This is a genomic window from Xenorhabdus thuongxuanensis (assembly GCF_001908095.1).
Classification (GTDB): Bacteria; Pseudomonadota; Gammaproteobacteria; order Enterobacterales; family Enterobacteriaceae; genus Xenorhabdus; species Xenorhabdus thuongxuanensis.
In genome coordinates, this window is record NZ_MKGR01000004.1 from 114,976 (window position 1) to 172,646 (window position 57,671).

Consider the following 57,671-nt stretch of genomic DNA (forward strand, 5'->3'; position numbering starts at 1 on the left):
AATGTGATCCAATATGTCGAGGTCAGAAATTCACGTTTGCGTTGGCCTGTTTCTGAGCAAATAATGACGCTTTCAGACCGACCAGTATTGAGCGTTCAACGGCGGGCAAAATACTTATTGCTTGAGTTGCCAGAAGGTTGGATTATTATTCATTTGGGAATGTCTGGCAGCTTGCGTGTCTTGTTGGATGAATTGCCTCCGGCAAAGCATGATCATGTCGATTTGATTATGGCCGATGGTAAAATTCTCCGGTATACCGATCCCCGACGTTTTGGTGCATGGTTATGGAGCGATAATCTCGAAGAATGCTCTGTACTGGCTCATTTAGGTCCTGAGCCTCTTTCTGACCAGTTTGATGGCGAGTATCTTTACACTGTTTCTCGTAACAAAAAAACTGCCATCAAACCTTGGTTGATGGATAACAAAGTTGTCGTTGGTGTTGGAAATATCTATGCCAACGAAGCGTTGTTCGTTGCACATATCTTGCCTGAACGCCCCGTGAATTCATTAACGCAGCAAGAAGCTCATCTATTGTCTAATATAATCAAACAGATTTTACGTCGTTCCATTGAGCAAGGTGGAACAACACTGAAGGATTTTCTGCAATCTGATGGTAAACCAGGATATTTTGCTCAGGAGTTGTTTGTCTACGGTAAGAAAGGTGAACTTTGTCCAGTATGTGGTGAGAAAATCGCGTGTGTAAAATTGGGGCAACGCAGTACATTTTTCTGTCGTCAGTGCCAGCATTAAACGTATTGGGGGCAGAGAATAGTTGCCCCGTATGAACGTATTATTTGCCCAATTTCTTTAGCATTTCCTGTGCAACTGGTTCTGACAGGAAAGATGAAACGTCACCACCATGGCGTGCAACATCCTTGATTAAAGATGATGAGACGAAAGACAGAGTTTGGGAAGGCAATAAAAAGACGCTTTCCAGCTCTGGCATAAAATGTCGATTCATATTGGCCAGTTGCCATTCATATTCAAAATCGGAAACAGAACGAACTCCACGGATTAAGATGTTAGCCTGTTGCTTTTTGGCAAAATTAACCATTAGTTCGCTAAACCCAACTACATCGACATTTTCCAAATGAGCCGTGACTTCTTTTGCCAACGCGACACGCTCTTCCAAACTAAACATGGGGTTTTTTCTATCACTATTAGCGATAGCCAATAAAACATGGTCAAACATGTTTGCAGAACGAGTAACAATATCAAGATGACCGTAAGTGATAGGGTCAAAAGTGCCGGGATAAATCGCTTTTCTTTTCATCGTTGTTCTTACCCTTTGTTTGAACCAGTTCCCAAAGTGCAGCGTATTTATTGAATGTATACTGGGCATTCACAATTGCCAACACCAAGCCTTGTTTGCCATCCAAAAAACCTGCCCTTAATAGCCAGGTTTTGAAAAATGCGCCCAGCGTATGGCTGATTATAGAAAAATAACGGGTTTTTTTGCCTTGCTCATAGCGATGCTTCGCCCAATCTCTTGCATAATTTAATTGTTTTTGCTGGAATTCCATCAGATTACGGCAGGTTAAGTGACGCAAATCTCCCTTTAGCGTCACAACAGATGCGCCTTGAGTATCAAGGGATTCGTGAACCTGATTGTTGTTGTATTGGTAACGTTCACGGCAATAAAGGCGAATAACGTTATCAGGATACCAGCCACTGTGTTGCATGAAGCGTCCCATAAACAGATTGAGGCGTGAGCAGCGATAGACTTTATTGTCATCAGGATTTAACAGGACTTGTTCAATGGATGCTTTTAGTTCTGGTGTTACGCGTTCATCGGCATCAATCATAAAGATGTAATCACCATTGGCATAGGATTGCGCAAGCTGCCGTTGCCGACCGAAGCCAGGCCATTGGGTATTTGAGTAGACTTTTGCGCCCATTTCGCTGGCTATTTGGCAAGTTGTATCGGTGCTGCCGGAATCCAAGACGATGATTTCATCCGCCCAATTTACAGAAAGCAGGCAATCTGCAATCACATCAGCGGCATTTTTGGTGATCATGACAACGGACAGACGTTTTTTCGCAATCATCAATGGCTCCTTGGAGGAAGGTAAGGTTCCAGTAATTTTAGCAAGCGCTGAAGAGCACCTTGGTTTTCATGCAGGACTTCTGCGGCGTGGTGGCCGTAATAGCGTCGGTAATCTTCGTCTGTCAGCAGGCTACTGATAGCTGAACTTAATGATTGGCTATCCGTAACAGTAATTAGTCCATCCGCTTTATGCAACTTGGCACAGATATCTTTAAAGTTGAATGTGTGTGGGCCCATGATAACTGGAATGGCATGGGCTGCCGCTTCCAGCGGGTTATGTCCTCCACGTTCTATCAGGCTCCCTCCGACAAAAGCCAGATCAGCGATACCATACAGGAGCATCAATTCGCCCATCGTATCGCCAATAACCACTTGCACATTAGCGTCAGGAATAGTGCCAGCACTGCGTAAGATCGCGTTTAACCCGGCTTTTTGGGTTAACTCAGCGGCTTTAGCAAAACGTTCAGGATGGCGGGGCACCAGAATTAACAGCAGATCAGGAAATTGTTTAAGCAGCTTGCAATGTGCATCCAGGATAATAGTCTCTTCTCCATCATGGGTACTGGTTGCTATCCATACAGGACGGTGCGGTGCCCATTGGCGGCGTAATGTGACGGCTTTTGCTGCGAGTTCTGGTGTAACAGAAATATCGAATTTAAGGCTACCCGTTACAGAGAGTTGGGAACGTCTTAATCCCAATTCGATAAAGCGTTCACCATCTTCCTGATTTTGTGCGGCGATCAACGTGATTTTATTTAAAATGGTCTTAATGAAGCTGCCAATTTTCTGATATCCCGCTGCTGATCGGGATGATAGCCTCGCGTTGGCGATAACCAGTGGGATTTCCCGTTGGTGCAACTGAGTAATCAGATTTGGCCATAATTCAGTTTCCATAATGATCACTAGCTTGGGATTTACGTGATCAAGAAAACGTCTCATTGAACCTGGCAGATCATAGGGAAGGTATACATGATTAACATCATTGCCCAGAGCAGACAGAACCCTTTCAGAACCTGTCGGTGTCATGGTTGTTATAGTAATGGGCAAAAAAGGGTAATGGTGCCGTAAGATCCGTACGAGCGGAATGGCAGCCAATGTTTCTCCAACAGAAACGGAATGCAGTAAGATCCCACCTGGAGTTACCTTTTGGGCACAGAAGCCATAGCGTTCTCCCCAGCGTTTGCGGTAAGCAGGTGATTTACGACTGCGCAGCAGCAGACGCAACCAGATAATTGGCTGGATAAGGTAGAGAAGTACCTGATATAAGCGAAGCAACATTCTATCAAATTCACTGACATGGACTGCGGTTATAGTACCACATTGGCTTGAAGAAAGTGTGTAAAATGCAGTTTCCCCTGAACCATAGTTTGGTGTTCTGTGCGCTATTTTTCTATTAATTCAATATATTGCTTTTGTATATTGTTTGCCTCAAATTTTTCATACAGTTCATCTGTAATTTGAGGGGACATATTGTAAGCAAGCTGTATTTTTTCTGCCAAAGAATCTGCGTCTAGTTTAGACAGATAGTTTTTCAATTGGCCCGTCATTATCTCCCTAACGCCACCAGGGCAATCTGTACTGACGATAGGAATATGGCAAATTAATGCTTCGATTAATACTGTCGGTAATCCTTCACTGTCTGAACTTATAACAACCGCTCTTGCTCCATTGATAATGGGATGTGGATTGGAGTGGAAGCCAGCCAAAATGACTTTATCATTTAACCCGTACTTATCAATTTTTACTTTAAGGTGTTCTTCTATTTCTTTGGATCCTTGGCCTACAATAATTAGTTTGCATGGGAGATTTGCTTTTGCAAAGGCATCTATTAATCGGTCTTGACGTTTTACTTGATGTAAGCGCCCGACATGCAAAATGTAATTCAAACCATGATAAGGATTGATTTCTGATGCCTGCGCTTTTATTTTCTCAAAATCAAAGGGATTATAGATGGTTTTTATCTGGTTGGGCTTTATCCCAATATTGCTTAGTAGATCGTTGCTAACAGCTTCGGAAACGCAGATAACTTTTTTATTTTTATAAACTTTCTTTATCTTTTCTTTTTTTATCCAATAAGAAAAGCCACTTTTATTGCTTAAGTATGATTGAGAAAAAATGCCATGAATACAATGCCATACGTTGCAGCTTTTCAGCGCTTTGGATTTAACTACGATACGGTCGGTTTTATGTAGATTAGATATGACAAGTGCAGGTCTACCTTTTTGTTGGAAAAGCTTAAATAAAACTTTATCCATTGCTTGAGCCCTGCGGTTTATCTCATTGAGTTTTCTTAGTAGCCCTCTATAGTCATCTGGGCTGGTGATATAATGAATATCTTCTGGGATGGTGTAATCCAATTGAGCATTGAGTGAAAGTAAGGAAATTTGGTAGTTTGATTTACTCAAACCAGCCGCAAGACGAAGGGTAACATTTTCAGCTCCTCCTCCTGGTAATCCATCGATAATAAAAAGGATATGTTCTTTCACTATATTAAAACTCTTTGATAAAGACCAATTAATTGCTTGGATAAATTTTCAGGTGTTGCAGAGATTATTTGGTTTCTGGCGGCAACAGACATATCGGTTCCGAATATGTTATCAGGAATGCCATAAACAGAATCCCTTAGTTTTTCAATATCTAATGCATCACAGATAAAACCATTCTTCCCTTCGATGATGAATTCAGCTCCCCCACATGTTGTGCTAGTAATAACGGGTAAACCGCATGCCATAGCTTCGAGGATAACATTAGGAAATGGATCATATAGTGTTGGAAGTAGTAAAGCGTCAGATAATTGATAAAAGGGCAATGTATTTTTTTGTAATCCCATAAAACGGATGCGATGAGTACACCCTAACGTATTTGCAAGCGCCTGATACTTTTTTTGCTCTTTGTCTTTGCCAATAACTAATAGATAGCTATCTGTTTTTGCGACGGCTTGGATTGCCGCAGATAATCCTTTCCGCTCAAAACCAGAACCAACATAAACTAAGCATTTTGCTGTCGCGGGAATTTGATATTGTTGCCTAAGTTGTAGGCGGGTTTGCTCATCAGCAGGAAAAAACTTTGTGTTATCAATCGAATTATATATAACAGCGATTTTATCTTCGGCTACACCAAATTCTTCGATAATTTCCCTTTTTACCATTTCAGCATTACAAATCACTTTTTTTAAGGCTGGATCTGCATACATTTCTGCCTCAGCACTCATAACATAGCTGTGATACCGGTCATTTAATAACCAGCGTGCTTTCCATGTTGGCAAGATACGGGTTCGTTGATGTAACCAGCGCTTATGAACGCCATCTCCGGCTCGATAAATATCACAGCCAGCAATGCGTTCATGGCTTTGAACCAAATCAAATTGTATTTTTTGCCATAATTTCCGTGCTGATTTGGCAAAACCTCTTTCGCGGCTAATTCTTCCATATTTAATGGGATCACATAGGTGGATATGCCAATTTGGACTACTTGTACCTTGCCAAGAACGTGTAATGACATTCAGTTCAAGTTGCTGGTGCTCTAGTGCTTCCAGGGCTCTTGAAATAAAACGTTCAGCACCTCCATCTGGACGATACTTTTGACGGACAATGGCTAAACGTAATGGTTTCATGAAATATATTTCCTTGCTGCTGAAATGATGGCATCTGTGGGTATCAGATCTAAATAGCGTTCGTTTGTACAAGTTTTTATATCATCTGGGTGTGGAATATTGCCATAATCGCCAGCCCAAATCACCTCACCAACAGATTGCCAGGGTTTCCAAAATGTCAGTTTGGATGGACCGAACAATGCAATGCAGGGCGTTTTCAGGGCAGCGGCCATATGCATTGGTACTGAGTCTACGCCAATGAATAATTTAGCATGATCAATCAAAGCGGCAAGTTTGGGTAATGTTAATTTTCCCGCCAGAGAAAGGATGTTCTTTTTATCATCAGGGCAGTGTGACAAGATGGTGGTTACCATTTCCAATTCCTTTTGGTCTGGTCCAGAAGTAATGATAATACTATGTCCATCTTTTTGTAGCGCAGTAATCACTTGCGCCATTTTTTTTTCATCCCAACACTTAAAAAACCATCGAGATGTAGGTTGAACAACGACATATCTTTCTGAAAATCCATACTTAGAAAGTGTTTGCTTTATCCATTTTAAATCGTCTTCACTGTAACTCATTGTTACTTTTGTGATAATTGAATTAAGTTGCAATGGCTTTAGGATAGAAAGATTTTGTTCTACTGTATGTAATAAATCATGGTTATCTGTTGGTATAATTTCAGTATGACAAAAACGCCATTTCCAATTTTGTCGTTTAGGAAAGTTAAGGGCCAATCGAATCGGTGCACCAGTAAAACGGGAAATAAATGCGCTTCTCCACTGGTCGGCAAGGTTGATTACTAAATCGTAATGCTGCTGTCTCAATGTCTTAAGTAGGCTCCACTCATATAATAATTTCTTCCTCGTGCCTAGTTGTTTCCACGCGCGGTCTATAGAAAAAATACGGAAAATCTCTGCCGAATTTTCTAGCATCGGTAAGGTTTCTTGATAAAGGAGAACATCAATTTTTGCATCTAGATAGTGGCGAGTTAGTGAGCTGATCACCGGAGTTACCAGTAACATATCTCCATGATGTTGCAATTTAATCACCAGAATGCGTTTGATTTTATTCTTTTTTGGGATCATTTGTTGAGTTCTTTTAGCTTATCAAGGTCATATGGTGATCTTAGTGTAAAAATTATAGTGTGGCATCTTTAAGTACACCAACCAAGAATAGTACTGGATAGAGTGTATGTTCAATCAGATAGAATAGGATCAGACAGATAATTAGTATTATCTAATTGCGCTCTTTGTTTGCTATGCGTACCATTAGGACAATTATCATTGTCACATTTTTGGTGCATATCAATGTCATTACCCGCTTTTATTATCACGATCGACACCGAAGGTGATGATCTATGGCAAAATAGTGGCCAAATCTCAACAAAAAACACGCGTTATTTGCCAAGATTTCAGAATCTCTGTGAGCGTTTTGGCTTCAAGCCCGTTTGGTTAACTAACTATGAAATGGCAATGGATGATAATTACATAGAATTTGCCAAGGATGTGATAGCCAGAAATACGGGTGAAATCGGTATGCATTTACATGCCTGGAATAGCCCGCCTATTGTTCCCCTCACTGACGATGATATGCACTATAAGCCATATCTGATTGAGTATCCTAAAGATCAAATTAAAGAAAAAGTTGATTTAATGACCAATCTTTTGGAAGATAAGCTCCAAACTAAGATGTTGAGCCATCGTGCTGGTCGTTGGGCATTTAATGAATATTACGCACAATTATTAGTGGAGTATGGATATCAAGTGGATTGCTCTGTTACACCAAAAGTAAATTGGAGCTTTACCAAGGGTGATCCTAACGGAAACGGTGGAACAGATTATAGTCGTTTTCCTGAGCATGCTTATTTTATGGATTTGCAGGATATTTCCAAGGAAGGTGATTCTTCGTTATTGCAAGTACCGATGAGTATTCAATATAAGCATCCTGTTGTTATGAACTTTATTAAGCAGAAATATGATCGATTAAGAGGAAAACAGCGTTCTCCATCGGTTAATTGGCTAAGACCAAAAGGTAAGAATTTGGCGCAGATGAAAACTGTTGTCCAGAAAACGTTGGCATCTGGCAATGATTATGTTGAGTTTATGCTGCATTCCTCTGAATTTATGCAGGGAGGGAGTCCAACTTTCCAGAATGAAGAACAAATTGAGCAGCTTTATCAGGATCTGGAAGGGTTGTTTGCGTTTTTGCAGCCTTTGGTACAGGGGATGACATTGGCTGAGTATTATAGATTGAAATGTAAACAATAAATCAATTCTGTATTCCTCTATTGGGGAGGGGCTGCTAGCTGTTCAGAATATAAGTATTCTCTGTAGAGTGATGTATTGATTATGTGAATGCAAGAAAGATATTTTTGCGGATTCAGGATATTATCTTGAATTAATGAGTATTTGTATACTAAGTAAATATTAATAATACAACTGGACCTTTTGATTGGAATTTTGGCAAGGATTTTATAAGGTGATCTACTATTGTGAGTTATTTTTTTATTAAGAATAGTTAATTGGGAAATGCTTAGTGAAGGAAAATAAGAAATTTGCGATATTGAGAGCTTGGAATCGTAAACGAAATTATTTAATGAAAGATATAAGATATTATCCCATATTACTTATTGCCAAATTAATCTGGGATAAAAGGGAAAAAATATTTTTGATATCGATACCATAAAAACAATGTTGCTATTACGCAATGAAGGAAAAATAATTGTTACTATCTTGATAAGAGAATTTAATAATATTATTTGAATATAATTGTTATTGATTTTAGTTATGATTTATATTACCCACATGAAATAGATATTGAAAATAGAAAATTTATTGATAATTTAAAGGTTAATTTTAGAAAAATTATTATCATAAATCCATTTGCAGAAAATATAGACCGTTGTTTATCTATTTATCAATTAAAAAGAATAACGAAAAAGTTAAATTATATTTATAAAAATATCAAGGTGGTTTTTTTAGATCATGAAAACATCATTGATATGTCTGAGTTTTATGGGGTGTGTAGATACCAGTCTGAGTTATTATATAAATAGGTTAACTTTATTGATATATTGTTTACTAGTATATTGTCACGTTATTTTTAATGAGTTATTTAACAAATTTTGAATTTTTTAGTGGAGATACTTTCTATGGAAACTGCAAAAGCGCTTTTTTCAGGATGGAAAGAATGCAATTTTGAACAGTATAAAGAAGCGCATGCTCTTTTTGGTGGATGTACATTAGCACATCCCGATATTATAGCTTTTTTGGATAAACATCTTGATGAGCAGTTTTGCTTTTATATCAAGAAAACAGGATCTGGAATTAAGGGGGCTTATTTTTCCTTGAAAAACAATAAATTAATTGAAAAAATGCAAGCCAGATATCCAGTTTCATATGATGAAATCATTTTCCCTATTTCAGCGGATGCAAAGCTATTTTTACCTGTAAAATCAAAGAGATTATCTCCAATCCACAAAAATAATTTTATTAATGCCAGCTTCAATTCTCTATTGAGTAAACGAAAAATTTGCCTAATCAAAGACAGTTTTTCTTACAAAACCCGCCGTAATCGCAGTAACGAGATCAACAAATTTAAGCGTGCGGGGGGAGAAATCCTTCCTTCAAGTGAATTCAATACAGAAGAGTTGGTGGATATTTATATCGATCTATACCAAAAGCGTTGGAATTATAGTCATTCTGAAGAGCAAAAAAAGCATCTCCTTGAGATGTACATTGAGCTTCGTGAGCATATATTTGGTAATGTGCTGTTGATTAACGGCAAACCCTGTGCTTATGATTTTGTCCTGCAGGCGGACAGCCCTAAATGGATTTCTTTTGATGCCATTAATGGTGGTTATGATTCTGAATATGCTCATCTTAGCATTGGCAGCATCTTGATGTGGGTAAATATTCAGGAAGCAAAAGCGCTGTGCCAGCAGGAAGACAAAACCATGCGTTACTCATTAGGTAATCCTACTTTTGAATACAAAAATCGTTGGTGTGAAACATTGCCACTAGGCAAAGTGCTTTTTTAGCTTTCCCTGCAAGAGCAGCATAACTTCCTTTGAAGTAATACCTTGCATCGTATTATCCGCTGATTTTAAAGGATGCTGCTCTTTACCATATCCACCAATCAAACCAGGATCAGTCGGCCCAAATAGCGTAATATTGGGTCGATCAAGTGCCGCTGTAAGATGGCTTAATCCCGTGTCAACTGAAATTACGGCTTGAGCCCCTGCGAGAACGTGTGCAACTTCAGCCAGAGTCAGTTTTGGCAGAACATCAACATGGGAAAACCCTTCTGCTAGCCTGAGTGCCCGTTGATATTCATGCTCGGCTCCCCAGGGCAATTTGATGCGCATACCCGTTGCCTGGATATCTGCGATAAGCTGCCGCCAATGATTTTCAGGCCAATGTTTTTCATCACGTGTAGTTGCATGGAGGAAAACGAGATAGTGATGTTGGCTACTGGTTTGTTGGTTCAAAAAATGGCGGGCGATGGCGTAATCACCTTGTTCTGACGGTTTTTTATAGCTCAAACTATCAGCAAATAAAGCTCGAGTGCGTTCAACCGCATGCTGTTGTTTGCTGACAGCATGGCAGTGATCGTAGAAAAAACTAGCGATGGGTTCACGGATACTTTTTCTATCGTAACCATGCTTTGGGCCATGTGCTAATCGGGTTACCAAGAAAGCACTTTTTAACAGGCCTTGTGCATCAATGACAGCATCATATTGGTGTTGCTGCAGTTGTTGCCGGAACAGCGCTCGTTCTTCACGAATATCTTTTCTGAACCAATTCTTGCGCCAACGTCGAATAGCTACGGGAATCACATTTCCGACAGCATTGTGCCAGGTTGGAATTTGGGCAAACCCTTCTTCCACTACCCAATCAAATTGAATGTCAGGAAGCTGCTGTTTTGCATCAGTTAATGCTGGCAGAGTATGTAATACATCCCCCATCGAAGACGTTTTTACCAGTAAAACACGCATTAATTTTGGCTCTCCGCCTGTAGCAGTTTTTCTAATGAAGATAGAACCATTTCAGGTTGAATATCGATCAAACTTTGGTGATAGCCGCCGTCGCTGTCGCCTTTTCTGATTTTGTGATAGCCCGTAATCAGTCGGATCACTTCGGCCTTATTCGATAGTGGCGGGGTAAAATCTGGGCTACTTGGCCCGTATAATGCCACCAGAGGACGGTTTAAGGCCGCCGCGACATGCATCAAACCTGAGTCATTTGTGACGATAGCATCACAAGCTGCGATGACATTCACTGCTTGTTCAAGCGAGGTTTTTCCTGCCAGATTGAGACAATTTTCGCGGGCATCATCGCTTAAAAGTGTGCGAATATCTTCACCTGCTTGATGATCTTTGTCAGAACCAAACAGTAAAACTTGATAGCCTTTTTGGGTAATTAACTGTTCAGCTAGGGTTGCATAGTGATAGTGTGGCCAGCGTTTGGCTGGACCGAATTCGGCACCTGGACAGAAGCCAATAATAGGTCGGTGATCAGCAATATTGAAGGCTGAGGTTGATTCTGCAATATCTTCGTCATTGACACTTAATTGCGGCCATAATAAAGGTTGTGGAAGATCATCAGCGCTACGCATGTTTTTCCCTTCATACGCGAGAGCAATGTAGCGTTGGACCATAAGTGGAAAAGCATTTTTATTCAGGACTCGGATATCATTTAACAGTCCGTAACGCATCTCACCGCGCCAGCCTGTACGTAACGGGATATTGGCGAAGAAAGGTACTAGCGCAGATTTGAATGAGTTGGGCAATACATAAGCACGATCGTATCTATTTTCACGCAATGCCAGCCCAAGACGTCGGCGCTCACCCAAGGCAAGGGCACCATGGCCAAGCGGCATGGCCAATGCCTGATGCACTTCTGGCATTTTTGCCAGCAATGGACGACACCATGCTGGTGCCATAACATCAATTTCTGCATCGGGGTACAAATCTTTCAAAGTCCGGTAGAGGCTTTGTGACATCATCATGTCACCCACCCATGATGGGCCGATCACCAATATCTTCATAGAAATCGATTAATTATCCTGATTGAGCCATTGCATATATTCAGCGACACCTTCGGCGACAGTCTTGAACGGTTGTTTATAGCCAGCAGCACGAAGTTTTGTCAGCTCTGCTTGAGTAAAACTCTGATAACGGCCTTTTAATTTTTCCGGAAAGTCGATGTATTCCACAGTTGGAGATTTTTCTTTATGGAATTCAATCACAGCATCTGCAACAGCCTGGAAAGATTCAGCGCGACCTGTCCCACAATTAAAAATGCCGGAAACACCATTTTTCCAGAACCACAGATTGACGGCGGCAACATCTCCGACATAGATAAAATCGCGGCGGAAATTCTCACTGCCAGCAAATAATTTCGGATTCTGTTCTTGGTGAATCTGATTATTTAAATGATAGGCGACACTCGCCATACTGCCTTTGTGCCCTTCGCGCGGCCCGTACACATTGAAATAACGGAAGCCACAAATTTGGGAATCTGCATGAGGCAAAACATCACGAATATATTGGTCAAACAAGAATTTAGAGTAGCCATAAACATTGAGTGGTTTCTCATATTGGCGCTCTTCAATGAAATTATCACTGCGACCACCATAAGTAGCAGCAGAGGAGGCGTACAGGAAGGGGATTTGACGATCGAGGCAATAATGCAGCACATCTTTGGAGTACTGATAATTATTGTCCATCATATACTTACCATCCCATTCTGTTGTGGATGAACAAGCACCTTCATGGAAAATGGCATCAATATCATCTAAATCATCACCCGCAACGATGCTGGCGATGAAATCTTCTTTATCCATATAATCGGTGATATCCAAATCAACCAAATTGACGAACTTTTTGCCGTCTTTCAGGTTATCAACGACCAGAATATCCTTATAGCCTTCGTCATTCAGTGCCTTGACAATATTGCTGCCAATAAACCCTGCGCCACCAGTGACAATAATCATTTGGCTCACCTCTAAATAGTCAGTTCACTTTATACCCAGTTTTACTACTGTAACTCGACGTCTATTGGGTATGTCTTTGCTGCGTATGATAGCACTTAACCCCACTGACAGCAGCAGCTTAAATAGGGGAACATCCTGAAATATTACTGTATGCCGGACTCCGAGGCGTGATCAGCTTTACCCAAAACCGCCGCAAAGCCCGAAGGGCTTTAAAGATCATTCCGGCGTTTCCTGTTGCTCAAGGTATTGTTTGATTATTGAAAGTGGTGCTCCGCCAGCTTGCTGCAAAATAATTCGGACTCACAGAGCACCTTTGTAGTAATAGCGATCAGCAATATCTGGACGATCATGGCGGAGTAATCGACAAAATCAGCACACACGCTGGCAAAGTAGTTTCGAAGTTTTTCTATCGCATCCTGATCAAATATTTTTCGCCGGTATTTTGTGACAAATACTAAGTGTATATGTATCAGGAAAACACAGTACCTTCTCCGACGAATATCGGTTTCTTTTCTCATAGACCAAAATATAATAGAAAGTATGAAACGACAACAAGCCTTTAAATTCCGGTTAAGACCAAATGGTCAACAGGAACGTGATATGCGGCGTTTCGCGGGAGCTTGTCGTTTTGTATTCAACCGTGCGTTGGCACGCCAGAATGAGAATCATGAGGCGGGAAATAAGTACATCTCCTATACAAAGATGACTTCATGGCTCATTGAGTGGAAAGGGGATACCGAAACACAATGGCTAAAAGAATCCCCCTCCCAGCCACTTCAGCAGTCGCTTAAAGATCTGGAACGAGCCTACAAAAACTTTTTCCATAAACGGGCATCATTCCCACGTTTTAAAAAACGCGGTCAGAATGACGCGTTCCGCTATCCTCAGGGGGTAAAACTGGATCAGGAAAACCACCGTATTTTCCTGCCAAAGTTGGGTTGGCTCCGCTATCGAAACAGCCGCCAGGTGGTCGGAGAGGTAAAAAATGTCACGGTCAGCCAGTCATGCGGTAAATGGTATATCAGCATTCAAACGGAATATGAGACCGCCGAACCCCATCGTGAATCTGTCTCAATGGTAGGTTTGGATGTAGGTGTGGCAAAACTCGCGACACTTTCAGACGGTACGATATATCTGCCAGTCAACAGCTTCAAAACCAGTCAGAATAAGCTGTCAAAACTCCAACGGCAGTTAAGTCGCAAAGTGAAATTCAGCGCTAACTGGCAGAAGCAGAAACGAAAAATCCAGCGCCTGCACTCGCACATTGCCAATATCCGACGCGACTACCTTCACAAAGTCACCACGACTATCAGCAAAAACCACGCAATGATCGTCATTGAAGATTTGAAGGTCGCCAACATGTCAAAGTCAGCGAAAGGAACGGCAGAGCAACAGGGCCGCCATGTTCGGCAAAAATCCGGCCTAAACTGCTCGATACGGGATCAGGGCTGGTATGAAATGCGCCGCCAGCTTGAGTACAAGCAGCGATGGTACGGTGGTCAGGTGCTGGCAGTGCCTCCGGCGTATACCAGTCAGAAATGCGCCTGTTGTGGTCACACAGCGAAAGAAAACCGCCTGTCACAAAGTCAATTCAAGTGTCAGGAATGCGGATATAGCGCGAACGCGGATATCAACGGTGCTCGCAATATCTTAGCGGCAGGACATGCCGTACTTGCCTGTGGAGGAACGATGCAGTCAGGTCGTCCGTTGAAGCAGGAACCCACCGAAATGATTCAGGCTCCGGTCTGAACTTAGTAGGGATCCTCGCCGTTTACGGCGGGGAGGATGTCAAAAAGTTGATATTATCTTTTTCGTTGTGTCGTTACAGGCAGGATCTATCAGTAACATACATCATGCCTTTCACTTAGTTAGGGATTCAGGAGAAAAAAATGTCAGCGTCGTTTTACCATAAAATTAATGAGCAGTTGGAACAAACCCGCTCCGAAGGGTTATTCAAAAGTGAGCGTATAATCACTTCTGCCCAGGATGCCAATATTGCTGTTGCTGAAGGTAATCAAGTAATTAATTTTTGTGCTAATAACTACTTAGGCTTGGCCAATCACCCTGATCTGATCGCTGCTGCAAAAACAGGTATGGATAGCCATGGTTTTGGTATGGCATCCGTTCGTTTTATCTGCGGTACGCAAGATTCCCATAAGGAATTAGAAAATAAGATTGCTGAATTTTTGGGTATGGAAGACGCTATTCTGTACTCCTCGTGTTTTGATGCAAACGGCGGTTTGTTCGAAACCCTGTTTGGGTCAGAAGATGCCATTATCTCTGATGCCTTGAACCATGCCTCCATCATTGATGGTATCCGCTTATGCAAAGCAAAACGTTACCGTTATGCCAATAATGACATGCAAGAATTAAGAGCCCAGTTGGAAAAGGCAAAAGCAGAAGGTGCGCAGAATGTCCTGATCGCAACTGACGGGGTATTTTCAATGGATGGTGTCATTGCTGACCTGAAATCCATCTGTGATTTGGCTGATGAATTCGGTGCTCTGGTCATGGTGGATGATTCACATGCAGTGGGTTTTGTTGGCAAGCATGGTCGTGGTACGCATGAATATTGTGATGTTATGGGACGTGTTGACATCATCACCGGTACGCTTGGTAAGGCGCTTGGTGGTGCATCTGGTGGTTATACTGCCGCACGTAAAGAAGTTGTTGAATGGTTGCGCCAGCGTTCACGCCCATATCTGTTCTCCAACTCACTGGCTCCAGCCATTGTCGCTGCATCAATCAAGGTGCTGGACATGCTGAAAAATGGCGATGATCTGCGTGAGCGTCTCTGGAAAAATGCGAACTTGTTCCGTGAAAAAATGACGGCGGCAGGTTTCACTCTGGCGGGGGCAGACCATGCAATCATCCCTGTTATGTTGGGGGATGCGAAACTGGCGCAGGAATTTGCCGCAGAACTACTGAAAGAAGGCATTTATGTAATTGGGTTCTTCTATCCGGTTGTTCCTAAAGGTCAAGCGCGTATTCGAACCCAGATCTCAGCCGCTCATACTGAAGAACAAATTGAACGTGTGGTGGCTGCATTTATACGTATTGGCAAGCAATTGAATGTCATTGCTTAAGGTATAATTATGAAAGCATTGTCCAAATTAAAGCCACAAGGAGGTATCTGGATGACAGATGTGCCCATGCCAGAACTTGGGCACAATGATGTGATGATTAAAATCCGTAAAACTGCCATTTGTGGTACGGACGTTCACATCTATAACTGGGATGATTGGTCGCAAAAAACTATTCCTGTCCCGATGGTAATAGGGCACGAATATGTAGGTGAAGTTGTTGCAATTGGTCAGGAAGTAAAAGGGTTCAAGATTGGTGATCGTGTATCCGGTGAAGGCCATATTACCTGTGGTTATTGTCGTAACTGCCGTGGTGGACGTACGCATTTATGCCGCAATACTACGGGAGTTGGTGTGAACCGTGAAGGTGCCTTTGCTGAATATCTGGTTATTCCCGCATTTAATGCTTTTAAGATCCCAGACAATATACCCGATGAGCTGGCTGCGATTTTTGATCCATTTGGCAATGCGGTACACACTGCACTGTCTTTTGATCTGGTAGGGGAAGATGTACTGGTATCAGGTGCTGGCCCTATCGGGATTATGGCAGCAGCGGTATGTAAGCATGTTGGTGCTCGTCATGTCGTGATTACGGATGTCAATGAATACCGCCTTGAGTTAGCTCGCAAAATGGGGGTTACCTGCGCCGTGAATGTCAGCAAAGAAAACCTGACTGATGTTATGGCAGAGCTGGGAATGACAGAAGGTTTTGATGTTGGTTTGGAGATGTCGGGGGCTCCGCAAGCGTTCGGTGCTTTGCTTAATACTATGAATCACGGTGGACGTATTGCGCTGTTGGGGATACCGCCTTCGGACATGGCGATAGATTGGAACCAGGTCATCTTTAAGGGATTATTTATCAAGGGTATCTACGGACGTGAGATGTTCGAAACTTGGTACAAGATGGCGGCTTTGATCCAATCTGGCCTGGATTTGTCCCCAATTATCACTCACCAATTCTCAGTTGATGATTACCAGAAAGGCTTTGATGTCATGCGTTCAGGGCAATCTGGCAAAGTTATCTTAAATTGGGATTAAAAATTAATGCAGGCGTCTTTGGCTTTTAAGACGCCTGTTTGATCGACCTTTGGTGGCTTTCCTGTTTTACTTGTCGCTTTGTTTTCCGTTGCTTGTTTTACTTCTGGCTTGCCTGAATCATTTGGTATTTTCTGTATTGGATGGTTACCCAAGAGTTTTTGCATATATAGACTTAAGGCATTAAAGATAACACTGTTAGATAATGCCTGTTTTACCATCTTGAGATATTCCAATTGAGTGGCTGGTACAGGTTTTGGCTCATGGGGTTTTATGCAATTACGTACAGTTTGATGATCGTTTTTGGTTCTCGGTAGACCTAACAACATGCTGGGTGTTACCAGCTCAATATCATCAGGTAATGTTGTAATTGCTTGCTGTAATGCGCGTATGGTCGTGGGATGTGGGTGCCCAATTGCAACGGCAGAACCTCGTTTACGGGCAAGGGCTATCGCACTGTTAAGTTGATACCGTATTTCGGCTTCGGTTTGAATATTATCCAAAAACACATTTCGACGGATCACAGGAACAGCGGTTCCCATTGCCGCTTTGGTAACTTGTGTATTACCTATTGTCACACTATCCAGAAAATAGAGATGGCGATGGGATAACACTTGCATTACCTTTTCCATGCCACTGAGATTAGATGTCATCGCACTTCCCATATGATTATTCATCCCAACAGCATGGGGAACTTTGTGTATCGCATCTTGAATAATACGGGTAATTTCGTCTCTGCTCATGGCAGGATGGAGTGTATTTTTTTCCAGCGGTTGTTTGCTTAATGGTGCCATTGGCAAGTGGATTAAAATCTCACGCCCTTGCTGATGGGCTTTTTCCGCCATTTTCCTGCCATACGGGGAGTTAGGTAGGATTGCGATAGAAACCGTAACAGGCATTTGTAAAATCTTATTTTCTTCATTGACACGATAGCCAACATCATCAATGACGATGGCTAAACGTGCAGCTTGTACATTCAAAGTAAACAGCAATGATGTGAAGAATAGCAGTATCCAAGATAAAAGAGTAAAGACATTAACCCGCTTTATTAATAGATACCGCATCTTCACCATTATTCCGATCCTATTTCCCTAACCACGGTAATGGGTTAACAGCCTGTCCCTGACGGCGGATTTCGAAATACAGTGAAGGCTGTTGTTGCCCACCACTGCTGCCAACCAAAGCTATTGGCTGACCTGCCCGCACCTGTTGCCCAACACTGACCAATGTGCTCTGGTTGTAACCGTAAATGCTCATATCGCCTTTACCGTGTTCGATCACGACAACCAGACCATAGCCTTGCAGCCAATCTGCCAACAATACACGTCCATCTGAGATAGCCCTGACTTCTGTTCCTTCCGCTGCTGAGATAACACTCCCTTTCCAGCGAAGTTCACCTTGTATCGTTTCACCAAAACTATGGATGATACGACCGCGTACTGGCCAGATGGCTTGCCCAGCAGGGCGCCCAAGGCCGCCAGTTCGTGCCATGAGAGCACGTTCTTCTTCTGTGGGTTTATAACTGGAACCTTTTTGTTGCGCTTGTTTCTGTTTAGCGGCAACTTGGGCGCGAACACGGGCCGCTTCACGAGCTTCACGTTCAGCACGCGCTTTGGCTTCCCGCTCAGCTTTGGCAATTTTGTCTCTCAGTCTGGTTTCATTCTGCCTAAGCTCTGCCAGGCTCCGTTGATCTTTTTTCAATGAAGATTCCAGTACCGTTAATGTTTTTTGCCGCGCAGTGCGGGTAGTTTCCATCTTTTGTTTTTGCTGTTTTTGGCTGGCTAGTATTGCTTTCTGTTCACTTTGTTTTTCTAGTTGCAGTTTTTTTTGCTGGTTGAGTTCTTCAGTTGTTTTTTGCAGTTTGGCGATGGTCTCCTGACGTGCCTGATTCAAGTAACTGTAATATGCGAGAATACGTTCTTTGCGCTGATTCTCCTGCCTATTGAGTAATAATTCTAACCCTTGGTGATTTCCTTGCCGGAATGCAGCGTCCAATTGGTAGGCAAGTAATTGACGTTGCTCCTTTTGTTGCGTTTGCAGTCGTTTGATATTTGCATTTAGTGATGAAACGTCGTTTTCTAGTTTATTCAGACGAGTCTGTGTTGTGTGCAGCGAACGTCCCACTTTTGAGATAGTACTTTCTTGTTCTTTTAATTGGTTAAGCAGGTCTGTACGTTGTTCTTGTTGCTGTTTTACACTTTTCTCTTTTTCGGCAATATTTTGCTGAATATCTTTGAGCTGATTTTTATTCTCTGAAATTGGATTGGCGAAAGTACTTGTACTGAAGCTGAGAGAGGTGAATAACAAGGCACAGAGCTGTAACACTCTGATTTTATTTTGCTGTTTGTATTGCCTCTGCCGATTCTTGCGGTTCTTCAGATCCTTATTTTCAGCCATCTTTTTGAGTACCCTGCTGTTACATAGCGCCTAATTATTTCATGAGGAATTGCCCCTGACCAGAGAACAGACTGTTTTTTATCATTAATATAAGTTTTAGTTAATTTAGTCCATTTATTGTCGAAGATCCTGCCTTGAAACAGTGTTACATGAAATATTTTATTGGTGCATTACAATCAAGTGGTTCTCGATGTATTTTTTAATTTTTCTCGAAACTCTCCGCAAAATCTGCATTGGATTGATGCTAATTGGCTGTAATTGATGCAACACACAGGTATACTCTTCTACCTTAGATATTTGTTATTAACTAACGGGAGTTGTTGCCCTCCATGCTGCAAGAAATCATGCAATTTATTAGCCGAAACACGATCCTGAGCCTTGTCTGGATTGCATTGCTGGTGGCTGTCATTGTCATGACGGTAAAAAGCGTGTTCTCCAAAAGTAAAGAGATCACCCGTGCTCAGGCCATCCATTTCATCAACAAGGAAGAAGCTGTCGTCGTGGATTTACGCTCCCGTGACGATTTCCGCAGAGGGCATATTATTGGTTCCGTTAACCTGACGCCATCTGAAATTAAAGACAATAATTTAGGTGAGTTGGAGAAACATAAAAAACAGCCTGTGATCGTAGTTTCAGCGAATGGGCTGGAATCCAGAACACCAGCGGAAAATCTGGTTCGTTTGGGCTTTGAGCAAGTCTATTCCCTGAAAGAGGGAGTTGCTGGTTGGGCGGGTGAAAATCTGCCATTGGCTCGTGGCAAGAAATAACGAACTTAGGTGCAAGTGGTATGCTTGCATTCTTGAAAAGTTTAATAAGGACATCAGAAAAAGGTAAACATTATTATGTCAGAACAAAACAACACAGAAATGGCTTTCCAGATCCAGCGTATTTATACGAAAGATATTTCTTTCGAAGCACCAAAAGCCCCGCAGATTTTCCAGCAGGAGTGGCAGCCGGAAGTTAAATTGGATTTGGACACTGCTTCCAGTGAATTGGTTCAGGGAGTTTATGAAGTTGTTTTGCGTGTTACCGTTACGGCGATATTGGAAGAAGAAACAGCGTTTTTGTGTGAAGTTCAGCAAGCAGGTATTTTCTCTATTGACGGTATTGAAGGAGCCCAGTTGGCACATTGCTTAGGGGCATATTGCCCGAACATTCTGTTCCCATATGCCCGTGAGTGCATCACCAGCTTGGTAAGCCGTGGTACTTTCCCACAACTGAACTTAGCTCCTGTTAACTTCGATGCCCTGTTCATGAATTATCTGCAACAGCAGGCTGAATCTCAGCCTAATGAGGCTGCACAGGAAGCCTAATGAATACTGCTTCTATGACAGTGATCGGTGCCGGTTCATACGGCACCGCTTTAGCCATTACTTTGGCTCGTAATGGGCACAAAGTTGTACTTTGGGGACATAACCCGGGGCACGTCAATGTGTTGCAACAAGCGCGTTGTAATCAGGCATTTTTACCAGATGTTGCTTTTCCCGATAGCTTATTGCTTGAGTCCGATCTGAAAAGCGCTGTTTCAGCCAGTTGTAATATCTTGGTAGTGGTTCCCAGCCATGTTTTCGGTGATGTCTTACAGCAGATAAAACCACATTTACAACAGGATAGCTGCATTGTTTGGGCTACCAAGGGGCTTGAAGCGGAAACAGGACGCTTATTACAAGATGTAGCCCGTGAGATATTAGGTGATGAAATCCCCTTGGCTGTAGTTTCTGGCCCGACATTCGCCAAAGAGCTAGCAGCCGGTTTACCAACAGCAATTGCTGTTTCTGCCACAACACCTGAGTTTAGTGAAGAACTTCAACAGCTTTTCCATTGCGGTAAAAGCTTTCGAGTCTACAAAAATCCGGATTTCATTGGGGTACAGCTCGGCGGGGCAATAAAAAATGTTATTGCAATTGGTGCAGGGATCTCTGATGGTATGGGATTTGGAGCTAATGCCCGCACGGCATTGATCACCCGAGGATTAGCTGAGATGAGCCGCCTTGGAGTGGCATTAGGAGCTGATCCTTCTACATTTATGGGAATGGCTGGATTGGGTGACTTAGTCCTGACCTGCACTGATAACCAATCCCGTAACCGTCGTTTTGGTATGATGCTGGGAAAAGGTATTGGTGTTGATGAAGCGCAGCGTGAGATCGGGCAAGTTGTTGAAGGATACCGCAATACTAAAGAAGTCCGTGCCTTGGCAGAACGAGTGGGCGTTGAAATGCCTATCACAGAGCAGATCTACCAGATACTGTATTGCAATAAAAATGTGATTGAGGCTGCCCAAACATTATTGGGAAGGGCTACAAGGGAAGAGGGAGAAAGCTCTCGCTCTTAAGTAAAATGAGAATGCTGATATGTCGCGATCAGAACTTAACGAAGTCTGGAAAAATATAAAAAATGAAGCGAAGGTTCTGGCAGATTGTGAACCAATGTTAGCCAGTTTTTTTCATGCGACATTACTCAAACATGAAAATCTTGGTAGTGCCCTGAGCTATATGCTGGCAAATAAGTTAGCATCACCAATTATGCCTCCCATCGAAGTCAGAGAAGTCGTTGAAAATGCGTACCGCAGTGATCCCAAGATGATTGAATCGGCAGCACGTGATATCAAAGCTGTTCGATTGCGTGATCCGGCAGTAGATAAATATTCGACCCCATTGCTCTACCTTAAGGGCTTCCATGCACTACAGGCTTACCGCATTGCACACTGGCTGTGGAAACAAGATCGCAAGGCATTGGCAATCTATTTGCAAAACCAAATCTCAGTTTCTTTTGGTGTCGATATCCATCCTGCCGCAAAGATTGGTTGTGGCATCATGTTAGACCATGCAACTGGCATTGTGATTGGTGAAACAGCGATTGTTGAAAATGATGTTTCCATTCTGCAATCCGTAACGCTTGGGGGGACGGGCAAGACGGTAGGGGATCGTCATCCGAAAGTTCGTGAAGGGGTGATGATTGGTGCGGGAGCAAAAATCCTCGGTAATATCGAGATTGGCCGCGGTGCAAAAATTGGGGCAGGGTCGGTTGTATTAAGATCGGTTCCACCTCATACCACAGTGGCAGGCGTTCCGGCGAGGATTGTTGGTAAACCGGAAAGTGAGAAACCATCGCTGGATATGAACCAGCATTTTAATGGTATCAATAATGGATTTGAGAATGGGGATGGAATTTGAAATTCTGTTCTTTTCTTATGAGCATTAATAGATAGGACATTCAGCGCGTATTAAACGCTGAATGTCCTATTAATCTTAATCCCGCAATAACGCACCTGGATAACCTAGTTGCCGCCATGCTTCAAACACAACCACTGCGACAGAATTGGACAGATTCATGCTACGGCTATCTGGCAGCATAGGAATTCTGATTTTCTGTTCAGGTGGCATGTTATCTAATACATAAGACGGCAAACCACGAGTTTCTGGGCCAAACATTAAGTAATCACCATCACGATAACTCACATTACTGTGCGCTGGAGTACCTTTTGTAGTTAAGGCAAACAGTCGGGCTCCAGAAGGAGCCTGTGAATTGACAGAACTGAGCCCTTCACTTTCCAGGAATGCGTTGTAATCGTGATGTTGTTTGATATTAGTAAACTCGTGGTAATCCAATCCTGCACGACGCAGTCGTTTGTCGTCCCATGTGAAACCCAAAGGTTGAATGAGATGAAGTTGACAGCCTGTGTTAGCACACAGGCGGATGATATTGCCTGTATTAGGTGGGATTTCTGGTTCGAATAGGACGATGTTTAGCATAGCATTCTAGTGTTTATTCGAAGTAGTTCAAAGGTAATATTGTTTATACCATTGAATAAATTGTTCCACTCCGTCCGATATATTAGTAGAAGGTTTATAGCCAGTTGCTTTAAATAGATCTTCAGTATCGGCCCACGTTGAATAAACATCGCCAGGTTGCATTGGAAGCATATTTTTAATTGCTTTAATACCTAAACTATTTTCTAGAGCAGTAATGTAATCCATTAAATTTACCGGGGAACCATTACCAATATTATATATCTTATAAGGTGCTGAGCTATTTGCTGGATTGCCAATTTTAGGTGTCCAAGAATTATCAGCGATAGGGACAATATCAGAAACTCTGAGAATACCTTCTACAATATCATCTACATATGTGAAATCACGGCTTAGCTGACCATTATTATAAACATCTATGGATTCATGGTTTAATATTGCTTTTGTAAATTTGAATAGAGCCATGTCTGGTCTTCCCCATGGACCATAAACAGTAAAAAATCTCAGTCCAGTCGTCGGAATACCATATAGGTGAGAATAACTGTGAGCCATTAACTCATTAGCTTTCTTTGTAGCGGCATACAGCGAAACTGGATGGTCCACGGAGTCAGAGGTGGAGAATGGAAGTTGATCATTTAATCCGTATACAGAACTTGATGATGCGTACACTAAATGATCAACATTATTATGGCGACAACCTTCAAGGATAGTTATGAATCCAGATAGATTACTTTCAGAATAAGAGTAGGGATTAATTAAAGAATATCGTACACCAGCTTGAGCAGCAAGATGAATAACACGATCAAATTTATTATTTAAAAATAATTCTTCAATTGGTTTTCTATCAGAAACATTCATGAATATGAACTTGAAATTATTAAGATTAGATAAAACTTCTAACCTTGATTTTTTCAAAGATACATCATAATAATCATTGATATTATCAATTCCAATAACATGATTACCATTTTTTATTAGTTTTTTTATTAAATGGAAACCAATGAATCCTGCTGCACCTGTAACTAAATATTTCATAATAATCCAGATATTATAGTTTGAATAAATTAATCATTTCCAAAAAGATCACGTGAATATACTTTTGATTCTACGTCTTTTAAGTCTACAGACATGCGATTTGAAATAATAACGTCAGATATAGTTTTGAATTCATTTAAATCACGAATTAGTCTGGAATTGAAAAAGTTGTTTTCTTCCATTTCTGGCTCAAAAATTACCACTTCAATACCTTTAGCTTTTATTCTCTTCATTATTCCTTGAATTGAAGAAGCTCTGAAGTTATCTGAACCTGATTTCATAATAAGGCGATAAACACCAACTACTTTAGGATTTTTACTGATAATTGAGTCAGCAATAAAATCTTTACGAGTTCTATTAGCTTCTACGATCGCACTAATAATATTATTTGGTACTTCCTGATAATTAGCCAACAATTGTTTCGTATCTTTTGGTAGGCAATAGCCACCATAACCAAAAGATGGATTATTATAATGATCACCAATACGTGGATCTAAGCATACACCTTCAATGATTTGGCGTGAGTCTAATCCTTTAGCTTCAGCATAGCTATCAAGCTCATTAAAATAAGCTACACGCATAGCAAGATAAGTATTGGCGAAGAGTTTTATCGCTTCTGCTTCAGTAGAATCGGTAAAAAGAATAGGAATGTTTTTCTTGATCGCACCTTCGGTAAGAAGATTAGCAAATATTTTAGCTTTCTCTGAACGTTCTCCAATAACAATTCTCGATGGGTATAAGTTATCATAAAGAGCCCGCCCTTCACGTAAGAATTCAGGAGAGAAAATAATATTGTTCGTTTGATATTTTTCTCTCATCTGCTTGGTAAAACCAACTGGAACAGTTGATTTTATAATCATTGTTGCTGAAGGATTGTATCTTAATACATCTTTAATAACAGATTCTACTGATTTTGTGTTGAAATAGTTCGTTTTTGGATCATAATCTGTTGGGGTAGCAATGATGACGAAATCTGCACAACTATAGACGATTGTTTTATCTGAAGTTGCTTTTAAATTCAAATTTTTTTCCTTTAAGTAACTTTCTATATCTCTATCTGCTATAGGAGATATTTTTTCATTGATAAAATTCACCTTATTTTCGTTTACATCGAATAAAGTTACTTTATTATATTGTGATAATAGTATCCCGTTTGCTAAACCGACGTACCCAATACCAGAAATTGTAATATTCATGTTATTCCTTATTTATAATTCTATAGTATATATCTTACTTACATGACTATATTGTATTATTATAGTTATGAATTTACCTCTTGGTTTTTAATAGATATATAATTTCTTTAAACTATTTTTCCCTGTTTTTATCCATATGTTAAAAATAGTTTGGTGGAGTTTAATAGAATATAATAAAACTATACTTTAGTGGTTGGTGTTATTTTTCTGACAAAATATATCTAATGCTAGTTAAATATTTTTTTATTACTATCTTTTCATCGAATTCATTTTCCGCTTTCTCTCTACTTCTTTTCCCAAATAGGATTTTTTCTTCATGAGGTATACGAATAAATTTTTCTATAGCAGTAACTAGACTTGATGTAGATCTTGGTTTACATAAAAAGCCATTATAACCATTAATAACAGTTTCTTTGCATCCTATATTATCGGTTGTTATTATCGGTTTACCCATTGCAATTGCTTCAAGTAGGGATTTTGGAATACCTTCTTTATAGTATGATGGTAAAACAATACAATCAGTTAAAGCTATTTCTTTTTCTACATTATCAGATGTTCCGAGATATTCAACAAAACCTTTTTTAACCCATTCATCTATTTCTGAACTTTTTACTGCTAATGGGTTTTTTGAATCAATAAAACCAAGTAATGAAAAACTAACATTATCATAACGTCCTTTTATTATCTTTGCAGCTTCTACGAAATGTTTTATTCCTTTAGGATATAGCATTCTTGCTACTAGAAGAAATTTCAATTCTTTGGTTTTTTTTTCTGTCGAGTAATTTACAGAGAACCTACTTAAATCTACACCAGATCCTGGAATTATATCAATTTTTTCACTAGAAATTATTTTTTCATTTAAAAAAAGATTTAAGTCATCCTTATTTTGGAAAAAAATGAGATCAGATCTACCTTGGCTATATTTGTACAGTAATTTTAGTATTCTTGAAAGTAAATTTTTTTTGATAAATGCAGTACCCAGCCCTGATATATTATTAATTACTTTAATATTGAAAAATTTGGCTATTATAGTGTTATATATATTATTTTTAGAAGTAAAGTTTAATACTAAGGAAACTTTCTCTTTTCTATAAAAATTGATTAATTCCTTTATTGTCCTAAATTCGTTTATGGGGTTTATTCCACATTGGTCTAGATATACATTATGGAATAAGGCACCTAGTTCAATAAGTTTGTCCGTATAATTATCATAGGGAGCTAATACTATCACTTTATAACCTTCTTTTATAAGAGCTAAAATAGTATTTTTCCTGAAATTATATAAATACCAACTTGTGTTGGCAGAAATTACAATAGTATGCATATTAAATATAACTCTATGTTTATTTTATATATTTTTGATGCCAATATTTTCCGAAAAGTATATCCCAATTTTTATCTGGAAATTTTTCAAATCCAGCTCCAGGATAGACAGTTAGTTCACCAAATGTTATTTTTTCTTTGAAAGAATAAAGATCAACTCTAATAAAGTCAAAATGTTGTCCAATTTTCTCTGCAATACATATCATTGAATCTAAATAATCAGGTTTGTCTGGTGTGGGAAGTTTTCTTGGATGACTATATTCAAAATTTAGTTCATCCCAATTAGAATCAAAAATATTTCTCGTATGAGCTATAAAACGATCTGAATCTAGTTGTATAAAATATACTTTACCATGGAAAACAAAAAATTTATAATCATCGGGTTCTTTTCCTTCAAAATCCAAGTATTCCTCTATAAAAACATATTTTGGAATATTTTTATATGCCCATTCTCCTAGTGCACCGGCTTGATTTTTTTTTAACCATGATTTCGCTAATTTTTTCATCTCTAATATATTTATATGCGCTGAATTTTTTATTATTTTTATAGTTTGGCTAGTATGATTAGCCTTGAAAACATAATTTTCTGGAAGACTAGTTAATAATGATTCATCAATATTATTAATTTCATTTGAAATCCATAAATTTTTAGGGATGTATAGTTCTGGGCATATTTTTTTTACAAATTCTTTAGATTTAATTTTATCTGCTGCTATTGTCAGTAATTCACTCCTGTCATGGATCTTTCTTAATTGTATTTTTTCATTGAAAGTTATAGGATTTCTAAAATTACATAATTTTTTGAATCTTCTAAAGAATAATATTTGCAATCTAGTTTTTAAAGGTAAAATAGATATTATTTTATGAAAAAGTCTGTATTGTAAAGAAGGCATAGTAATTTTACTCTGATAGGATTTTTTCCAGATTATATATCATAGAAGAAATATTAAATTTATTGATTGTTTTATTGGGATTAACTAAACAATGTTCTAGGCAATAGTCAATATTCTCAGCAATATCTATTGACAAAAAGTCTTCGATGATTATTCCATCATTATTATCTGTCATAATTTCTTTTACCCCAGCTATATTTGTTGCAATAACTGGTACACCTAGTGATAATGCTTCTATTATTATAGTTGGTAAGGCTTCTGATGATTTAAAATTGACTGTGTTATTATTTAACACTATTTTACCTTCTTTTATCGATGAAAATAATATTATATCACTTTTTTCAATAAAAGACGAAACATCATCAACCCATCCATAAAATTCTATTTTGACATTTAATGGTAGTTTTTTGACATCGTTTTTTATTTTTTCTAAATACTTATCACCTATTTCCCCTATAGGAGTACCTAAAACTCTAAGTAGATATTTCTTATTATTTTTAATTTTTGATAATGCTTCTAGGATATTGTGTAACCCTTTATGTGGCACTAAAGTTCCAGCATATAATAATTGTATTAAATCTTTGTTTGTTGTATTTGATTTTTTTGTATTGTTGAAATTAAACCCATTATATACAATGTGAGAAAATCTGTATTTTTTTATAGATTCTTGTATATATTTAGAAGGAACTATAATAGTGTCTGGTATTTTACATAGTATCTTGTTTAGCCTATGTGAATAATTTAATTCACCATGTAGATGCCAAATGATTTTGATTCCAAATAATCGTGCAAGCAAGCAAGAAGCTATTAGTCCTTTGGGATCATAGCAATATATAGAGTTACATTTTAGGCGCTTGGCAAAATATATTGTTTGTATGTTTAGTATTGTAATTAAATAAATTAATTTAATTTTATTAATGAATTTTGTGTTTTTTAGAGAGAAATTTCCGGTTCCGAATACATTTTTAATTAAATGTTCATGACTATAGTATAGATGAGGATAAGCTTCATATTTCTTTGATATTCCTGTGTCTAATTTTCGGCATAAAATATATAACTTTCTGTTTTTGTTATGTAGATTGTTAGCTATATTTAGTGTTACTTTTTGTGCTCCTGAAATTATAGTGGATAAATCAACAAATAAAATACCATTAAGATTTTTCATGAGTATATTCTTTTTTGGAAGAGTCTAAGTTTAACAAATATATTATTAAGAGATAAAATATGAGCATAAAACTAAATAAGTTGATTTTAGTTAATAAAATAACATAAAAAAATAAAATATCAGTTTTTGTTTTTAATTTTTTGTATATACATATAATAAATAAAATTAAACCTATCAAACCCATTTTTATTATAATGAATAACCATAATCCATTATCATTTAAAGATGCAATATTTAATTTCCATAGAGTATCATTCTTTAAATTAATAGTAATTTCATTCATCATACCAAGCATTCCATTTCCGAAAATTAAAGAAAAAGCATCTTGAGAGAAAATTAAATTTATTAAATTAAATCGTATTTCTGTTGCTGTTCCATCTAGTGAGTTAAGGCGAAGTAACGCAAAATAAGTTATTAATATAATGAAAAAAGGAAGAATAAGACTTGTTATTATCTTTAGAATATTACTATTTTTTTTATATAAAAAAAATAGTAATAAGAAAGTTCCATAGATTAACGCTGCAACCGATAATGATAAAATTACGGAAAAAATAGATATAAGCATAAGTGTATCTATTTTTTTATTTACTAATAAATTACATGCTATTAGACAAGTTATAAAAGCTGCATAAGTAGATGGTTCTTCGAAAAAACCTGTGGGCCTATAAATTTGTCCAATTATAGGAATGAAGAATCTTGAACCATAACGTTGATGCTCACCTGTTATAATTGCAAGAGGATCTATATAATATGAAGTTGAGTATACTACTATAAACTGTATGAAAAAAATAGATAAGTTTATTATTAAACAATATCTAATTATTAAATTTAATACTCTTATGTCGTTTCTAAAGGAATAAATGATAGTAAAAGCTGATAATATTTTAAATGTAAATCCTAATGAATATTGGGAGAATGAGTATTCAAGATTGTTTTTATGAGGACCTATATCAAAATAGGATGGTAATGATAATATAATTAGAATTATTATAATTGAAATTGTTTTTTTTATATGAATTTTATCTAATATAAATTTGTCTTTGGTTAAGATAAGCATCCATATTATAATTAAGCAAGGAAATATTATTATATATCTTAATTTCTGATAGTTTTCTAACATCCCTATAAATAATATTATAGTGGACAATACATAAATTATTTTTTTATATACGGTATTATTTAATATATTGGTTTTCATGAGATCTAGCTATATTATCTTAAAAAGATTTTTGATTTCATTATTATCTTCCGGATGAAAAGTTAATTTGTGCTCTAATAATTGTATGATTTTTTCTGAAAAATTTTTATTATCGTAGCAAGGTATTAAATATCCATTGATACCTTCTTTGATAATTTCACTAGGCCCACTTTTGCAGTCAAATGATATAACAGGGGTTCCGCAAGCTAAAGATTCAGTTAGTACATTTGGGTAGCCTTCATAGTATGAAGTCAAAATTGTCATACGAGATTTATTATAATATTCTTTTAAGTTGTTACTTGATTTTAAATGTTCAAATTTTATATTTTCTTTTTCTAACTCTTCTCTTAGATTATATTCTAATTCACCTTTTCCTATAATTAGTATTCTGATTTTCTTTTTTTTATGAACTAATTTTATGATTTTTGATAAATTATCGATTCCTTTTTGCTGAACTAAACGACCAACATATAATATATCATATTCTTTTTTTATATTTTTTTCTTGTTTATAACATTTGGCAACAGGATTACGTATAACGTGTATTTTTTTTTCATCTATTCTCATAAAATTTATCATATCTTGTTTCATTGCATTACATTGTGCAATATAAGCATCCATTCTTTTGTAGAAAATGTGCATTAGAATTCTAGTTGATAATTTTTTTATCTTAGAACTTCTATTTTTTCTTAAATCTGATGATAAATTGTTAACATTTCTAGCAATTATTTTGGTATTTAATTTTTTTACCTTTTTTAAAAAAAATGTTATTAAGGCTATTTGATGATTAAATGATATAATTGAATCAAAATTATTTAGCGGCGTAATATCATGTATTAGCTTTGAAATTGCTTGTATTCCATTTTTGACATTAAGACTTATTATGTTTACATTTTTATTAAGCTCATTTATATAAAATAAATCATTTTTATGATAAACAAGAATTGTTACTTTAAATCCTTCCTCAGTTAATTTATTCGCATAATTTACGCACACTCTTTCTGCTCCACCAGCGGTTAGTGCATTAATAAATAAGCATATTTTTTTCATTTTTTATTTTTTTCTTGAATTATTTCTAATAATAAGTTTTTATGTGACTCACATTGTAGTATATTTTGGAGAGTTATTTTCTTATTAGAGCTTTTAATATCATATAGATTTAGATTGAAAATTTTATTTATAGCTCGACTTACTTTAGATGACATAGTAAGCCAATTTACATATGCGTTTTCTCTACTTTTCTTAAATTTATTCCATTCTTCACATAGTAGTTCATATGATTCAATGACTTTGCTTTTATTTTCAAATTCCATCAAATATTTAGTATGCTCACTTCCTTCTAAAAATGAAAAAGGGATTCCATTTAATCCTTGCTTATATGGAATAATATTGAAAAATTCCATTTTTTTTGTATCTAATTTTATTCCATGGCCATAATGCCAATATGGCTCAACTTCTTCTTCGATAGGAAATATAAAATTACCTAAACTGTAAAATATATATTTATCATTATATTTCTCCATTCCGGATGCATTATGTGTATGATGTGTTACTACACAGTCTGCACCTGCATCAATAATAAATCGCATAAAAGCTTGATAATAGGGACTGGGTAAATAATAATTCTCATTTCCTCCATGAATAATTACTATTACTTTGCCTGCAAGCTTTTTGGCTGATTGAATTCTCTTCAATAAAAAAATAGGCTCACAACTTGATGCTCCTGCACTATAATGAGAAGCTAGGCAAAATTCAGACTCAGTTACATTTAAAAAAGCTATTTTTTCATCGCCTTTCTCAAGGATAAGAGGACTATTTGCAGCTGTGATATTGAGTCCTGCACCAAGATATAGTTTTCTTTTTTCTTCTAAAGTTTGTATTGTGTCTTCTAATCCTTTTTTCCCATAATCAAAAATATGATTGTTTGCTAAAGTAAAAATATCTATTGGTAATAAATCTAATATTTTTTTTGCCTTATCGATATTTACAGATAAATTGGGACCATTTTTAATTATTTTATTCTTGTGGTCAGTTATTGGGCATTCTAAATTGGCAATAAAAATATCATCTTTAGATTTTATTTTTTTTAGATTTTGGGCGATTTTTTCACATTCCTTTATATTCAAGTATTGCATGCATAAATCACCAAAAATAACAATTTTCATTTTTAATCCTCGAGGCAATTTTTATATACTAATATTATTAACCATAAATTTAACAATATTCCTGTAAGGCTAAAGATAAGTAATGTAGTATATATGTTATCAAATAAAATCCAAGAAATTATGATGGAAACTGAGCGTATAAAAAACGAAAATATATCAAGAAAAAGTATTTTATTTTGTATTCCAATAACATTGGCGGTAGCACTGTAAGGTTGATTTATAAATAATAATATAAACCAAGGTAATAAAATTTGAGCATACACACCAGATTCAATCCATTGATTTCCAAAAATAAATCCAAATAAAAATGGAAGATGTTTGAAAATTAAAATGGATATGATTAATGATGGAATTAATAAAATGATTGAAATTTTTATAAGTTCTTTTCTGATGCTTTTTTTATTTTGAAATCTTTTTATTTTATAATAAAATGCCTCCTTTACAGAAGAGGTAATTAGGGTTATCGGAGCTTGCATCGTCCTTGTTGTCATTGAATAAATACCTACAATAGCAGCAGTTGAGAATATTGTCATTGATAGGTTTACTATATATTGCGATGACATGGAAAATATCTCTGATATAGTTTGATAATAAGTGAAATTTTTCTTTTCTTTTATTATCAAATTTATTTCTCTCAATGAAAAATAATTAAGGAATGATGTAATATGGATATTATTGAAAAAAATAAAAGATATTACATTTGATACACTATATGCAATTAATAATGAATTTGATGTTGCGGATATATAGTAACTTATTAATATTTGCAAGAATAAGCATAAGACTGTACGAACGAATCTGTGTTTAACAGCAGTGTTGAAATTACCTGTAGATAAACTGTAAGAAACAGTTAATTGTGATATGGTAAAAGTGTATAGAGAGAGAATAGTATATATGTACCATTCAAGATAAAGAAAATTAAAGGAATAAAATATTAAAATAGAAAGGAAAAATATTATTAAACTAATAATGCCACTTATGTATATTGCAGAAAATAATATATTATGTTTGTCTTTCTCGTTGCTAGCTAATAGTGCCTGATCTAATTTTAGACAGCATAATGGGCTTAATATCATTATTAATATAATGGATATTGAATATTGCCCAAGGACATCTGGAGTTATTATTCGAGACAATATAGGTAGAAATAATACGGCAATAATTTGCCCACTAAGAGAACCTGTAAATATTTTTAGGAAATTTTTTTTAAGACTAGACATATGCTTGGAGTTTTTCGACGAAAGTTTATTATTTTAGGTTTAATAGTTTTCCAATTTCTAAGTCTGCATATGGATTTTCAGGGTTATTTAATTCAGCATCGTAACCTGCTGCTGGTGTGAATGTTAATTCGCCGAAAATTACATTTCCATTATCTAAATAAAAATCAACTCGGACAAAAGGAAAGGGTTCAGAAAGGGTTTTGGCATAATCAAATAGTTTTTCAAATCCTTGTGGTTTTGGAATTTTTAGTGTGCTTTTAAATTTTTGATAATCTAGGCCATATGGTAAAATTTCCCAATCTTTTGTCATAAAGTAATACTTAGGCTTTTTAGTTTCTCTTTCTGTACATACCATAACGAATTTGGGAATTCCATTAAAACAGAATACCTTATAATCATATGGAAGAGCTCCTGATTCTGTTTCAATAAATTTCTCGCATATTATTTTTTTGTTGATTTTCTTGTAACATAACTCAACAGTATTAATCCAATAATTTTCTTTCATCCATTTTTTTATTTTTTCCTTGGCTTGTTGAATATCTAATGAATCTTTATTATTACAAATTATATTATATCCTGCACCATGATTGCATTTTAATACGAATTTTTGGGGTAGTTTTTCCCATGCTATTTCATTCTCATTATCCCATGTATAATATATTTCATTAAGTAAATGATCTAACCCTAAGTTTTGAATGTATTCTCTAACTGCATATTTATCTGCACAGGTTGTGACTAATTTGTTATTATCATATTTGTTTAGTTTTAGCCACTGAAGTTTTTCATTGAAAGTTTCTGGAAAATTAAAGTTTATTTTTTTTCTTAATCTTTTATAGAACAAGATTTGAGTGGCAAGTTTGGGTGAAATGTGGCAAAGAATAGTGAATACAAATCTTTTTAGGTGTTTCATAACATTATCTTTTTGTTTTTAAAGAAAGCTACCGCACTAGGTTACGGCTCCCAGAATGCCTGCTATGTGTGTGAAAATTTTGCTTATCTGTTTAATATAAAAGGATTTTTCTATCTTAACAAAAATTAACATATCTACGAATTATGTTAAGCAGCGACGAGATTAGTCCCTTGATGCATTGAGGTCAAGTATAATAGCTTTTTTTTCTTTAATTGTTACATTTTGTAACTAACTAAATTTCAATATGAAAGCTGCTGTTTATCTTCCATGCAACGGCAGCCAAATCATCAACCGTAATCCCCCCAAAGGGCTATCTTCTGCTTTTACCCAACCTCGATGCTGACTCACCGCAGTTTCAACTATTGCTAACCCTAATCCAGTTCCACCGGACTCCCTATCCCGTGCCTCATCCGTTCGATAAAACGGGCGGAAGATATGTTCGCGGTCTTCTGGGCTGACTCCAGGACCATCATCGTCAACGGTAATCGTTACACCTTGGTTATCTGCTTTAAATGCAACGGCAATATGGTTGCTGGAGTAACGCAGTGCATTGCGGACGATGTTTTCTAATGCGCTGCCAAGTGTTGCTGGGTTGCCATAAATTATCCAGTTTCCGGGAGGTGAGATGATATCCAGCGTTTTGCTCATCTGCTCAGCTTCGAATTTTGCATTCTCCAGAATGTCAGCCCATATATCGTGGGCTTTGATATTCTCGCGCAGTAACTCGTTTTTATGTTGATTGCGGGAAAGTACTAACAGGTCATTAATCATTCCATCCAGGCGTTGGGTCTCTGTTTCGATACGTGCCAACTCTTTGCTTTCACCGTGACGACGGCGCAGCAAAGCAGTCGCCAATTGTAAGCGGGTAAGGGGCGTGCGCAGTTCATGGGAGATGTCGGAAATCAGGCGTTGTTGAGCGGTGACCATCCTTTCCAGTGCACTAATCATCTGGTTGAAACTGCTGCCGGTTGCTAAAAACTCTTGTGGACCGGATTCCAGCTCAGGGTGTTGCCGTAAGTTTCCTTTCGCGACGTCGTCGGCTGCGTTTTTGAGTTTACGAGCGGGTTTTGCCAGGCTCCATGATAGCCACAATAGCAATGGGGCGCTGATTAACATAGTGGCCGCGGGTAGTAAAAATGGTCGGTCAAACATCAAGTTAATAAAATCTGATTGTGGGCTGCCCGCTGGCCTAATGATGTAGAGATGGTAATGATCTTCTCCATCGCGGACAGAAAAGGGGCCGAGTATTTCCGAACGGCCATATTTTTTCTTTTTAGGATGATCTGCATTATCGGATTGGCCGATAAAGTTGCGGATAACTTGTTGTTGATGGGTCGGGGTATTAATGTCACTAATCAGCCCTTCACTGGAGACAAGGATCAGGCGTTGGCCAGGTGGAGTCCACAAGGCAATAGCGCGATCCAAGCGTAACCACCAGAATAGGTCATTCCTTGAATCGTGCATTAATTCGTTTTCTACTTGTTTTGCCAGTTTTTCCCCCAATTGATATTCACTATCCAAAAGAGGTGTTAACTGCCGCGAGTCCAGTTTGGGAGCCATTAAAGCTATCATCAGGACAAGTGCTAGCGTGAACCAAAAAATTGCGAATATACGGGCTGTCAAGCTATTGATCATTTTGCTGAAACCATTAAGTATCCACGGCCACGTAATGTCTTAAACCAGGGTAGTCCATCAGTTCTGTTTGGTAATTTACGGCGTAGATTCGAAATATGCATATCAATAGCCCGATCAAAAGGAGTTAAGCGTTTTCCCAATACTTCTTGGCTTAAATGTTCACGGGAAACGACTTGCCCCAAATGTTGCGCTAATAGATAAAGCAGGGTGAACTCTGTGCCAGTAAGATCCAAAATCGTACCATCAAAACTGGCTTCCTGGCGGCCGGGATTGAGTTGCAGTTTATCGATCTCCAGTATAGGTGTTCCAGTATCAGCTTGTTGTTCACTCCAGTTGGAACGGCGTAAAATGGCACGTATGCGGGCGACCAGTTCGCGATCGTTAAAAGGTTTGGGGAGATAGTCATCCGCCCCCAGCTCCAATCCCAAAACGCGGTCTAAATCGCTACCACGAGCCGTTAACATGATAACAGGGGTCTGGTGGTATTGCCGTAGCTCTTTCAGCGTCTCAATGCCGTTCTTGCGCGGCATCATGATGTCCAGCAATAATAGGTCAATTGAAGAATCGATGTATTGTAAAGCCTGTTCGCCATCGTGGGCGATTACAACATTGAATCCTTCCATCTCGAGCAATTCTTTTAATAGCGATGTCAATTCGCGGTCATCATCAACTAATAAGATTTTATGCATTAATTCTTCCTCCAAGAGCAAAATACGATAACAAACTTCGCTATTCCATGACTTTACGTTCTTTTACATGCTCTGACGCTAGTTTGCAGCCGCAGGTTTATAGTTATCCACACTGAATCGAATGCTGCTGTTCGAGAAAGCGAGGAAATTTAATGCGTAACATAGCAATATTGGCTTTAGCGTCAATGGTTGTTCTCGGAACAACAGAGGCTTTAGCTAAAACTGCTGATACGGATCATATTTCTGAGGTGAGTTCTTCCTCCGTACATCCATATTGTATGCCATATGGGTATAAGAGGGGTTTTAATCATCACCGAGACAGCCAATATAACTATAGTTATATCTTCGGTGGAATAGCGTTAACTGAACAGCAACGCGAGGAGATGTGGAATTTAGTCAAAAAGCAGCATCAGTATGAGCAGCCGCAGCTCGATATGCGAGCTGAACATAGAAAGCTGAATGCGCTTTTGGCAGCAGAAGATTTTGATGAAGCTGAGGTTCGCTCACAGCTTGAAAAAATAGCCAAAAATAATGTCGCCCTAGGTGTAGAGGTTGCACGTATTAGTAATCAGGTTTATCAACTGCTAACACCAGAGCAGAAAGAGCTGTTAAAGAATCGTCTAAAACAAATGAATGTGAAGCTCGAAAAGTGAACTTATTTTTTGCTACACAGTAGTATCAACTACGGTTTTCCTTGCCATAGACACCATCCCTGTCTTTCAGCCCCCTTGAGGGGCTTTTTTTTTCGGGTTAATTATTCAGGCAGTGATAGTCGAGACGTTAAAATCATCTAACTATCTAACATGTTTAAAAACTGTAATCTGACAAAACATATTGCTGATGCCTCATGACATAGCTTTGTACCGAAGTTGGAATATTTTGTTAGCGGAGGGATTTTATGTCTGTACTGTTTGTCGTTAGCAATCATCCTGATGGAGTTTATTGGTGGATTATGTATGTCGGCGATTAAACGAGACAGTGGAGTGAAGGACTTTGGTGAGATGTTGGATAATCAACTCACTTTGCTTTATTCGACTCTATATTTTTCCATCTAACGCGCTATTTTTATACCGAAGACAGGCTGAGTAACCTAAGGGTGGTAGTCAATGAGTATAAATTATGGGCGATGGGTCAGTTCCGCTGCGTTGGTGGCAACGGTACTGGCTAGTGTACTGTTGATCGTGAAAATTTTTACCTGGTGGTTAACAGGATCGGTGAGCTTACTGGCAGCACTGGTGGATTCATTGGTCGATTTAGCTGCCTCCTTGACGAATTTTTTCGTTGTGCGTTATTCACTTCAACCTGCTGATCAAGAACACACTTTTGGACATGGTAAGGCGGAATCACTGGCGGCTTTGGCTCAAAGTATGTTTATCTCCGGTTCGGCTATTTTCCTGTTTTTGACGGGCTTTCAGCATCTGTATTCCCCCAAACCGATGGAACATGCATCGATAGGCGTATGGGTGATTGTCGTTGCCCTGATTTCCACGTTATGTTTAGTTACGTTTCAAAAATGGGTGATCAGTAAAACCCAAAGCCAGGCGATCCGTGCGGATATGCTGCATTATAAGTCCGATTTATTGATGAATGGGGCGATTTTGGTGGCATTGCTTTTGAGTCTGTATGGTTTTAAACACGCGGATGCGCTCTTTGCCCTAGGTATTGGAACCTATATTCTCTATAGTGCGTTACGGATGGGCTATGATGCCGTACAATCTTTGCTTGATCGTGCCTTGCCGGATGAAGAGCGGCAGGAGATTATTGAGATCATCCAAAATTACCCAGGCATAGCAGGTGGGCATGACCTGCGAACTCGTCAATCAGGTCCGACTCGTTTTATCCAGTTCCATCTTGAGTTAGATGATAATTTGCCATTGGTACAGGCGCATGCTTTGGCAGAAGGGATCGAAAATAAATTGCGGAGTCGATTTCCAGGTGCCGATATTATTATTCACCAAGATCCTTACTCTGTAGTGTCTGAAGAGCGTAAAAACCGCTGGGATTGAAGGGAAATTTATTCATAATCAAAAGAACATCAAAAAACAGACATAATCTTGATGCAGGCTGGGTGTTTTTCCGTATTATAGGCATAGTTGAATCAATTCAGCTAATGCAGTGACAATCAGGTTTAGCAAATATTATATCTACAAGTCAGAGGTCATCATGATCAACAAGATTAAAAGAATCGGAGTCTTAACGAGTGGCGGTGATGCGCCTGGCATGAACGCCGCTATTCGTGGTGTTGTTCGTGCCGCTTTAACCGAAGGGTTGGAAGTCTATGGCATTTATGATGGCTATCTGGGGTTGTATGAAAACCGCATGAAGAAGCTTGATCGCTTTAGTGTTTCCGACATGATTAACCGTGGTGGTACGTTCTTGGGGTCAGCCCGCTTCCCAGAGTTTAGGGATGATAAGGTTCGGGAAATTGCTATTGATAACTTGCGCAAAAATGAGATTGATGCGTTGGTGGTGATTGGCGGGGATGGCTCTTATTTGGGGGCGAAAAAACTGACCGAAGCGGGTTTCCCTTGTATTGGTTTGCCTGGAACAATTGACAATGACGTCGCAGGCACAGATTACACAATTGGTTATTTCACGGCGCTGGAAACAGTGGTTGAAGCGATTGACCGTTTGCGTGACACATCAACTTCCCACAAGCGAATTTCGATTGTTGAAGTGATGGGGCGTTATTGTGGTGATTTGACCTTATCAGCAGCAATCGCGGGTGGATGTGAATTTATTGTTTTGCCTGAAAATGAAATTCCGTTCGATCGTGAAGAATTGCTGGCTGAGATTAAGGTTGGAATTCAAAGAGGTAAGCGTCACGCGATTGTTGCTATTACTGAACATGTCTGTGATGTCACTGAGCTGGCGCAATATATTGAAACAGAAACTCATCATGAAACCCGCGCGACAGTATTAGGGCATATCCAGCGTGGAGGTGCGCCTGTCGCTTATGACCGCATCCTTGCTTCCCGTATGGGGGCATATTCTGTCCAACTATTGTTGGAAGGACATGGTGGTCGCTGTGTTGGTATCCAGAACGAGAAACTTGTTCATCACGATATTATTGATGCAGTGCAAAATATGCAGCGTGTCTTTAAGAAAGAGTGGCTGGAAACAGCGAAGAAACTCTACTAATCCTTTCTTACCTGCAAGATCCTCTTTTGGAGACAGCCATATAATGTGGCTGTCTCATCTCTCATATTCTTCTTGTGCATAAGCAGAAATTTAAAATTATTTCTGAGTCATGACGCTTTCTGTCAGTTTTTATGGAAATCATAATAGGTTAGGGGAAATGTTATCGTGGTTATGCATGCAAGAGGTATAAATACAGGCTTAAGATGGGCAATTATAAAAGAGTATGCTGTGTCGGTGTTATTCTTGATGGCTTTGGTGATGACACTGATGACTAACAGTGCATGGGCAAAAGAGCTGCAATTATTGAATGTTTCCTATGATCCGACACGTGAATTTTACCAACAGTATGATGAAGCATTCCGCGAATACTGGCGTAACAAGACGGGGGATGATGTAAAAATCCGCCAATCACATGGCGGTTCAGGCAAGCAAGCAACTTCCGTTATTAATGGTCTTCAGGCGGATGTTGTGACGCTGGCACTGGCTTATGATGTAAATGCCATTGCAGAGCATGGACGTATTGATAAGAATTGGATTCAGCGTCTACCGGATAATTCAGCGCCCTATACATCAACCATTGTCTTTTTGGTGAGAAAAGGAAACCCTAAACAGATAAAGGATTGGTCGGATTTAATTCGTTCAGATGTTGCGGTGGTTACGCCGAATCCCAAAACTTCCGGTGGAGCACGTTGGAATTATCTGGCTGCCTGGGGATATGGCTTGGCGCACAACAATCAGGATCAGGCTAAAGCCAAAGAATTCGTGAAAGCACTCTATAAGAATGTGGAAGTATTGGATTCAGGCGCTCGTGGTGCAACGAATACGTTTGTGGAGCGCGGAATTGGCGATGTATTAATTGCTTGGGAAAACGAAGCTTTATTAGCGATTAATGCCTTGGGTCAGGGTAAGTTTGAAATTGTGACCCCGAGCATTTCTATTCTGGCAGAACCGACGGTTTCTGTTGTCGATAAAGTGGTTGATAAACGGGAAACGCGCGTATTGGCAACCGAATATCTGAAATATCTTTATTCTCCGGTTGGACAGGATATTGCCGCCAAGAACTATTATCGTCCTCGTGATAAAGCAACCGCAGAAAAATACCGTGCGGTCTTTCCTGATTTGAAGCTTTTTACGATTGATGATGTCTTTGGTGGCTGGGGTAACGCCCAAAAAGAGCATTTTGCCACAGGCGGAACCTTTGACGATATTGTCCGGCGTTAATCATTGAGCCAATTGTTAAGTGGCTCAGACTGAGTGAGAAAAAACCGCCACGAGTGATGCTGCGTGGCGGTTGAATTATTTTTCTGTTCTTGATTAAAAGATTACGCTTTTTTCGCTTCTGCTGCGGCTTTTACGATAACAGCAAAGGCATCAGCCTTCAGTGATGCACCACCGACCAGAGCACCGTCTATATCTGGCTGGGTGAACAGCTCTGCTGCATTGCTGGCGTTGACTGAGCCGCCATATTGAATAATGACCTGTTCAGCGATAGCTGCATCCTGTTTTGCGATATGGTCACGGATAAATTTATGAACGGCCTGAGCTTGAGCAGGTGTGGCAGATTTGCCTGTTCCGATTGCCCAAACTGGCTCATAAGCAATAACCGTATCTTTGAATGCTTCGGTGCCCAGTGTGTTCAGAACGGCGTCGATTTGTCGTGCACAGACGGTTTCAGTCTGACCAGCTTCATTTTCTTGTTCAGTTTCGCCAATGCACAGAACGGGGATCAAGCCTTGCTCTTTCAAGACTGCGAATTTCTTCGCGATGAATTCGTCGCTCTCTTTATGGTAAGTACGGCGTTCAGAGTGGCCGATAATGATATATTTTGCACCAACATCTTTCAGCATTTCTGCGGAGGTTTCGCCAGTAAAGGCACCAGAAAGATTGACGCCAACATCTTGCGCACCCAGGGCGATACGGCTACCAGCCAAGGCATTTTTTGCCAGAGAAACATAAACTGTTGGTGGTGCGATAGCGACGTCACAGCCGTCAATGTTGCTCAGTTCTTTACGCAGGCCTGCAATCAGGTCGTTAACCATGTGGGTACTGCCATTTAATTTCCAGTTACCCATAACTAATGGATGTCGCATATTTTTCCCTCCAACCAGAAAATAATCAAATTGCGAACTGAATGAATATTCTTTCTTTGAACGACATTATGATGATGCCATTCCCTGTAAGCGGAATCCCGACAGTATAAAGATCATCAACGCGAATAGCTCTGCGTTGTGTCACTAATTTTCATTTGCTGCTGTGTCAGATAACGATAGCTTAATCGGTTCAATTGCGAAGGTCATTATATTTTCGCTGCTGTTTACGATGACATAGCGCATTGCACCCATTTTTTGGCTGAAAGCAGAGCGGTTTTCTGCTGCCTGAAAAAGCCTTTCCAATTGAATTTTGGCTTGTTCAGGGGAAAAAGTAGGTTCGAATTGGCTGATCAGGGCAGTGATATATTGTTTTGCCAGTATGCGGTTTTGTTCATCTTCTCGTTCATTTTGTGATGGCAGCAATGTAATTTGCAGACTTTTAATTTTTTCGCTACCTCGTTCCAGTACCGTTGAAGAGTAAATTTTGTCATTAATTTTACTGGCGGCACGGATGAAAGGCTGAGAAATATCTGTGCTTGTAATCACCCTATATTCGTACAAAGGAATGTCTGGATGTTTTTTGTTGTATTTTTCCCGAAAGACAGGGATGGTTTCTTCGAAAGTAGGGGAATCTGGCAGCAGGTACATTAACGGTGAGTTTATTTCTGGTGTGACTGAAAGCTTATCGGCAGAGGCTGATAATGGTAAACCGATGCCAAAAGCGATTAAAATTGTCACCAGAAGTTTATTTATGTCTGTTTTCATTTTATTACTCACTGAGTTAAATTCTGGAAAAACAGCATCCACAATTGGAAAAGAGTACATGACATTACAACAATGGGGATTCTCATTCAAAGGTCGAATTGGAAGGAGAGAGTTTTGGATCGGTATAGCTATCTGTTTCACCTTGATCTTTATACTCCTGACACTACATGGAATGAATGTCCTCCCCATAAATTATGCGGCGGTTGGTGTTGCTTTGCTGTTGTATCCAACGGCGGCGATTTTTTCGAAGCGCCTGCATGACAGGAATAAACGTGGCGGTTGGGTATTACTATGTGTGCTAGCCTGGATATTGCTGTCCCTTGATTGGAGCGCAATGGCGCCAATATGGCAGTGGGGAATTGGTCGTTTTGTTCCAACACTGGTTTTTGTCATGATGATATTGGATTGTGGTGTATTCCGTGGTATGGAAGGCGCCAATCGCTTTGGTGAGATGGCAGAAACCGTTGATTACATTTCTGCCAGAGAACCTGTTTAAAAACGTAAATAAGTTTATTGTGGGAGCTGTAGCTATCCACCATGAACTACAATACCAGTATTGCTACCAATATTGCTCGCTGGTGATATGGCCTGGTTTACGACGCAGATGTTTTGCCATATTGCGTTGTTCTTTTAATAGTTGCTGGGTATCCCTGACCATTTGGGGATTCCCGCACAGCATGACGTGGCTGTTTTCTGCCTGAATGGGTAAGCCGACAGCCGATTCCAACTCGCCATTTTCAATTAATGCCGGAATTCTGCCTATGAGTGAATTTGGCCATTTTTCTCGGCTGACGATAGTCTGTATCCTCAGTTTACCCTGAAATTTTTTCTCTAATTCCTGCATCATGGGCAGATAACTCAAATCTTTTCCCCATCTGGCCGCATGAACCAAAACGATATTTTCGAATCGTTCCAGATCGGTTCCTTGCTGAAGGATGGAAAGGTAAGGCCCAATGGCGGTGCCAGTGGAAAGCATCCAGAGTGTTTGACAATCAGGAATTTCATCAAGAACGAAAAAACCAGCCGCTTGTTCTGTTACCAGCAATTCATCTCCAGTTTTTAGTTCAGCCAGTCGGGAGCTGAGTTTTCCTTCTGGGACAGTTACTAAATAAAATTCCAGATTATTGTCATTGGGAGCGTTGACATAAGAGTAAGCTCGTTGGATGCGCTCCCCCCCAATTTCCAGTGCAAGTTTTGCAAATTGGCCGGCGGTGAATTTTTCTATTGGTGCATGAACTTTGATGCTGAAAAGTGAATCAGTCCAGTTGGTTATGTCGGTAACTTTTCCTGTAATCCAATTTGCCATTACGGTTAACCTCTCTACACAATATGGTACGGATTAATATGATGTGAATTAATACGACACAAATGAACACTGCGTGAATGGGTGATTTTTTGTAACGATTCTACGTGATTACTTGAAATAGCATTATCGATTACGTGTTACGGTTCAATTAACTGGATTTTTGCCAATATTATGGTCTGATATGTACATTTTTATTGACATATATGGTTAATATGTCTGTAATTTTTTCTTCATGTAAAATTGTATACTTAAAAGAAAAAATATAGATTTAATAAGTGAATCATATCTATGAAGTCAGTTCATCAGGTTCTTTATTAAGTGCTTGAAGGGTTCACTACGGCTGTTTGCAATGGGTGATTGCGCTATGGGTTATTGTTTTCAATTGGTGATTGAATAAAGTGCGATGAAAAAAATAGAACACTTTAATTTATTGTTGATGTTAATTGCCTTAGCTGCTGTAGGGCAAATGACGCAAACAATCTATGTGCCAGTTATTGCTGATATGGCAAGTGATCTTAATCAGCCTGCGGGGGAAGTTCAGCGGGTGATGGCGGCGTATCTGTTTTCTTACGGATTTTCACAACTTTTTTATGGGCCGCTATCTGACAAAGTGGGACGTCGCCCTGTGATTTTGGTGGGAATGTCGATTTATCTGGTGGCGACGATATGTGCTCTGTTTGCTCCAAACTTGCTGATACTGGTGATTGCAAGTGCATTACAGGGATTGGGCACCGGTGTAGCAGGTGTGATGGTGCGTACTATGCCACGGGATTTATATGCGGGCACGACGTTGCGTTATGCCAATAGTTTGCTAAATATGGCCATATTGGTTAGCCCTCTGGCTGCTCCCATGATTGGAGGGATGGTTGCTCACTATTTTGGTTGGCGCTCCTGCTACTTGTTTTTATTGATGCTAGGAGCTGTCGTTGCTTTCTTCCTGTTACGGTATTTACCGGAGACTCGTCCTACAGGAACCGGACATAGTGCGATGCTGGTTTCTTTCCACCAATTACTCTCGCATGGTGCTTTTGTCTCTTACCTGACTATGTTGGTGGGTGGTCTGGCTGGGATTGCAGTTTTTGAAGCCAGTAGCGGTGTGTTGATGGGAGCGGTTTTGGGGCTGGATAGCCTAACTGTCAGTATTTTGTTTATCTTGCCAATTCCGGCGGCATTTTTTGGAGCATGGTATGCGGGGCGTGAAGGTAAAACATTTTATCGGCTCATGTGGCGTTCTGTGACTTGTTGCTTGCTGGCGGGTATCTTGATGTGGTTGCCCGGCTGGTTTGGTATCATGAATATCTGGACTTTGTTGATACCTGCCGCATTATTCTTTTTTGGTGCTGGTATGTTGTTCCCACTGGCGACGACTGGGGCGATGGAGCCTTTCCCTTATTTGGCAGGAGCCGCAGGTGCCTTGGTCGGGGGATTGCAGAATGTAGGTTCAGGTATAGCAACATGGCTGTCGGCAATGTTGCCGCAAAATAGCCAATTTAGTGTTGGGATGTTGATGTTTTCTATGTCATTGCTGATTCTATTTTGTTGGCTACCCATTTCCCAGCGCTTCCAGCGCCAGGAACATACCGCTTCGTAAAATCGAAAAACCACGGAGCTTTAAAAGGCGCTGGCAAAGAAAGTATGTAATATAAAAATACCAGCGCCTTTATTTCCTATGTTTCGCAGTTAGGCTCGATCTTCCCACTCTTGGGCACGGGCAACGGCTTTTTTCCAGCCATTGTATTTATGGTTGCGTTCAGTCGTTTCGATACTTGGACGGAATTCTTTTTCGACTACAGCCTTACTTTTCACTTCATCCAGATCTCGCCAGAAACCGACGGCCAAACCTGCCAGGAAAGCAGCGCCTAAGGCTGTACTTTCACGCACTTCAGGGCGCTCTACACGAGTGCCAAGAATATCGGACTGGAACTGCATCAGGAAGTTGTTGGCAACAGCACCGCCGTCTACACGCAGGGCTTGCAAGCGCGTACCTGCATCAGCTTGCATAGCGTCCAATACATCGCGGGTTTGGTAAGCGATGGATTCCAATGTGGCACGAATAATATGGTTGCTATTGGCACCGCGGGTTAGGCCAAAAATAGCGCCACGGGCGTAAGGGTCCCAATACGGGGCGCCAAGGCCAGTAAAGGCAGGAACAACATAAACGCCATTGCTATCTTTGACTTTAGTTGCGAAGTATTCTGAATCTGTGGCATCCGCGATGAGTTTCAATTCATCACGCAACCATTGAATGGATGCTCCTCCAACAAATACTGCGCCTTCCAGTGCATAATTGACTTCACCACGTGGGCCACAGCAAATAGTTGTTAACAAGCCGTGATTGGAGCGAACAGCATCTTTTCCTGTGTTCATTAGCAAGAAGCAGCCGGTGCCGTAAGTATTTTTTGCCATTCCAGGGTGTACACACAGTTGTCCGTACAAAGCAGCTTGTTGGTCGCCTGCGATACCTGCAATAGGAATACGAGTGCCACCTTTACCGCCGATATTGGTTTGGCCATAGATCTCTGAGGACGCGGCCACTTTAGGTAACATAACGCGAGGTATGCCCAACTCATCAAGGATTTTTTGATCCCATTCCAGATTATGGATATTAAATAACATGGTACGGGAAGCATTGGAGTAATCGGTCACATGTACGCGACCCTGAGTCATTTTCCAGACCAGCCATGTATCGACTGTCCCGAATAAGAGTTCACCATTTTCAGCGCGTAGACGGGCACCTTCGACGTTATCCAAAATCCATTTTATTTTCGTACCAGAGAAGTAAGGGTCAAGAACCAAACCGGTATTGTGACGGATGTATTCTTCCAGACCCTCTCTCTGTTTCAGTTTTGTGCAAATATCTGCTGTCCGGCGGCATTGCCATACAATTGCGTTATAAACTGGCTTTCCGGTTTCTTTTTCCCAGACAATGGTTGTTTCTCGTTGGTTTGTAATACCAATGCTGGCAATTTGATCTGAGCTAATGTCAGCTTTTGCCAGCACTTCAACTAAGGTAGAGCTTTGACTTGCCCAGATTTCCATTGGATCGTGTTCTACCCAGCCAGGCTTGGGATAGATTTGCGGAAATTCACGCTGTGAGATACAGACAATATTGGCATCGTGATCAAGTACAACGGCGCGTGAACTGGTCGTGCCCTGATCCAGAGCAACGATATATTTTTTTTCAGTAGTATTTTCTGTTGTCATAACTATAACCTGGTTTTATTCGTTCGTTTTTATTGTCTTGGATTGCCATAATTTTAGTATGGCAAATATTAAACCTCGCGCGGTAAATGGCGAGTAATCAGTTTGCGGTAGCCAAAAGCACCTAAAATTGCGCCAACAATAGGGGCTACCAACGGAACAAGGCAATAAGGAATGTCTCGGCCTCCGGTTAAGGCAATGTCTCCCCAGCCGGTCAAGTAAGCAACCAATTTGGGGCCGAAGTCACGAGCTGGGTTCAGAGCAAATCCAGTCAGTGGGCCAAACGAGCCACCGATAACTGCAATAAGAATCCCGATTAACAGTGGCGCTAAAGGCCCCCGTGGGATGCCATTGCCATCATCAGTCAGGGACAGGATTAGACATAACAGAACGGCTGCAATAATAACTTCAACGATAAACGCGTGAAATACGGAGATCTGGGCAGCAGGGTAAGTAGAGAAAATTCCCGCAGTAAAGAGACTTTCCTGTGAGCCGCGAACGATGTTGTGAACTTGCTCATAATCGAGGAACAGGTTGTAATACATCATGTAAATGATGAGTGCTGCGACAAAGCCACCGAACATTTGAGCAATGATGTAAGGCAGCACTTTTTTTCTGTCAAAGTTGGCAAATAGGCATAACGCAATAGTCACTGCGGGGTTAAGATGCGCACCTGAAATTCCGGCAGTGAGATAAACTGCCAGAGCGACGCCAAAGCCCCAGATAATGCTGATTTCCCATAATCCCAATTGTGCTCCGGCGATTCGGGCAGCAGCAACGCAGCCTAAACCAAAAAAAACGAGCAATGCAGTACCTAGAAATTCGGAAATGCATTGACCTGATAGTGTTGGAGTGGTGGTCTGGCTCATTTCTATATCCTATAAAAAAGTACAAGGAAGCGATTAATTATTAGCCCTTTCTTATGTATTAAGAGAAAGGTGCCTGTGAATTTATCGTTAATGCGCGTAAACGAGAAATAGCGAAATTGAAATCTGCGTGTTACGTCAACAAAATGAGCGAATTCGCATTTATTTGCAGTTTTATTGAGCTTGGAAATGTGATCTTATAGACATTTGGGTTTGGTCACTATATTTAGCGTTATGCCGCACATTGCAAGGATGAAACTAGACAGACGTTAATAGGCTAAATACAATCAATAACATTGCTTACAAGAGGGGCCCCCAGAATGTCATTTGAAGTTTTTGAGAAACTAGAATCTAAAGTTCAGCAGGCGATTGATACCATCACTTTGCTGCAAATGGAAATTGAAGAATTAAAAGAAAAGAATGCAGTCTTATCTCAGGATGTCCAGAATATAACAGATAGTCGTGATTCTCTGGCACGTGAAAATGAGCAGCTCAAACAAGAACAATCAGCATGGCAAGAGCGCTTACGCACTCTGTTGGGTAAGATGGAAGATGTACAATAAAGTATCCAATGGGTTAGCTGAAAAAGGGCGATAATTGCGCCCTTTTTTATACACCCTTTAACTTAGCTCTTCGTCAATCTCCAGAGGGAAATCAGATAAGACAATGCCGGTATTATCTGCGTAGAGATAGTCACCAGAGAAGAATGTGACGCCACCAAAATTCACCCTGATATCGCTTTCTCCCACCCCTTCACTATTGGAGCCAGCAGGAATGGCAGCCATTGCCTGAATTCCAATATCAAGCTCGGCGAGATAATCGACTTGACGCACTGCGCCATAGACAACAATGCCTTCCCACTCATTATTGACGGCGAGTTGAGCCAGTTCTGCATCAACGAGTGCCTTGCGTACTGATCCACCACCATCAACGAGCAAAATGCGACCATGTCCATTTTCTTCAAGTAAATCATAAAGAAGGCCATTGTCCTCAAAACATTTCACCGTGATGATCTGACCACCAAATGAAGTACGCCCACCAAAGTTGGAGAAGATTGGCTCTACCACATTTATATCTTCTTGATAGATATCACAAAGTTCGGAAGTATCATATTTCATGGGATTTACGTCTGGTTTATGCAAGGAACGAACAGTATATCCTTTTAAAGCCAATGTTGGCAAAACCATCAATCTTGAAACCTATGTATAAAATTGATACTTACTCGCTTAATTAAGTATCAATCCAATGGAAAACAGAATATTAGTCAATAATGCCGCTTTGACCATTTGTACCAACTTGAGACGCATACCTTCAGGTGTTGGATCACGCAGCACTTGCACCATATGTTTTAACAGCAAGGGAAAAGCGAGCAGGAACAACCAACTAAACCCATTATTCAAATATAGGAGTGTGAAGGTGACAAGACAGAGCATGGCAGTTAGCAAAACGGCTGCATGGTAATAACGGGCCTTTTTTCCTCCCAATCGGACAGCCAGCGTATTTTTGCCGTTTTGGCGGTCACTTTCGATATCGCGTAGATTATTAATGTTCAAGACTGCCACGGAGAGTAAGCCACTGGCAGTTGCGGGCAAAACGGTGCTTAGGGAAAAAGTACCGGCTTGCAGATAGTAGGTACCAAGAACGCTCAACCAGCCAAAAAAAATCAGGACAGAAATGTCCCCCAACCCCAGATAACCATAAGGGCGGGTACCCACGGTATAAGTAATAGCTGCGACAATCGCCAGAAGCCCCAGAATCAAGAATCCAATAATATCACCTGGGTTATTGCAGGCCACAGCAATCAGGGAACTTCCTGATAAACAAGAGATCAGAACAGTGATCTTTAATGCATTTTTCATCTGCTTTGCGGTAATCAGGCCTTTTTGCATACCACGTTTTGGGCCAATGCGTTTTTCTGTGTCACTGCCTTTGGTGACATCACCATAATCGTTGGCGAGGTTGGAAAGAATTTGCAACATGGCTGCGGTTAATAAAGCCAATAACGCTACAGGCCATTTGAAATGTCCTGTCCATGACGCAAGGGCTGAACCCGTTATGACGGCAGAAACGGCCAGTGGGAGCGTTTTGGGGCGTAAACTTTCCAGCCATGCCTGCATCTGACTGATAGACGTTGTTGAGCTCATATTGTCACTGTTTGTCATTATGATTGATGTAATAAATTTTATACCATCGAAAATAACAAAATGGGAGGCTAAAAGCCCCCCACTTCAATAAGTCTGGCGAATTATTGGTGCTAATCAAACCAATAATATGACTGATTATAAAATAAACCGACTCAAATCTTCATCTGCAACGAGTTCGTCCAAGTGCTCTTTGACATAATCGGCATTGATTTCGACAGTTTGTCCTTGACGTTCGCTGGCGTCAAAAGAGATGTCTTCCATCATGCGCTCAAGAACGGTGTGCAGGCGACGGGCACCGATATTTTCAGTAGTTTCATTGACTTGCCATGCTGCCTCCGCAATTTTACGGATACCGTCAGCCGTGAATTCAATACTCATGCCTTCAGTTGCCATCAGAGCTTTGTATTGTTCAGTCAGTGAGGCATTAGGTTCGGTCAGGATACGTTCAAAGTCTTCGGTAGTCAGGGCTTGCAATTCAACGCGGATTGGCAAGCGGCCTTGAAGTTCTGGAATCAGATCAGAAGGGCTGGCAACCTGGAATGCACCGGAGGCGATAAACAGGATGTGATCAGTTTTGACCATGCCGTGTTTAGTGGAAACTGTGCAGCCTTCGACAAGTGGCAGCAGATCGCGCTGGACACCTTCACGGGAAACATCTGGACCGGAAGTTTGACCGCGTTTACAAATCTTATCGATTTCATCAATGAAAACAATGCCATGTTGTTCAACTGCATCAATTGCCTGCTGTTTCAGTTCTTCAGGATTGACCAGTTTTGCGGCTTCTTCTTCGACCAACAACTTGAATGCGTCTTTGATTTTCATCTTACGGCTTTTTTGACGCTGGCCTGCCAGGTTTTGGAACATGGATTGTAACTGATTTGTCATCTCTTCCATGCCTGGAGGTGCCATGATTTCAACACCAACTGGAGCGGCTGAAACTTCAATTTCAATTTCTTTATCGTCTAACTGGCCTTCACGCAATTTCTTGCGGAATGCCTGACGGGTTGAAGATGGCTCAGATTGAGTTTCAGTTTGTCCCCAGTTATTTTTTGCTGGTGGCAGTAGGACATCCAGAATACGCTCTTCTGCTAATTCTTCTGCACGATAGCGGTTCTTCTCAATGGATTGCAGGCGGACTATTTTTACTGCTGCGTCAGTGAGATCACGAATGATGGAATCGACTTCTTTACCAACATAACCCACTTCGGTGAACTTAGTTGCTTCAACCTTGATAAAAGGAGCATTGGCTAGTTTTGCCAGACGGCGGGCAATCTCGGTTTTACCGACACCGGTTGGGCCTATCATCAAAATATTTTTTGGAGTGACTTCATAACGCAGTGATTCATCTAACTGCATGCGACGCCAGCGGTTACGCAGGGCAATAGCAACGGCACGTTTTGCTTTGTCCTGACCGATAATATGATTGTTTAGTTCGCTGACAATTTCGCGAGGAGTCATTTCAGACATACTATCTATCCTTACGCTTTCGAAGGTAATTCTTCGAAGTTGTGATTATGGTTGGTGTAGATGCAGATATCGCCAGCAATAGTTAAAGCGCGTTCTGCGATTTCTCTGGCGCTGAGTTCGGTTGTTTCTAACATAGCGCGGGCAGCAGCCTGTGCATATGATCCACCGGAACCAATAGCGATAAGGTCATTCTCTGGCTGAATCACATCACCATTGCCTGTAATGATCAGAGAAGCATTTTCATCTGCGACAGCAAGCAGGGCTTCCAGCTTGCGTAGCATGCGATCCGTTCGCCAATCTTTGGCTAGTTCAACGGCTGCTTTGGTCAGGTGTCCTTGATGCATTTCGAGTTTCCGTTCAAACAGCTCGAACAGCGTGAAAGCATCGGCAGTACCGCCGGCAAAACCCGCGATGACTTTGTCATGGTAAAGGCGGCGTACTTTGCGGACATTGCCTTTCATAACGGTATGACCCATTGTTGCTTGTCCATCACCACCGATGACAACTTTGCCATTACGGCGAACACTTACGATTGTAGTCACGAGTTAGCCCCTGGTTACAAAATAGAAGATGGTACACACGGAGCATTAATGTGTTATCCCACAATTGCTTGCGCACTGTTGATAAAAGCACCATGTGTATATTATTAGAGATTAAGATGGGGGAGCTTTCCGCTTTTTCAACCCTTGGTAGGGCGGAGAATACAGCCAGGTACACCGGCACCTGCGACACGTTCGCGCATTTTCTCAGCGCTAGCTTTATTTTTATAAGGGCCAAGTACAACACGGTTCCAATTGTCTTTCGTGGTAATCTGACTCTCAATGCCTGCGAATGCAAGGCTGGCACGGACAGATTCCGCCTGTGCCATTGTGCGGAAAGAGCCACATTGTAGCATCAGTTTCGCCTCACTGTTTTCAGACTTTGTATTGGCTTGGGACGAAGTTGAAGGCCTTTTTTCCGGCACGGCTGCTGGCTTTTGTTCTGGCAAAGTCTGTTCAATATGTTGCTGTTGCGCAGGAGGATTGATCAACACACGTGAACGTGGAACAGGTTCACTGTTATAAGGCACCTCTTTCAATGAAATAGGTGGCTGGCGCATGTCTGCTTGTATTTGTTCGAGTAGCTGTTTCTGCTCAGGTGTTAGTTGAGGGGGTTGGTTTAGCGGTTTATTTATTGTTGCATCGCCTTCCTGGATGGAAGATTCATTAACAGGACGATTTTCCAATTCTTTGATGTAACTCCAGCGCTCTTCTGGTTTCGGTGGCAGGCCGTGCCCCTTGGTTTGATGATGAGACTGTGAGCCATTTTGTGCACTTTCTTCCTGCTTATTTTCTTCCTGTTTATTATGTACGATGAAATAAAGCCCACCAATAAACATGACCACTAAGGCCACTGCAACGGCTAATGTAGTTTTGGGTAATCCTTGAGCCTGATTTTTTTTCTTACCAGTACTTTTCTGACGGGGATTGCTACGCCCGCGACTCACATAATCTCGTTGTGCCACTGTTTAATTCACTGAGTTATTTAAAAAATTAAAGGATAGGTTAATGTTACTTAAGCTGTCGTTATTTGCCTAGCTTTTAGGCGAACAAGTACTCGCACGAATGATCAATTCTGCCTCCAATAATCTTGAACCTTTAGAAACCAAACGGCCTTGAAGCTGTTCCAGCAATAACAGAATGGAATGATATCCAATCTCGTAACGGGGATGTTCCACCGTGGTTAGGGCTGGTTCGCAGTATTGAGCCAGATTTAAATTATCAAAACCGACAACAGAGAGATCTTCTGGTAATTTTAATCCCATTTTTTTGGCTTGCCACATTGCGCCTATTGCCATGACATCACTATGGCAGAAAATAGCGCTTGGAGGCTCTGGCAGGGTAAGCAGGGTTGTTGCCAATGTCGCTCCACTTTCATGGGTGAAATCACCGCGGATAATATATTCTTCGCGAATGTCTTCCCCTGAGCGCCGCAATGCTTGGATGTAACCTTGCAAGCGATAGTGGCACAGTGGCATGGTTTCCGGCCCGGTAATGCAGGCAATGCGTTTGTGTCCCAATTTTTGCAAATGATGAGTGGCATTGAAGGCGGCTGTCAGGTTGTCAATATGGACAGTGGGGAGTTCCAGTTCCGGAGTGAATTCATTGGCCATCACCATGGGAGGTAGGTTTTTTTGTTCCTCTTTGGAAATATCGAAAGGAATGTTGGAACCCAATAGCACCATACCGTCAATGCGTTTGGTGATCAGAAGATTGATAAGCGCATGTTCTTGTTGCTGTTGATGCCTGCAATCACCAATCAGAACCAGGTAACCATGTTCAGTAACGGTTTCTTCAATGCCCCGAATAACCTCAGTAAAGAAAGGATCACTAATATTGGGAACAATAACCAATATGGTTTTGGATTCATTACGCCGTGAATTTTTGGCCAGGTTGTGGGGATAGTAACCAACCTCTAATACCGCATTCTCAACCTTCTGACGTGTACGGGCAGAAACCTTGTCAGGATTCATTAATGTTCTTGATACAGTTGCGGTAGAAACACCAGCCACTTCGGCAACATCTTTCATTGTTGCCAACGTACCATTCTTTTTTTCCATAGTTCACTCCTCACTCTCCACTGGCAGCTAAACGATTGCTATCCGGCTGCTAAAAAAACGCCAGTCTTTCCTGAGAAGGGAGTGCTGGCGGATTATTTTCTAAAGTTATATTAATAATTTCATTTTAAGTCGATTAACAGATCAACCTGTTACTTTGTTTGCATAAAAAGTGTGATATAAATCATTTTTTAGAGATGCTTCGCAACTTAAAGAAATAATTATCAATTTTCAGTGGGATCAACATCAATGTTCCATTTCACTTTACGTGCTTGTGGCAGTGTAGTGATTTGGGGATAGATTCCGGCCATCATTTTCTGGAGAAAAATGCGTGAAGGGTGCTGGATCATTAATTGCCAACGATAACGACCGCCACGTTTGGCCTGCAATGCGGGTACCGGTCCCATGATCCATAAATGATTATCATGCTGTGCATGATGTTCAAATAGTTGACGTATTTGTTGCAAAAATGCGGGGGATTGCTGATTGTCGTGATCTTCTGCGCGGAGCAGGATATGGCTCACAAAAGGTGGCAGGTGAACTTGCTGACGCTCTTCCATCGCTTGCTGGGCAAAGGCATCGTAGCCTTTTTCCAACAATATTTGTAAAAGTGGATGTTCAGGGTGGTGGGTTTGGAGGACGACTTCTCCCCGTTTTCCAGCTCGTCCAGCACGACCGGAGACTTGGGTATAGAGTTGGGCAAAACGTTCGGCAGCCCGAAAATCAGCAGAAAATAAGGCACCATCGACATCCAATAAAGCGACCAGCGTAACATCGGGGAAATGGTGGCCTTTCGCCAACATTTGAGTACCAATCAAGATGCGGGCGCCCCCTTGATGTACTTCGGCCAGTTGCTGTTCCAGTGCTCCTTTGCGGCTGGTAGTATCACGGTCGATACGGGTAACCGGAATATTGGGAAACAGTTTGGTAATGCCATCTTCAAGTTGTTCAGTGCCCAAGCCAACGGGAATTAAGTTAGTGGAGCCGCATTGCGGGCACTGGCGTGGGATTGGACGCTGGCTATCACAGTGATGGCAACGCAGGTGGCGATGATTTTGGTGTAGGGTGTAATAGTGATCACAGCGTTGGCATTCTGCTATCCAGCCGCATTCGTGACAGAGCAGGGCAGGAGAATAACCTCGGCGGTTCAGAAATAGGATGACCTGATTATCAACTTTGAGATGTTCACCCATGCGATTGATGAGTGGCTGGGATAATCCAACCGTCAATGGCAAGCCTTTCAGATCGAGTAAATGCTGAGTGGCTGGTTGGGCTTGGCCTGCCCGTTGGGTTAAGGTTAGTTGGCGATATTTCCCCTGTTGCACATTATATAGCGTTTCCAGTGCGGGGGTGGCAGAACCCATAATAATCGGAATACCCTCTTTTTTCGCCCGGAACACTGCCAGATCGCGGGCATGATAGCGCCAGCCTTCTTGCTGTTTATAAGAGTTGTCATGTTCTTCATCGATAATGATGACACCCAGCTCAGCAAAGGGGGTAAACAGAGCAGATCGTGTACCAATGACGATGGCATTTTCCCCTTTTTTCGCCTTTAGCCAAACTGTCAGTCGTTCGCTGTCATTCAAGGCTGAGTGCAGAACATCAATGGGAGCGTTGAAACGTTCCCTGAATCGGCGGATAGTCTGTGGCGTTAAACTAATTTCCGGCACTAAAATGAGAGCCTGTTTACCTTGTGCAAGAATATTCTCCAATACACTGAGATACACTTCTGTTTTACCCGATCCCGTGATTCCTGCCAGTAGCCACGGAGAAAAGGTTTTATCTTCTGCACGGATGGCACCTACCGCAGTAGCTTGCTCTGTATTGAGCTTCAACCGTTCACCAATGGTTTTAAAATTCACACGCCAGTTTTCCGCTTCTGGCTGGATGGGATGTAGAGCGATCAGGGATTTCTTTTTCAGTGATTGTAGTGCGCTTTCGCTTAACTCTAATTCAGATACCTGATGACGATAAATAGGATGTTGGCGCAAAGCGGCCAACGCTTTTTGCTGTTTGGCGGAGCGCTTAAGTTGTACAAGCGGGAATTCACGGCCTGTCTCAGTGAGTTGCCATTGCCAGAGAGGGGGAAATTCTGCCGGTTTTCCCTGCCGTAACAACACTGGCAAGGCATGGAACAAAACTTCGCCCAGCGGATAGTGATAATAGCTGACGGCCCACTGAAGCAATTGCCAGAGATCGTTAGGAAAAAGGGACTGGACATCAAGAATAGTGGAAATAGACTTGAGTTGTTCAGGAGGAAATTCACTGCTATCAGTGATACCAGTGACGATACCTATCGCATTACGCTTACCAAAAGGTACGAATACTCGAACACCGATAGCTGGCAAAGGTAATCCTGTAGGCAGTAGATAATCAAACGTGCGGGTTAGGGGGACAGGTAATGCAACCTGAACAACTGTCATAAGGCAATTTCCGGATAATTAATGACCAGATGAAAGAACGTATATAAAGAACATATAGCGATAAGAGTATCATAGCAAATCAGCAGATTTCATTGCGCAATAAACAGATATTCTGTATGATCCGCCGCCTTTGGTATAGAAATTACCGATACATATTTTTTATCAACACGACGTGTGGTGTCTGGCGGCAAAACAAGGCTGGATAGCGACACGGCCTGAACAGAGGTTTCCCATGAAACAAGGTATCCATCCTAAATACGAAGAAATTACTGCATCTTGCTCTTGCGGTAATGTAATCAAAATCAACTCTACTGTAGGTCACAATCTGAACCTGGACGTCTGTGGTGCATGCCATCCGTTCTACACCGGCAAGCAGCGTGACGTTGCGACCGGTGGTCGTGTTGATCGCTTTAACAAACGTTTCAGCGTTCCAGGTACTAAGAAGTAATGACTTTTTCCTGCCTGTCATCAATACAGGCAGGATAGTTAAAACAAAAACGCCCGATGTTTCGCATCGGGCGTTTTTGTTATCAATATTCCCATGTATCAGGATCAATACCTCGTTCGCGCATCATGATTTTCGCGGCTTCAGGAATTTCATCATGGCGTTCTTTGCGCAAATCGTTATCATTAGGCAGAGGCTGTCCAGTGAACGCATGCAGAAAAGCTTCACACAGTAATTCGCTGTTTGTTGCATGACGCAGATTATTCACCTGACGACGAGTGCGCTCATCAGTCAGGATTTTCAATACCTTTAGCGGGATTGAAACTGTAATTTTTTTGACCTGTTCACTTTTTTTGCCATGTTCAGCATAAGGGCTGACATACTCACCATTCCACTCAGCCATGAGATACCTTAAATAATTTTTGAATCAAGTAATTGAGATCAGAAGTTGGAAGGGATTTCTGATCTGTTTTCATATCGATAATGCGATAGTCTAACATAATTAGCCTGTCTACTATATTGTCCCATCTGCACTAATTTATAAAAAATAACCAGAAGACATATAAAGTGTAATGACAGTCATTGAATTGTGGTATTAAACCGCAAAATAATTTGGATGTCTAGATGTATTGACGTCCATCTTTCCAGTCGTTATTCTTGCGTGACGCTAATAATAACGATGATGGGGAAAGGTTATGGGATGTAAGCAAGCGACAATTGCGGTTCACAGTGGTTCAAATATTGATGAACAATATGGTTGTGTTGTTCCACCTATCTATCTTTCCAGTACATACAACTTTACCGGTTTCAATGAACCCAGGGCTCATGATTACTCACGCCGTGGCAACCCTGGCCGTGATGTGGTTCAACAGGTTTTGGCCGAGCTGGAAGGGGGA

General features: G+C 40.4%; 56 protein-coding genes and 2 pseudogenes (2 of these 58 only partly in view). 20 read left to right on the forward strand and 38 right to left on the reverse strand.

Going from position 1 to position 57,671, the window contains the following annotated elements; genetic code table 11:
• Positions 1 to 750: the 3' portion of a bifunctional DNA-formamidopyrimidine glycosylase/DNA-(apurinic or apyrimidinic site) lyase gene (gene mutM, locus Xentx_RS04300; protein WP_074019042.1), read on the forward strand. Its footprint begins 60 nt before the window's first position; the window shows 750 of its 810 coding nt (coding positions 61-810); its start codon lies beyond the left edge, outside the window; the stop codon is at positions 748 to 750.
• Between the two features lie 40 nt (positions 751 to 790).
• Here mutM and coaD read toward each other — a convergent pair whose 3' ends face one another.
• The 6 genes from coaD to rfaQ form a co-directional block, all read right to left on the reverse strand.
• Positions 791 to 1,273, reverse strand: a complete 483-nt coding sequence (gene coaD / locus Xentx_RS04305; protein ID WP_074019043.1) for a pantetheine-phosphate adenylyltransferase — start codon at positions 1,271 to 1,273, stop codon at positions 791 to 793.
• Complete coding sequence (locus Xentx_RS04310) at positions 1,239 to 2,048, reverse strand: glycosyltransferase family 2 protein (protein WP_074019044.1); 810 nt, start codon at positions 2,046 to 2,048, stop codon at positions 1,239 to 1,241. Before Xentx_RS04310 ends, coaD begins: the two co-directional genes overlap by 35 nt.
• Positions 2,048 to 3,325: a lipid IV(A) 3-deoxy-D-manno-octulosonic acid transferase gene (waaA, locus tag Xentx_RS04315; RefSeq protein ID WP_074019045.1), complete on the reverse strand. Its 1,278-nt coding sequence runs from the start codon at positions 3,323 to 3,325 to the stop codon at positions 2,048 to 2,050. Before waaA ends, Xentx_RS04310 begins: the two co-directional genes overlap by 1 nt.
• Positions 3,326 to 3,429: 104 nt before the next feature.
• Positions 3,430 to 4,533: a glycosyltransferase gene (locus Xentx_RS04320; RefSeq protein ID WP_074019046.1), complete on the reverse strand. Its 1,104-nt coding sequence runs from the start codon at positions 4,531 to 4,533 to the stop codon at positions 3,430 to 3,432.
• A complete protein-coding gene (locus Xentx_RS04325) occupies positions 4,533 to 5,660 on the reverse strand; it encodes a glycosyltransferase family 4 protein (RefSeq protein ID WP_074019047.1) in 1,128 nt (375 codons plus the stop codon). The genes Xentx_RS04320 and Xentx_RS04325 overlap by 1 nt, the downstream gene beginning before the upstream one ends.
• A complete protein-coding gene (rfaQ, locus tag Xentx_RS04330) occupies positions 5,657 to 6,727 on the reverse strand; it encodes a putative lipopolysaccharide heptosyltransferase III (protein ID WP_074019048.1) in 1,071 nt (356 codons plus the stop codon). The genes Xentx_RS04325 and rfaQ overlap by 4 nt, the downstream gene beginning before the upstream one ends.
• Before the next feature lie 222 nt (positions 6,728 to 6,949).
• On the opposite strand from rfaQ, the gene Xentx_RS04335 reads away from it, so the two are divergent.
• Positions 6,950 to 7,909, forward strand: a complete 960-nt coding sequence (locus Xentx_RS04335; protein WP_074019049.1) for a polysaccharide deacetylase family protein — start codon at positions 6,950 to 6,952, stop codon at positions 7,907 to 7,909.
• 884 nt (positions 7,910 to 8,793) lie between these two features.
• Complete coding sequence (locus Xentx_RS04345; RefSeq protein ID WP_074019051.1) at positions 8,794 to 9,681, forward strand: GNAT family N-acetyltransferase; 888 nt, start codon at positions 8,794 to 8,796, stop codon at positions 9,679 to 9,681.
• On the opposite strand, the gene rfaC is transcribed toward Xentx_RS04345, so the two are convergent.
• From rfaC to Xentx_RS04365, 4 genes and pseudogenes are all read right to left on the reverse strand, one after another.
• Positions 9,661 to 10,638 carry a lipopolysaccharide heptosyltransferase RfaC gene (gene rfaC, locus Xentx_RS04350; protein ID WP_074019052.1) on the reverse strand — a complete coding sequence of 326 codons (978 nt, stop codon included), beginning with the start codon at positions 10,636 to 10,638 and terminating at the stop codon, positions 9,661 to 9,663. The genes Xentx_RS04345 and rfaC overlap by 21 nt on opposite strands.
• Positions 10,638 to 11,690, reverse strand: coding sequence for an ADP-heptose--LPS heptosyltransferase RfaF (gene rfaF / locus Xentx_RS04355; protein ID WP_074019053.1), 1,053 nt, complete (start codon positions 11,688 to 11,690; stop codon positions 10,638 to 10,640). Before rfaF ends, rfaC begins: the two co-directional genes overlap by 1 nt.
• Positions 11,691 to 11,699: 9 nt before the next feature.
• On the reverse strand, positions 11,700 to 12,638 hold the full coding sequence (gene rfaD, locus Xentx_RS04360; protein ID WP_074019054.1) for an ADP-glyceromanno-heptose 6-epimerase: 939 nt from the start codon (positions 12,636 to 12,638) through the stop codon (positions 11,700 to 11,702).
• 216 nt (positions 12,639 to 12,854) lie between these two features.
• Positions 12,855 to 13,156: pseudogene (locus Xentx_RS04365) on the reverse strand (transposase).
• A 22-nt stretch (positions 13,157 to 13,178) separates the two neighbouring features.
• Between Xentx_RS04365 and Xentx_RS04370 the strand changes: the two are divergent.
• The 3 genes from Xentx_RS04370 (at position 13,179) to tdh (ending at position 16,759) form a co-directional block, all read left to right on the forward strand.
• Positions 13,179 to 14,387, forward strand: coding sequence for an RNA-guided endonuclease InsQ/TnpB family protein (locus tag Xentx_RS04370; protein WP_074019055.1), 1,209 nt, complete (start codon positions 13,179 to 13,181; stop codon positions 14,385 to 14,387).
• A 140-nt stretch (positions 14,388 to 14,527) separates the two neighbouring features.
• Entirely contained in the window at positions 14,528 to 15,724 is a 1,197-nt protein-coding gene (gene kbl / locus Xentx_RS04375) for a glycine C-acetyltransferase (RefSeq protein WP_074019056.1), read from the forward strand.
• A 9-nt stretch (positions 15,725 to 15,733) separates the two neighbouring features.
• On the forward strand, positions 15,734 to 16,759 hold the full coding sequence (tdh, locus tag Xentx_RS04380) for an L-threonine 3-dehydrogenase (RefSeq protein WP_074019057.1): 1,026 nt from the start codon (positions 15,734 to 15,736) through the stop codon (positions 16,757 to 16,759).
• On the opposite strand, the gene Xentx_RS04385 is transcribed toward tdh, so the two are convergent.
• Together Xentx_RS04385 and envC are read right to left on the reverse strand one after the other, a co-directional pair.
• Positions 16,756 to 17,829 (reverse strand): divergent polysaccharide deacetylase family protein, encoded by a 1,074-nt coding sequence (locus Xentx_RS04385; RefSeq protein WP_083600871.1) that lies wholly within the window; start codon positions 17,827 to 17,829, stop codon positions 16,756 to 16,758. The two genes, tdh and Xentx_RS04385, sit on opposite strands and share 4 nt — an antisense overlap.
• A gap of 10 nt (positions 17,830 to 17,839) precedes the next feature.
• Positions 17,840 to 19,153, reverse strand: coding sequence for a murein hydrolase activator EnvC (gene envC, locus Xentx_RS04390; RefSeq protein ID WP_074019058.1), 1,314 nt, complete (start codon positions 19,151 to 19,153; stop codon positions 17,840 to 17,842).
• Between the two features lie 329 nt (positions 19,154 to 19,482).
• On the opposite strand from envC, the gene Xentx_RS04395 reads away from it, so the two are divergent.
• The 4 genes from Xentx_RS04395 to cysE all read left to right on the forward strand — a co-directional run bounded on the left by Xentx_RS04395 (position 19,483) and on the right by cysE (position 22,326).
• Positions 19,483 to 19,920 carry a rhodanese-like domain-containing protein gene (locus Xentx_RS04395; RefSeq protein WP_074019059.1) on the forward strand — a complete coding sequence of 146 codons (438 nt, stop codon included), beginning with the start codon at positions 19,483 to 19,485 and terminating at the stop codon, positions 19,918 to 19,920.
• Between the two features lie 75 nt (positions 19,921 to 19,995).
• Entirely contained in the window at positions 19,996 to 20,466 is a 471-nt protein-coding gene (gene secB / locus Xentx_RS04400; RefSeq protein WP_074019060.1) for a protein-export chaperone SecB, read from the forward strand.
• Positions 20,466 to 21,485 carry an NAD(P)H-dependent glycerol-3-phosphate dehydrogenase gene (gene gpsA / locus Xentx_RS04405; RefSeq protein WP_074019061.1) on the forward strand — a complete coding sequence of 340 codons (1,020 nt, stop codon included), beginning with the start codon at positions 20,466 to 20,468 and terminating at the stop codon, positions 21,483 to 21,485. Before secB ends, gpsA begins: the two co-directional genes overlap by 1 nt.
• 19 nt (positions 21,486 to 21,504) lie before the next feature.
• Complete coding sequence (gene cysE / locus Xentx_RS04410) at positions 21,505 to 22,326, forward strand: serine O-acetyltransferase (RefSeq protein WP_074019062.1); 822 nt, start codon at positions 21,505 to 21,507, stop codon at positions 22,324 to 22,326.
• Between the two features lie 75 nt (positions 22,327 to 22,401).
• Here the strand turns inward: cysE and trmL are convergent, their stop codons facing one another.
• The 13 genes from trmL to cpxR all read right to left on the reverse strand — a co-directional run bounded on the left by trmL (position 22,402) and on the right by cpxR (position 36,331).
• Complete coding sequence (gene trmL, locus Xentx_RS04415; protein ID WP_074019063.1) at positions 22,402 to 22,905, reverse strand: tRNA (uridine(34)/cytosine(34)/5-carboxymethylaminomethyluridine(34)-2'-O)-methyltransferase TrmL; 504 nt, start codon at positions 22,903 to 22,905, stop codon at positions 22,402 to 22,404.
• A 27-nt stretch (positions 22,906 to 22,932) separates the two neighbouring features.
• On the reverse strand, positions 22,933 to 23,937 hold the full coding sequence (locus Xentx_RS04420) for an NAD-dependent epimerase (RefSeq protein ID WP_074019064.1): 1,005 nt from the start codon (positions 23,935 to 23,937) through the stop codon (positions 22,933 to 22,935).
• A 29-nt stretch (positions 23,938 to 23,966) separates the two neighbouring features.
• Positions 23,967 to 25,133, reverse strand: a complete 1,167-nt coding sequence (locus Xentx_RS04425; RefSeq protein WP_074019065.1) for a nucleotide sugar dehydrogenase — start codon at positions 25,131 to 25,133, stop codon at positions 23,967 to 23,969.
• Between the two features lie 199 nt (positions 25,134 to 25,332).
• Complete coding sequence (locus Xentx_RS04430; RefSeq protein WP_074019066.1) at positions 25,333 to 26,457, reverse strand: glycosyltransferase family 4 protein; 1,125 nt, start codon at positions 26,455 to 26,457, stop codon at positions 25,333 to 25,335.
• Positions 26,458 to 26,476: 19 nt separating this feature from the next.
• A complete protein-coding gene (locus Xentx_RS04435) occupies positions 26,477 to 27,349 on the reverse strand; it encodes an ATP-grasp fold amidoligase family protein (RefSeq protein ID WP_074019067.1) in 873 nt (290 codons plus the stop codon).
• 7 nt (positions 27,350 to 27,356) lie between these two features.
• Positions 27,357 to 28,514: a glycosyltransferase gene (locus Xentx_RS04440; RefSeq protein WP_074019068.1), complete on the reverse strand. Its 1,158-nt coding sequence runs from the start codon at positions 28,512 to 28,514 to the stop codon at positions 27,357 to 27,359.
• Positions 28,501 to 29,712, reverse strand: coding sequence for a hypothetical protein (locus Xentx_RS04445; RefSeq protein WP_074019069.1), 1,212 nt, complete (start codon positions 29,710 to 29,712; stop codon positions 28,501 to 28,503). Before Xentx_RS04445 ends, Xentx_RS04440 begins: the two co-directional genes overlap by 14 nt.
• Positions 29,713 to 29,721: 9 nt before the next feature.
• On the reverse strand, positions 29,722 to 30,762 hold the full coding sequence (locus Xentx_RS04450; protein ID WP_074019070.1) for a glycosyltransferase: 1,041 nt from the start codon (positions 30,760 to 30,762) through the stop codon (positions 29,722 to 29,724).
• Positions 30,759 to 31,877: a CapA family protein gene (locus Xentx_RS04455; protein WP_074019071.1), complete on the reverse strand. Its 1,119-nt coding sequence runs from the start codon at positions 31,875 to 31,877 to the stop codon at positions 30,759 to 30,761. Before Xentx_RS04455 ends, Xentx_RS04450 begins: the two co-directional genes overlap by 4 nt.
• Positions 31,878 to 31,879: 2 nt before the next feature.
• Positions 31,880 to 33,097 carry a lipopolysaccharide biosynthesis protein gene (locus tag Xentx_RS04460; RefSeq protein WP_074019072.1) on the reverse strand — a complete coding sequence of 406 codons (1,218 nt, stop codon included), beginning with the start codon at positions 33,095 to 33,097 and terminating at the stop codon, positions 31,880 to 31,882.
• Between the two features lie 28 nt (positions 33,098 to 33,125).
• The gene (locus Xentx_RS04465; protein WP_074019073.1) at positions 33,126 to 34,007 is read right to left on the reverse strand and encodes an ATP-grasp fold amidoligase family protein; all 882 of its coding nucleotides are present in this window, start codon (positions 34,005 to 34,007) and stop codon (positions 33,126 to 33,128) included.
• 258 nt (positions 34,008 to 34,265) lie between these two features.
• The gene (gene cpxA, locus Xentx_RS04470) at positions 34,266 to 35,642 is read right to left on the reverse strand and encodes an envelope stress sensor histidine kinase CpxA (protein ID WP_074019074.1); all 1,377 of its coding nucleotides are present in this window, start codon (positions 35,640 to 35,642) and stop codon (positions 34,266 to 34,268) included.
• Entirely contained in the window at positions 35,639 to 36,331 is a 693-nt protein-coding gene (gene cpxR / locus Xentx_RS04475; RefSeq protein WP_074019075.1) for an envelope stress response regulator transcription factor CpxR, read from the reverse strand. The genes cpxA and cpxR overlap by 4 nt, the downstream gene beginning before the upstream one ends.
• 152 nt (positions 36,332 to 36,483) lie before the next feature.
• Here cpxR and Xentx_RS04480 point away from each other — a divergent pair, with 152 nt between their 5' ends.
• From Xentx_RS04480 to Xentx_RS04500, 5 genes and pseudogenes are all read left to right on the forward strand, one after another.
• Positions 36,484 to 36,984: a Spy/CpxP family protein refolding chaperone gene (locus Xentx_RS04480; RefSeq protein WP_074019076.1), complete on the forward strand. Its 501-nt coding sequence runs from the start codon at positions 36,484 to 36,486 to the stop codon at positions 36,982 to 36,984.
• A gap of 198 nt (positions 36,985 to 37,182) precedes the next feature.
• Positions 37,183 to 37,403, forward strand: a pseudogene (locus Xentx_RS18715) (phosphatidate cytidylyltransferase); the annotation flags it as partial.
• A gap of 34 nt (positions 37,404 to 37,437) precedes the next feature.
• Positions 37,438 to 38,337 carry a CDF family cation-efflux transporter FieF gene (gene fieF / locus Xentx_RS04490; RefSeq protein WP_074019078.1) on the forward strand — a complete coding sequence of 300 codons (900 nt, stop codon included), beginning with the start codon at positions 37,438 to 37,440 and terminating at the stop codon, positions 38,335 to 38,337.
• Between the two features lie 157 nt (positions 38,338 to 38,494).
• A complete protein-coding gene (pfkA, locus tag Xentx_RS04495; protein WP_074019079.1) occupies positions 38,495 to 39,472 on the forward strand; it encodes a 6-phosphofructokinase in 978 nt (325 codons plus the stop codon).
• Between the two features lie 246 nt (positions 39,473 to 39,718).
• Positions 39,719 to 40,693 (forward strand): sulfate ABC transporter substrate-binding protein, encoded by a 975-nt coding sequence (locus tag Xentx_RS04500; protein ID WP_074019117.1) that lies wholly within the window; start codon positions 39,719 to 39,721, stop codon positions 40,691 to 40,693.
• Positions 40,694 to 40,794: 101 nt separating this feature from the next.
• Here Xentx_RS04500 and tpiA read toward each other — a convergent pair whose 3' ends face one another.
• The gene (gene tpiA / locus Xentx_RS04505; RefSeq protein ID WP_074019080.1) at positions 40,795 to 41,562 is read right to left on the reverse strand and encodes a triose-phosphate isomerase; all 768 of its coding nucleotides are present in this window, start codon (positions 41,560 to 41,562) and stop codon (positions 40,795 to 40,797) included.
• 144 nt (positions 41,563 to 41,706) lie between these two features.
• The gene (locus Xentx_RS04510; protein ID WP_074019118.1) at positions 41,707 to 42,327 is read right to left on the reverse strand and encodes a DUF1454 family protein; all 621 of its coding nucleotides are present in this window, start codon (positions 42,325 to 42,327) and stop codon (positions 41,707 to 41,709) included.
• A gap of 58 nt (positions 42,328 to 42,385) precedes the next feature.
• Between Xentx_RS04510 and Xentx_RS04515 the strand changes: the two genes are divergently transcribed.
• Positions 42,386 to 42,823, forward strand: a complete 438-nt coding sequence (locus tag Xentx_RS04515) for a DUF805 domain-containing protein (protein ID WP_074019081.1) — start codon at positions 42,386 to 42,388, stop codon at positions 42,821 to 42,823.
• Positions 42,824 to 42,886: 63 nt separating this feature from the next.
• Here the strand turns inward: Xentx_RS04515 and fpr are convergent, their stop codons facing one another.
• Entirely contained in the window at positions 42,887 to 43,633 is a 747-nt protein-coding gene (gene fpr / locus Xentx_RS04520) for a ferredoxin--NADP(+) reductase (RefSeq protein ID WP_074019082.1), read from the reverse strand.
• Between the two features lie 403 nt (positions 43,634 to 44,036).
• On the opposite strand from fpr, the gene emrD reads away from it, so the two are divergent.
• A complete protein-coding gene (gene emrD, locus Xentx_RS04525; protein WP_074019083.1) occupies positions 44,037 to 45,224 on the forward strand; it encodes a multidrug efflux MFS transporter EmrD in 1,188 nt (395 codons plus the stop codon).
• A gap of 89 nt (positions 45,225 to 45,313) precedes the next feature.
• Here emrD and glpK read toward each other — a convergent pair whose 3' ends face one another.
• Together glpK and Xentx_RS04535 are read right to left on the reverse strand one after the other, a co-directional pair.
• Positions 45,314 to 46,837 carry a glycerol kinase GlpK gene (gene glpK, locus Xentx_RS04530; protein ID WP_074019084.1) on the reverse strand — a complete coding sequence of 508 codons (1,524 nt, stop codon included), beginning with the start codon at positions 46,835 to 46,837 and terminating at the stop codon, positions 45,314 to 45,316.
• Between the two features lie 68 nt (positions 46,838 to 46,905).
• The gene (locus tag Xentx_RS04535) at positions 46,906 to 47,703 is read right to left on the reverse strand and encodes an MIP/aquaporin family protein (protein ID WP_074019085.1); all 798 of its coding nucleotides are present in this window, start codon (positions 47,701 to 47,703) and stop codon (positions 46,906 to 46,908) included.
• A gap of 317 nt (positions 47,704 to 48,020) precedes the next feature.
• Between Xentx_RS04535 and zapB the strand changes: the two genes are divergently transcribed.
• Complete coding sequence (zapB, locus tag Xentx_RS04540; protein ID WP_074019086.1) at positions 48,021 to 48,263, forward strand: cell division protein ZapB; 243 nt, start codon at positions 48,021 to 48,023, stop codon at positions 48,261 to 48,263.
• Between the two features lie 57 nt (positions 48,264 to 48,320).
• On the opposite strand, the gene rraA is transcribed toward zapB, so the two are convergent.
• The 7 genes from rraA to priA all read right to left on the reverse strand — a co-directional run bounded on the left by rraA (position 48,321) and on the right by priA (position 56,330).
• Complete coding sequence (gene rraA, locus Xentx_RS04545; RefSeq protein WP_074019119.1) at positions 48,321 to 48,818, reverse strand: ribonuclease E activity regulator RraA; 498 nt, start codon at positions 48,816 to 48,818, stop codon at positions 48,321 to 48,323.
• 108 nt (positions 48,819 to 48,926) lie between these two features.
• Complete coding sequence (locus Xentx_RS04550) at positions 48,927 to 49,844, reverse strand: 1,4-dihydroxy-2-naphthoate polyprenyltransferase (protein ID WP_074019120.1); 918 nt, start codon at positions 49,842 to 49,844, stop codon at positions 48,927 to 48,929.
• A 135-nt stretch (positions 49,845 to 49,979) separates the two neighbouring features.
• On the reverse strand, positions 49,980 to 51,311 hold the full coding sequence (gene hslU / locus Xentx_RS04555) for an HslU--HslV peptidase ATPase subunit (RefSeq protein WP_074019087.1): 1,332 nt from the start codon (positions 51,309 to 51,311) through the stop codon (positions 49,980 to 49,982).
• A gap of 11 nt (positions 51,312 to 51,322) precedes the next feature.
• On the reverse strand, positions 51,323 to 51,853 hold the full coding sequence (hslV, locus tag Xentx_RS04560) for an ATP-dependent protease subunit HslV (RefSeq protein WP_074019088.1): 531 nt from the start codon (positions 51,851 to 51,853) through the stop codon (positions 51,323 to 51,325).
• 137 nt (positions 51,854 to 51,990) lie between these two features.
• Positions 51,991 to 52,815 (reverse strand): cell division protein FtsN, encoded by an 825-nt coding sequence (gene ftsN, locus Xentx_RS04565; RefSeq protein ID WP_074019089.1) that lies wholly within the window; start codon positions 52,813 to 52,815, stop codon positions 51,991 to 51,993.
• A 69-nt stretch (positions 52,816 to 52,884) separates the two neighbouring features.
• A complete protein-coding gene (cytR, locus tag Xentx_RS04570) occupies positions 52,885 to 53,910 on the reverse strand; it encodes a DNA-binding transcriptional regulator CytR (protein ID WP_074019090.1) in 1,026 nt (341 codons plus the stop codon).
• A gap of 221 nt (positions 53,911 to 54,131) precedes the next feature.
• Entirely contained in the window at positions 54,132 to 56,330 is a 2,199-nt protein-coding gene (gene priA, locus Xentx_RS04575) for a primosomal protein N' (RefSeq protein WP_074019091.1), read from the reverse strand.
• Positions 56,331 to 56,562: 232 nt separating this feature from the next.
• Between priA and rpmE the strand changes: the two genes are divergently transcribed.
• Positions 56,563 to 56,778: a 50S ribosomal protein L31 gene (rpmE, locus tag Xentx_RS04580; RefSeq protein ID WP_074019092.1), complete on the forward strand. Its 216-nt coding sequence runs from the start codon at positions 56,563 to 56,565 to the stop codon at positions 56,776 to 56,778.
• 82 nt (positions 56,779 to 56,860) lie between these two features.
• Here the strand turns inward: rpmE and metJ are convergent, their stop codons facing one another.
• A complete protein-coding gene (gene metJ / locus Xentx_RS04585) occupies positions 56,861 to 57,178 on the reverse strand; it encodes a met regulon transcriptional regulator MetJ (RefSeq protein WP_074019093.1) in 318 nt (105 codons plus the stop codon).
• Positions 57,179 to 57,470: 292 nt separating this feature from the next.
• Here metJ and metB point away from each other — a divergent pair, with 292 nt between their 5' ends.
• Positions 57,471 to 57,671 carry the start of a cystathionine gamma-synthase gene (gene metB, locus Xentx_RS04590; protein ID WP_074019094.1) on the forward strand. It continues 960 nt past the right edge of the window, so only the first 201 of its 1,161 coding nucleotides appear in the window; its start codon is at positions 57,471 to 57,473; its stop codon lies off the right edge, out of view.

What these genes read in the sequence shown, in the direction of transcription:
- Xentx_RS04310 (WP_074019044.1), bottom strand. Translation starts at nt 2,048, where the DNA reads ATGATTGCGAAAAAACGTCTGTCCGTTGTCATGATCACCAAAAATGCC.
- secB (WP_074019060.1), top strand. Translation starts at nt 19,996, where the DNA reads ATGTCAGAACAAAACAACACAGAAATGGCTTTCCAGATCCAGCGTATT.
- Xentx_RS04435 (WP_074019067.1), bottom strand. Translation starts at nt 27,349, where the DNA reads ATGCCTTCTTTACAATACAGACTTTTTCATAAAATAATATCTATTTTA.
- Xentx_RS04430 (WP_074019066.1), bottom strand. Translation starts at nt 26,457, where the DNA reads ATGCATACTATTGTAATTTCTGCCAACACAAGTTGGTATTTATATAAT.
- kbl (WP_074019056.1), top strand. Translation starts at nt 14,528, where the DNA reads ATGTCAGCGTCGTTTTACCATAAAATTAATGAGCAGTTGGAACAAACC.
- hslU (WP_074019087.1), bottom strand. Translation starts at nt 51,311, where the DNA reads ATGTCTGAAATGACTCCTCGCGAAATTGTCAGCGAACTAAACAATCAT.
- rfaC (WP_074019052.1), bottom strand. Translation starts at nt 10,638, where the DNA reads ATGCGTGTTTTACTGGTAAAAACGTCTTCGATGGGGGATGTATTACAT.
- metJ (WP_074019093.1), bottom strand. Translation starts at nt 57,178, where the DNA reads ATGGCTGAGTGGAATGGTGAGTATGTCAGCCCTTATGCTGAACATGGC.
- Xentx_RS04445 (WP_074019069.1), bottom strand. Translation starts at nt 29,712, where the DNA reads ATGAAAACCAATATATTAAATAATACCGTATATAAAAAAATAATTTAT.
- Xentx_RS04550 (WP_074019120.1), bottom strand. Translation starts at nt 49,844, where the DNA reads ATGAGCTCAACAACGTCTATCAGTCAGATGCAGGCATGGCTGGAAAGT.
- Xentx_RS04480 (WP_074019076.1), top strand. Translation starts at nt 36,484, where the DNA reads ATGCGTAACATAGCAATATTGGCTTTAGCGTCAATGGTTGTTCTCGGA.
- Xentx_RS04510 (WP_074019118.1), bottom strand. Translation starts at nt 42,327, where the DNA reads ATGAAAACAGACATAAATAAACTTCTGGTGACAATTTTAATCGCTTTT.
- gpsA (WP_074019061.1), top strand. Translation starts at nt 20,466, where the DNA reads ATGAATACTGCTTCTATGACAGTGATCGGTGCCGGTTCATACGGCACC.
- cytR (WP_074019090.1), bottom strand. Translation starts at nt 53,910, where the DNA reads ATGGAAAAAAAGAATGGTACGTTGGCAACAATGAAAGATGTTGCCGAA.
- trmL (WP_074019063.1), bottom strand. Translation starts at nt 22,905, where the DNA reads ATGCTAAACATCGTCCTATTCGAACCAGAAATCCCACCTAATACAGGC.
- rfaF (WP_074019053.1), bottom strand. Translation starts at nt 11,690, where the DNA reads ATGAAGATATTGGTGATCGGCCCATCATGGGTGGGTGACATGATGATG.
- envC (WP_074019058.1), bottom strand. Translation starts at nt 19,153, where the DNA reads ATGGCTGAAAATAAGGATCTGAAGAACCGCAAGAATCGGCAGAGGCAA.
- rpmE (WP_074019092.1), top strand. Translation starts at nt 56,563, where the DNA reads ATGAAACAAGGTATCCATCCTAAATACGAAGAAATTACTGCATCTTGC.
- cysE (WP_074019062.1), top strand. Translation starts at nt 21,505, where the DNA reads ATGTCGCGATCAGAACTTAACGAAGTCTGGAAAAATATAAAAAATGAA.
- Xentx_RS04395 (WP_074019059.1), top strand. Translation starts at nt 19,483, where the DNA reads ATGCTGCAAGAAATCATGCAATTTATTAGCCGAAACACGATCCTGAGC.
- Xentx_RS04370 (WP_074019055.1), top strand. Translation starts at nt 13,179, where the DNA reads ATGAAACGACAACAAGCCTTTAAATTCCGGTTAAGACCAAATGGTCAA.
- Xentx_RS04500 (WP_074019117.1), top strand. Translation starts at nt 39,719, where the DNA reads ATGGCTTTGGTGATGACACTGATGACTAACAGTGCATGGGCAAAAGAG.
- Xentx_RS04325 (WP_074019047.1), bottom strand. Translation starts at nt 5,660, where the DNA reads ATGAAACCATTACGTTTAGCCATTGTCCGTCAAAAGTATCGTCCAGAT.
- Xentx_RS04345 (WP_074019051.1), top strand. Translation starts at nt 8,794, where the DNA reads ATGGAAACTGCAAAAGCGCTTTTTTCAGGATGGAAAGAATGCAATTTT.
- tpiA (WP_074019080.1), bottom strand. Translation starts at nt 41,562, where the DNA reads ATGCGACATCCATTAGTTATGGGTAACTGGAAATTAAATGGCAGTACC.
- pfkA (WP_074019079.1), top strand. Translation starts at nt 38,495, where the DNA reads ATGATCAACAAGATTAAAAGAATCGGAGTCTTAACGAGTGGCGGTGAT.
- Xentx_RS04515 (WP_074019081.1), top strand. Translation starts at nt 42,386, where the DNA reads ATGACATTACAACAATGGGGATTCTCATTCAAAGGTCGAATTGGAAGG.
- Xentx_RS04455 (WP_074019071.1), bottom strand. Translation starts at nt 31,877, where the DNA reads ATGAAAATTGTTATTTTTGGTGATTTATGCATGCAATACTTGAATATA.
- Xentx_RS04425 (WP_074019065.1), bottom strand. Translation starts at nt 25,133, where the DNA reads ATGAATATTACAATTTCTGGTATTGGGTACGTCGGTTTAGCAAACGGG.
- cpxR (WP_074019075.1), bottom strand. Translation starts at nt 36,331, where the DNA reads ATGCATAAAATCTTATTAGTTGATGATGACCGCGAATTGACATCGCTA.
- fieF (WP_074019078.1), top strand. Translation starts at nt 37,438, where the DNA reads ATGAGTATAAATTATGGGCGATGGGTCAGTTCCGCTGCGTTGGTGGCA.
- emrD (WP_074019083.1), top strand. Translation starts at nt 44,037, where the DNA reads ATGAAAAAAATAGAACACTTTAATTTATTGTTGATGTTAATTGCCTTA.
- zapB (WP_074019086.1), top strand. Translation starts at nt 48,021, where the DNA reads ATGTCATTTGAAGTTTTTGAGAAACTAGAATCTAAAGTTCAGCAGGCG.
- rraA (WP_074019119.1), bottom strand. Translation starts at nt 48,818, where the DNA reads ATGAAATATGATACTTCCGAACTTTGTGATATCTATCAAGAAGATATA.
- Xentx_RS04335 (WP_074019049.1), top strand. Translation starts at nt 6,950, where the DNA reads ATGTCATTACCCGCTTTTATTATCACGATCGACACCGAAGGTGATGAT.
- waaA (WP_074019045.1), bottom strand. Translation starts at nt 3,325, where the DNA reads ATGTTGCTTCGCTTATATCAGGTACTTCTCTACCTTATCCAGCCAATT.
- rfaD (WP_074019054.1), bottom strand. Translation starts at nt 12,638, where the DNA reads ATGATTATTGTCACTGGTGGCGCAGGGTTTATTGGCAGCAATATTGTC.
- cpxA (WP_074019074.1), bottom strand. Translation starts at nt 35,642, where the DNA reads ATGATCAATAGCTTGACAGCCCGTATATTCGCAATTTTTTGGTTCACG.
- Xentx_RS04450 (WP_074019070.1), bottom strand. Translation starts at nt 30,762, where the DNA reads ATGAAAAAAATATGCTTATTTATTAATGCACTAACCGCTGGTGGAGCA.
- rfaQ (WP_074019048.1), bottom strand. Translation starts at nt 6,727, where the DNA reads ATGATCCCAAAAAAGAATAAAATCAAACGCATTCTGGTGATTAAATTG.
- Xentx_RS04465 (WP_074019073.1), bottom strand. Translation starts at nt 34,007, where the DNA reads ATGAAACACCTAAAAAGATTTGTATTCACTATTCTTTGCCACATTTCA.
- fpr (WP_074019082.1), bottom strand. Translation starts at nt 43,633, where the DNA reads ATGGCAAATTGGATTACAGGAAAAGTTACCGACATAACCAACTGGACT.
- tdh (WP_074019057.1), top strand. Translation starts at nt 15,734, where the DNA reads ATGAAAGCATTGTCCAAATTAAAGCCACAAGGAGGTATCTGGATGACA.
- glpK (WP_074019084.1), bottom strand. Translation starts at nt 46,837, where the DNA reads ATGACAACAGAAAATACTACTGAAAAAAAATATATCGTTGCTCTGGAT.
- priA (WP_074019091.1), bottom strand. Translation starts at nt 56,330, where the DNA reads ATGACAGTTGTTCAGGTTGCATTACCTGTCCCCCTAACCCGCACGTTT.
- Xentx_RS04535 (WP_074019085.1), bottom strand. Translation starts at nt 47,703, where the DNA reads ATGAGCCAGACCACCACTCCAACACTATCAGGTCAATGCATTTCCGAA.
- Xentx_RS04460 (WP_074019072.1), bottom strand. Translation starts at nt 33,097, where the DNA reads ATGTCTAGTCTTAAAAAAAATTTCCTAAAAATATTTACAGGTTCTCTT.
- Xentx_RS04420 (WP_074019064.1), bottom strand. Translation starts at nt 23,937, where the DNA reads ATGAAATATTTAGTTACAGGTGCAGCAGGATTCATTGGTTTCCATTTA.
- coaD (WP_074019043.1), bottom strand. Translation starts at nt 1,273, where the DNA reads ATGAAAAGAAAAGCGATTTATCCCGGCACTTTTGACCCTATCACTTAC.
- Xentx_RS04385 (WP_083600871.1), bottom strand. Translation starts at nt 17,829, where the DNA reads ATGGTGAAGATGCGGTATCTATTAATAAAGCGGGTTAATGTCTTTACT.
- Xentx_RS04440 (WP_074019068.1), bottom strand. Translation starts at nt 28,514, where the DNA reads ATGAAAAATCTTAATGGTATTTTATTTGTTGATTTATCCACTATAATT.